Source organism: Chryseobacterium herbae, assembly GCF_025154075.1.
Lineage (GTDB): Bacteria > Bacteroidota > Bacteroidia > Flavobacteriales > Weeksellaceae > Chryseobacterium > Chryseobacterium herbae.
In genome coordinates, this window is the sequence record NZ_JAOAMU010000002.1 from 421,711 (window position 1) to 479,381 (window position 57,671).

The following is a 57,671-nucleotide window of genomic DNA, read 5'->3' on the forward strand; positions in this document are numbered from 1 at the left end:
ATAAGCAGCAGATCTGCTGAGGCCGGTAGTATAATACCCAGTAAAAACTGTAATAGGGAACGTTTGACAGGCTCGGATCTCCAGGAAGATCTTTTATCCAGCCATGTTGTAACTGCATGAACAGCGTACACCAGCAATAGTGATATACTAAAGCTGACGCTTAGTGCAACGTAAAAGCCTGGAGAGGTGAAAGCCTCTACCAAATTAATAGGCCGCCCGTGAAAGAGGATGTAAAACGAGGCTACAAATGCACAGATAATGCGTAGCTTTTTGTTATTGTAAGCTATGGTTTCCATGATAAATTAGTTTTTATATTACACGATTAAGTGAAATATCTTGCAAGCACTAATATACAAAAACTATTTTTTCTTTAACTTTGGGTTAACATTCAGATTTTCAGCTAATAACCTTAAAAAATCATATTATGCAGTTATTCCCATTTTCAGGGGTGGGCGTTGAGGATATGCTCTCACAATTGTATGCTCTCCCTGATGCCGCTTTATTTATAGAAGCAGAAACCATCAAATTAGGCTTTAAACAGTGGATAAACGACCATTTCGTGCTCACGGAAAACCAGATACGTTTTCTTACATCAATGAGTCATGATGTTTCCAGATCTTACGCGGAGCAGTGTTCTTTCTGCTTTTTACATCGGTTGGATATCAAGCTTATTTCGCCTGTGCCGCCACAAGTTCCCGGCTATGCAAAATGGATTGCCTCCGGAAGTACTATTTCGGTTAAAACAGATGGAACTGGCGAAAGTGCTATTTCCGGAACCCTGACTTTTACTGTCAGCTACCAGTAGGAGGGCGGATCAAGATTTGATACAATGATAAGCTGTTTGGTTTCCCGACAGCTTTTGGGACGAAAAAATAGAGTAAAACCATTGTAATCAGGCGGCATTCTTTTGCTTCTTTTTCTTTTGCCGCTTTTATCGGGAAAGAAAAGAAGTCATTGCAAAAAAATACCTGGGATATACGGAATATCCCACGCCAAAAACCCGCAACGGTATTTGGTAATTTTCCGGAAGTAGGATGGCGGGATGGGAAGGAAATATTGGCTAATTTTGTTGCACCGCTTTTCCGCGCACAAAGATTTTCCCAATTGGAAGGGAATTTCTTTGTGCCGCCCGATATTTTCGGGCTTCAATTTTATACTTTTATGGGTTGGGAGCGAAAATCCTTCAGATTCAGAAAAAAGCCTCTGTTCTCGGTTAACCCGTTGCGGAATAAACTCCACAATAGAGAAGAACCCATTTGAACGAGTGTAGCATTGATAAATAAATCCTGTTTTTGGAGTGCCTCTGCCAGTGAACAGCTTGGCGTGTGATCCTCGGTTTCAGACGCTCTGAGGAGTTCGCCAAACTCCTCGGTAACAGAAGGCATATTAGCAACTGTTTCATATTTCTCGGAATCAGGCTGTCGGATCTTCTGAGCGGTGGATAATATCACCTGTCCTGTATGTTGGCTGTTGCCAAAATCCAACCAATATTTGGGCTTATTATGGTAGAACCTGCCATTGTTTAATTCACTAAGCATTCCGGCAATCTCAAAACGTGATTTTACATTGTCTACACACGATATGAATATTGTGGCTGATGCATTTTCGGGCAGTTGCCCCAAAGGTGTTTTTTCAAATTTGGCGGTCTCAGCTTTCCAGTTTGTACCCGAAAATCGGTTAACTCGGTTAATTAAAGCAACTGATTTGTAAAGCCCTGTTTCACAGTCTGCAAAACGTTGTCTTCCTAAATTAGCCTGTGTTATGATATCGTCATCCCATAACCGAACAAATAGTCCTGCGTGTCCCAATTCATTGAGGGAATGATTCATTTCCATTAAGGCGGTCAAGACCTTTGATCCTGTACCACCAGCTCCAATAAGATTAATTTCAATCGGGTTGGTGGGGTTAATAAGATAATTGTCCGTAAAATGGACTCTCTTTTTTTCTGTGGTTTTCATCGTAACAAATCTTTTAAGGTTCTGCTTGATTTAATGAGTACATCTTTTGGAAAGGTTTCACCCGTTTGGATGAGCTTTTTCCAGAGACTGACACAATTTCCTTTGATGGGATTGTGCTGCTCCATCAGGTGGCTGAAATAGGAATTAAAAAAATAATCTTCCCAAGCGGTTGTAAATTCTTCGAGTGAAGCGGTTTTCTTAATCCTTACATCAACCGTTCCCATGCATACTGCACCATCCTCATATACATTGAAATAGGGGGCATGGTAGAGCATCGTTTTTGCTGTGGGCCTTCTGTCAGATATAAGGGCATACACAAAAAGTTTGTTTCGGTTAGCCACCCATAGCATAGGGGGAGCGCAGGCTCTACCGCTTGGAATTTCCAGTTTTTCAGAAAAAAACATTTCTCTGTTCATGGCTTTGGTAAACCAGATCACGACACCGTTATGTATGGGGTCAATTTGTAGAATTTTAGTATTCATAATTCCCTGTGATTTCAGAAAGGACTGTTTTTCCTCAGTTATTTTTAAAGATTTTGCCAATTGATTAGCTTCTCTTACTGTTAAAGGGTGAGCATTAATAAGATTGCCACTTTTGTCCATGTCAAAATTTTCGACATAAGGATCGGCATTAGGCCCTTTTGTTTCATAAAAAATAAGGGCTGATTTCGGATAATAAAGCGGTCCAAAATGATCTGTCAGGTCGATTTGATTATTCATGGCTTTGAAATGTATAGGTGTTGAGTAAATAAATTAGATCATCAAGTAATGTAAACAGGCGGTTTTCAAAATCAAGGCTGTTGCCCACTAATGGTTTTCCATCAAAACATTTTTTTATAGTGGGTTCCTCTATGTCTCCATATTCCGCAAACTCGTTGTTGACACATTCGATAAGACTGTCTGAAAGCCACCCTTTGCTATTGGAATAAAAAGAAATGTACTTTTCAATGGTAAGGATATTGTCATTCTCGTAATCTTCATGCTCCCACTCGGAGGCTTTGGCATTTCTGAAAAACTTTTCTTCGGGATACCTTATGTACAGCTCATAGGCTTTTGCAGCCACCTTAAAACACTCACTTTCAAAACCGTCTTTGCTTTTAAATTGGTGCAGACGGTGTTTAAATACTTCCAGATTTTTTCGGTTGAATAATTTCTGTTCCATCCTCTCACCAATCCATTCTGCCTGTCTAATTTCATCGCTATAAATCTTTGTGTCTTCTGTATCTTCATCCTGCTGCATCCAATCGGTAAGCATTTCATATTGCCAGTAGAGATAACTGTCTTCCTGCCTGTAATAAGGAATATCAGCAATATGATACAGATAACAGCACACCGATAATAGCAACTGAGCAGATTTCTTTTTGCTCTTGTCCTTTAGCATTAGAAAAAGGGGAGTAACCGGAATATAGTACAAGGTAGACTTGGTATTGTATCGTTCTTCACTGATAAGAAAGGCTTTTGTGCCTTGCTGTACCAATCGGACAGAATCCCAATGAATGACTTTGTTTTTAAGTTTCTCTTGAATATCAGAAATTGAAAGGGCGATATTATAGGGGTGTTCAAAATCCTGTACCTGTATTGGTTCAATCTGATAATGTTTGGCCAGTTGGGAAAGAGACTTATAAAAATCTCTTTCCATTTTTCCCCGTTCCTGACGAGCCTGTACGGATTGCCCTGTTTTCAGTCTTGGGAGAAAGGTGGTTTTTAGAAAACCATTGGCAATTGGCTCAGGGGAACTGATTTGCGTTTGTCTTTTTGGACTTCTCCAGCATCCTTTGGCCGTTTCATCCATTGGGTGAACTCTGTTAGCTGCCGATGCAGTTGCCTTTGCTGTTTTTCTTCGGGAACTTGCAGTGGTCCCGATAGGATATGTTGTTGCATAATTCATCATTTTATCATTTAAAAAATTTAACCTTTAGTACCCATTACGCTTTCAAAATGATACTCTACCGTATCATCTTTGATTTTCGGGGCTGATATTTTGGCTGTTGTTAATAGGGGATAGGTATTGGTATAAAAATTCAATACCGCTTCTGCGCTCCATTTCGGTTCGGGGTCGGTGAGTTTTATTTCCTGACCTTGATCCTTGAACAGAAATACTCTTTCTAATTGGGTTGCTAATAACATAATATTTGATTTTGGGTTTATATAATAGGGTTACTCACTGAAAAGGCTAGGGGCAAAGTGATGCTCATAAACGGATTGTTTTTTGCGGAGCTGTTCTGCATATTCAGGAAATTCGGATGCTTTTGGCAGTGCCGTCCATGCTTCTTTGAATTTGCCTTCTTTTTCGAGTTCGTCTGCTTTTTGCAGGGCATCATTATATTTTTTGTCTTTGGCTTCTTTTTCCTTTTTCTCGCGGTCGGCTTTTTCTTTTTCCATTGCTGAGTTCTTTTTGGATTCTTCCAGTTGCTTCATAAAGGCTTCCATATGTACCATCAGGCCCGAAGCGGACTGCAAAGGCGCAGTAATATTTTCAAAAAATCCGTTGTCGAGTTCCTCGGCTGTTCCCCGAAGGGTTAAAGGGGGAATAAGATTTTTAGCGTTATCACCACAGGTAGTATTTTGGAGCAGCACGGATACAATTACCTGATTTTCTATGCCCTGTCTGATGGTGATTTGCAGATCACCTGTAATATTGATTTGGGTGAGTTGATTGAAAAAGTTAGTCGTTTCCATAATTGAGTTCTATTTTTTTGGTGATCATTTGTTTAATGCTTTCTTCATCATGCCCTATGGTGCGTAGGCGCGACTCATAGTTGGCCATATTCTCTGCATATTCCTGTTTTCCTTCTTCTCCACGCAGGATAAGCAGATGGGTATTCCAATCGGGAAAAGCATTTCTTATGAGCTTGGTGAGCTTTTCGGCATATTCTCTTTCGGATTTTTGGACGGCTTTGGGAAAACCGATCTCTGCATATTTTTCAAGCAAGCCCCAATAATGCCTTGATGTGCATTTATCGGCTTTTCGGTGCGCTTTTATGTAATTATTAAATAGATAGTCCGCAAATGCGTTGTTGTCATGAGTGCTGTCGTTTTTCATGTTGTAAGATTTTAGGGTTTAAGTTTAGTTTTGAGTAGTACTCTATTTCTTTTTCGGTTATAATTGACTGTATACCCGTTGGTATGGATAATACGCTCCAATAGATCTCTGGCATAACTGAGGGCGGAAGCATCTTTTTCTGTGATGGTTAAGAAATGAAGTTTTTCAAAATTCTTTACCATTCGGGCGATGATGCATAACGCCTTATATTCCGTTGTATCCGTTACATTCTTCATGATGCCAGTTTTGATTTAAGTTTTAATAATTTCCCGTGGAAGTCCGTCCAATAAGCATGTAACCTTCTGTCTAAGTCTGCGAAACGTTTATCTTCATGTTGGTAGCTTTTACATTGTTTTGCGATCCTGATGGCTTTATTAAGGTCGGTTACTTCAATGCTACGACCGTTTAGATCAATGATTTTCATGCTTTTGGTTTTAAGGATTCGGGTTATTTTCACTGCTTTTGCGGGCTATCACTTTTTCAATCAGGCCCTTTGCTCTGGTGTTGGTTCTGTCTACATATTTTTGGGCTTCTTTCTTGGTTTTAAAGCTTCCCCCCTTGACTATCCATGTTACCCTTGTTTTATAGACAAACTGAGGGATATTGAAGGCGTTGTAGGTGGTTCCTAAAATTTCTTCCTCGCGCTTTACTTTTACGACTTTAAGGTATTCTATGGTTGCTCCGGCCTCATCGTAATGGGTGGAGAGTAGCAGATTTCCGTTGGTGTCGATAATTTGGAATTTGACATAGTCCTTGTCATTGATAATAATGTTGAATAGATCATCGATAATAAAATGTTCATTCAGTGTAACCCTTTCCTCGTATTTTCTGTATTTAATGACCCCGATTTTCATATTTTCTGTTGGTGTAGCGTTCAAAATTTTCAATATCTAAATGCTCAATAAGCTTTTTAATGGAGAAATGGGCTGTCCAAAATTCTTCACCTGTATACTTTCCGGAAGCTTTATAGTAGGCTGTTCCGTCTGCATTGATCACAAGCTCGTGACAGTCCAGAGAGTTTTCAGGTGAGGACATTGCTTCAGCTTCCTCCGCATCAGTGGTGACAAATACCCATGTGCTGTCTTTCAGTAATTCCGCAGAATGAGGCGTTATTATGTCATCGTCCTTATAAAATTCAACCCCTGTGTCATAATAACTCATTGAAATAAAAAGTGGATCTTCTGTAAACGGCTCAATTAAGTTGAGCCGTTTTTGGAGTTCATTTTTCCAATCCTCGGAAATGGGGATAATGGCAAAATCGCAGGTATCCCACTCACTGTTGGTTTTTGCTTTTAACAAAATATGCTCTGTTGGTTGATTTGATAATATCATGATGATAGATTTAAATGGTTATGGCTGCTGTTAACTAGCCCTCTGTTAAATTGTGGCCTTGGCCTGTGTTTTTGGGAACATTGGCAATGAATTTCTCGCTCCCAAAAAGCAGATGTATGGCAAGTTTTAACCTGTGATTGCAGTCCTTTGTCAGTGAATATTCAATAAGGCAGTTGATGGTAAACAGCGCATCATACCCGTCAAATAACTGGTCTCTGAATAGGTTGTGATTTTTGGGGAATCTGTTTCCGTATTTTTTTACGGCTTTTTCAACATTGCGTACGAGATCGAACCACAGATTAGCTGTAACTAGCGTTCCTGTCCACTGGCTTTTAATGAGTTCTTCATTATTTAGGAAACGCAGTGTTTCCTGCTCTATTAAAAGGGTGATATTGGGTATCTCCTGTGGAAATAGACTAGCCAAAAGTTTTCCCTTATCTACGTTAAACATTTGTTCTATAGTTTTCATATCGTTGTTAATTGGTGTTATACTGACTTTTTGCTGTTAATTTTTCTATTTTGATAATGGCACTTTCAGGGCATCCTTCCGATACCATGATTTGCTTTTTTGCTCCCTGCTCGCCACTGAGCGAGATTACTGTCAGGCTCATCTTGCCCTTATCGTGGGTAAGGGTTGCTGTATAAATTTCTATGGTCATTTGAAGTAAGTTTTTAAAGGCAACCCCCTTGTCAGGGTAGTTGCCTGTGGATGATTAATTGAGATTGAAAATTTCTGCGCCCTCTGTGGCAAATGCTGTGCATAGTTCAAATGCTTTCTGTGATTTGAGTTGCGCAGTACCACCCATGACGATGGATTGCAATTTTGCCTCATCATCTTTATAGGTGCGTACATTCTGATAGTAGCCTGTCACCGCATTATAGGCTCCGAACAAGGTCCCTTTGGTGGTGTCCATTTGCTGCGTATCGCTGATCATAGCGTAGGCAAAAGCATCTTCTACAGTATTTTTAAATACGGTTGAAATTTCGTCCTCATTGCCTTTTTGCAGATGTTGCAGGGTTTCTTTGTTTGGGCATAGAGCTAACTGGATGAGTTTTTTAACTTCTTGGTCATTGACCTTAAATTTTGCCCATTGGTTAAAGATTCCTTCCAGTTCTGTGCTGAACTTATTGGCGAGTCCCATTACTTTGTGGGCATCATCAAGACGTTGTTTGGCTCCCGATGTGTGGCGGATGCGCACCACATTACTCATATTGCGGAGTGAGGCGTTAAGGGTGTTTTGGCAGACTATGCGGATAGGGGTAAAGGCAGCGGTAATACTTCCGCTGCCATCATGCGAGGTGGTCAGGAAGATATATTTCTCCGTTACATCATCCCCGCTACCTACACGAATATAGTCGGGTAGTTTGGCGGTGATAAAAATACGCTCTCCATTGCCTAAAGCTCCTGCGGTCTCGTACAGAATACCATCACCACCACCTACAATGGAATCAAAGAATGAAAAGGCTTCGCGGTTTTGTACGATTTGGTAGTCTTTGCCCACGACACCGAGTACGGCATTGTTATCGTTTCGGATATTGGCGAAATAGTCAGGAACGTGCAGTTCACTGTCCGCAATCTCAATGCCCTGTGAGGTTTCGATAATGCCTGAACCTTTGGTGTAGAGTGGGGTTTTGATAACCTCGTAATCTAATCCTGCATGTTCGATGGCCTCGGCACTTGTTGGGTAGTCTTGTACGATCTGCCCCAGATTATGCCATGCTTTTTCCTGTACGCTGAAAAATGAATATTTTCCTGTTCTGTTGTTGAAATTTAAGTTATGTGCCATGATATTAGATGTTTAGTGTTAAAAATTTGATGAATTGAATTTGATTGAAATGATTAAATGACTGCTGTTAAAATGGGAGGTCGTCGTCTGCTCCCATCTTGGTAAACTCGTTGTCCTGTGGGGTAGTGGGGTATTCTGAAGCTTGTGAGGTTTCAGGGTTTTCGGAGTTTTTACCGCTACCACTTCCATGCAGTTTAATTTGGGAGGTATGGAAGTTGAGCCCTGCGTGAGCCTGTCCATCACTACCTTGCCACGCTCTTGCGTATACGCGTCCTGATAGCTCTACGAGTGTGCCCTTGGTGAGTTTTGTGGCAACAGCGGGGCTTATCCAGTAGGCGCAATCGAAATAGGTGGTTTGCTTTACGCGCTCGCCCTGTTTGTTTTTGTAGCTGTCGTTGGTGGCTACTGAGAAGTTTACCACTTGTTTGTCCTGTAACACTGTACGTACCTGCGCGTCGCGTGTTAGTCTTCCGATAATGTTCATAATCTTTGTTTTGATGTTATACAATCCTGTTAGCTCTGCTCTTTTTTCCCTTTCTTTCTTCCTTCAAAAAATTTTTCCAAAAGAAAAAACGGAAAAAAAGAAAGCCACAAAAAGGTATGGGCAGGGCGTAAAACCAAAAGGAAACGGAATAATTGGAAGGGTACCCTTTAGGGGAGGAAACCGTTTATGCCGTAGTCTTTTGGTAGCCTGGTGCGGCTGGTGCCCATAATACCTTAGCTGCCTTTTTATCCGTTTCGTCTTGGAAAATATCCCAACCCAATCACTACTGTGCTTGTATAATGATCTGCCAGGTAGCAGATATCACGAAGACTGTGATAATGAATGATTAGGGAAATAAGGAAATGGAAGACAATAGGAATGTTCATCAGGAAATGGACTATGGATGAGAGAAGGCACTAATCGTTATTTTTTTGTATATTTCTAAGCAATAACCTGAAAATGAAATGTCTCTTAATGGAAAATCTATCTTCTGCAGGTGAAATTAGAAGAACATTGTTAAGCGTAGACTTTCCACATTACGATTTTCCTGGCTGATACCAATTTATTGGAAGTACTTTGGAGAAAAGGTAATAGTTTATCTGACCTGCAATGAACCGGTGATAAATAGATGTGTTTCTTTGGATTTGCAAGCAAATTTCAGAAGAAACGGCTCATATTAAAAGAAAATAGCTAAACGCAACAACATATGCGATCTTGAAGCTGGTGTTCTCTATAAGGCTATTGGTTATATTCAAACCATATCTTCCAATACAGTTGGCAAAAGAAATATTTTAAACATATGAATACAAGAATTACAAAAGATCAAATCACGAAATGGCTGAATCACCTGGAGGAAACGTACCAATCGCCTGAAGACAAACCGTTTATTAAGATTGCCGAGTTGGTTGTTATTCTGCCAGCTTTAGGATTCTTTTATATATGGGAGTTCTTTAATAGATGCAACATGCCCTATTACATATATTTTGAACTTAAAGATTCTCTTGCTGTTTTGTATGAGAACCTCATGCCTATTATATACATCTGTACCGTCCTATCCCTAATGCTGACAATTATGGTACCTATCATACTATACGGAAAGACTAAGCGGAGAGAAAATGACGAAACGCTTAACGGAAAAATAGCACCTAGCGAAAAGAAAGAAAAACAGATTTCAAGATTCACGGTATACGTAACGGTAATCGCTGTGCTGATAGGATTGACGGTCCTATTGCGAGCGTACCATTTTGACTTACTAATAATTCTTATTTTTTTGGTATTAGGTAGTGTTGCTAGCTACGTATATCTATTTGAGAGTAGAAATCTCGGATTCGGATTAGCCATATTGTTTGCATTTCTCTATGCCGAAGTGAGAGCAACTCTGGATGCGAAACATAGGATGAATCTTAAACCCACCATGGATATCGTGTTAAAGAGCTATTCGGATCAGCCTATCATGAGAGAGGGTGAAAAGGATAGATATATTTTGTATAAAACTTCCAATTATTATTTTATCAAAGATCTACGCAAAAAAAGGATTGAGGTGTATTCGATTTCAACAGGTGAAATGAACAGCTTTAGGAGTAAATGATAATTTTTGTAGCCTATTAAAGGCTATACTGCCGATATTAATTTGGCGTTATAGTGCATCATCAGCAAAAAAAATACGCAACTACTTCTTTGTTTTTAAAAAACAGAACTTTTTACGGTTTGAGTTTGTTCTAGGACAGCAGAAATTATAATCATTGTGTTGAATACTATGCAACGGTGTGATTTTTGTAATCTACAAAACCATAACTATCTTAATTCTAATATCATGGCAGATAACAAATCAAAAAAAGGTCAGCAGGATCGTAGTAAAGTTAGTGGAACTGAAAACTATGAAATCCAGTATTTCAAGGACAAAATGGGCGTGACATCACAGGCGGTCACCGGAGCCATACGTGCAACGGGAAGTAATGATCGAAAAACGCTGGAAACATACCTCAAGAAACGCCACAGTAAGTAAATTTATTCCTGCCAACTAACTGCATTCTTCTCCGGATGCAGGGAAGATTAATTCTATATGCGCTTATATTAAACTACCGAAGTACACCAGCATTGAGCGTGCCATTAAAGACTGCAAAGGAAAAATGTATTTAGACTTTCTGCAGAACCGCCCCGATGCAACTATAGCTGCCGCCTATCGGTAAGACCAAAACCGGGCGCGACTGTTTCGATGCCACTCCATTGGGAGGAGGTAAAAAAAGGACTCAAAATGTCTGACTTCACCATATTCAATGCCGTTGAACGCGTAAAGGATGAAGGCGATATCTTTAAGTCTGTCTTAGGCAAAGGAATTGACCTAAAGAAAATCATCACGGAATTTTCAGTAAAATAATTGAAAGCTATGGCACAAGTTATGCGGTACCATAGTTATCCATCACAATACAGCTGGAATGCTATGCCACTTACACCACCTTCAGCTGAAACAGCAAAATAAATGAAGCATATTGGCGATGCCGTTGACATGGACTGGAGATGCAACGGATCTGGTGCAAACACGCAAAATGATGTTGCTAGTGCATTTAAAAATACTTTTGGTTACAGTTCCGCAAAATATATGGATTTTAATGGAGATAAAATGTTGACTGAATTGCAGGCAGGCAGAGTTGTTATCATGAGAGGTGGAAGGAATGTAAACGGCTCCTATACAAATGGTCATGCCTGGGTTGTCGAAGGAGCAAAATTAGCTTGGTCCTGCAACTGGGATTATAAAACAGGGCAGATTATAGCTGCTTATGGCTACCTTTACGGTTACATGAACTGGGGCTGGAGTGGCCTGGATAACGGTTATTATCAGACAAATTATTTGAGCAATACAGGTGGTTCCTTTAACTATAAACAAGGAATGGTATATGATATTCGTCCATAATTTTATTTATATTCGAAAATATGAAATTAATATGTTTGGTAGCTGTTTTCTTAACATTCGCATCGTGTAAGAAAACGGAAGGAAGCGTAGGATCGGTAGTTGTCGAGCAGTCTTTAAAGGTTTCCTTTGTAAACAATGACAAGAAAGATATTTTAAAAACCCTGGGCGAGGTATCGGTCTCCAAAATGAGGCTGTATTATCTTATCAATGGTAAAAGAATTTTGTATCATGATCCAAAGTTAAGCGATCCATATGGAATAAAATTGATTGTTCCGAATGATCAAGCAAAGCCATATGTAATACAACTCTTCCTAAATAATGTCGGAACTCTTGGTGAAAATGTTACTTCTACTACCTATTTAACTTGGGAAGATGGTAGAGAAGATACGATTGTTGGCACTTTTTATAATGACGAAAATAACCGCATACTTGCCAAATTCAAATTCAATGGTGTTGAAGGCGGATTGAAGGAAAAAGAAGGGATCGTAATTGTAAGAGAATAATTTCCTGAAAGCTTTTTAGTAATCACTAAAAATGGTTTTATATCGGAGATGTCAGAAACTCCAAGCCGTATTGAATAAATCAGTGATTAAGAGGAATTATTATAAATGATGGGAAAGTTAATCGATTTTACACATTTAAGTGAGTACTATTAAGATATTTTTAATATTTTAGTATGAACATTAATCCTTTCGTCGCTCTAATTTAAACTAATGACTCAAATTTCTGAAAAACCCCATACTATACTTTTTGTGTTGCTTTTTGCAGCAGCAATCACTTTTTATTCAACAAACCTTATTAATGCTAATGCATTTCTTGGAAGTTTGGTATCTATTGGAACAATTTACTATGGAAGTTTAAAACTTCGTATTGAAAATGATTTGTTCTTTAAGGATTTATTCCGCTCATTTAATGAACGTTATGATGCAGATTTGAATGACCTTATCAATGAACTTCGTATTGAGCCAACAAGGATACTCAGCCCAACAGAGAAAAATAAGATCATTGATTATTTTAACTTGTGTGCCGAAGAATTTCTTTGGAAAAAGAAAAATCGCATTCCTAAAGATGTTTGGGAAGCTTGGCGTGCAGGAATACATCAAAACTTAGAAATTCATCAAATAAGGGAGTTATATGCTCAGGAAACAGATTCGCATAAAGGCAGGGTCTCATACTATGGTTTATATGAGGAATTGAATCGTTAATCTCTTTTCTGTCAATTATTTTTCATTATTACATTCGTATTAAGACCATATGAAGATCTTAGTATACACAAATGCTTCTGCATTTTCCATAATCTAATAACCAAACTCACATTATGTCATTAATTAACGCAGTTAACCTCACGTTTGAACGCAATACTAACTATGAACAGGCTCACCAACTAGTGTATCAGGCTGAGTCTCTTAAATATTTATCTTCGGATCTGTATAGAGATTCTAAACGCTTTATTTATGAGTTGCTTCAAAACGCTGATGACTCAAGTGTTGAGCAGGCAAAGGTCAGAGTGAGCCTAAAACTATTTGGCGATATACTTGTAGTTGCCCATTCGGGAAAAGCATTTGATAACCGTGATGTCAGAGGTATTACTGGCATCGGTGATGGAGTGAAAAAAAATGCACCTGATAAAACAGGTTTTAAAGGTATCGGTTTTAAATCTGTATTTGGACAGTCAGAGCTTGTAACGATTTTCTCAGAAGGAGAGTACTTCCGGTTTGATGCAAGCTACCAGCATGAATGGAAGGATAAATGGGGTGAGAGTATGGATGCATGGGAAAAACAGGAGGATCGTAAATTTGAGATGCCTTGGCAAATGATTCCTATAATAACTGATGCGCAGGATATTAGTCCGGCCATTCAAGAGTATCTGACTACAGGAGGATGGAAAGTTGCGACAATTATCGTGTTAAAAAATGCAGAGGAGATTAAAAATGCAATTATTCAGCTAGGTTTGACTGCGAATATGTTCCTTTTTCTAAAAAATATAGTAGCATTGTCGATAGAAACCGATACCATCACATACATTGAAATAATTGAAACTGACGAAGGACGAACTTCATTAATAGTTAATGGCGAAGAAAAGTCAATGTGGCTGAAACACTCGGTAACGTTGGATGTTCCAGATGATACTAAAAGAAAATTAGCTGAAGACAAGGATGTACCGGAAAAGCTAAAATTGACCAGCCATGTTGATATTACTTTTGCTGCTAAGGTAATTGAGGGTAAGTTAACGATGTTGGAAGCTACTGAGAGGCTGCTTTATGCTTATTTACCAACGGAAGAAAAAGGACATAACATTCCAGTTCTTGTGAATGCAGCCTTTTATACAGTAGCCAACAGGGAAACCCTGCATCAGGATTCTCCCTTTAATGAATGGTTATTTTCAAGTATTCCCTTAGAACTGGTTAAGTGGATTGCTCAGCTAGTAGGCGATAAACAGTATGATGCATATGATCTCCTTCCAGGAAGACTACTGCTCACAGACAAACTGGCAAAGTTTTATAATGAAAGCTTGGATATTGCCCTTAAAAACGTTGCTTTCGTCATCAATAGCACGGATACACTGTTAAAAACAAACGAAGCAATTATTGATTTTACGCAGCTTTCGCGAACTTCCTTTTTTGAAGCCCAGTTTATCAGAACATCTACGATGGGTAATGGTGTCCGTCCAAATATTAATATTGCTCCTTTTGTAAAAGAAATTGGGCACAGGGCCAAGTTAAAAAGGGCGGGAGTAGCGACATTTGGATGGCCGGAAGTTCCCTATGTATTAGCTGCCGCTCATTTTATTGCAGCGCATACGCTGGAGAAAAACAAGCAGCTTATCAATCATTTAAAAGCAGTTGCAGATAATGAAAGAATTAATGAGGTTACCGAAGAGGTTTTAAAGGCATGGCCGTTTATCCTTAATCATAAGAACGAACTAAGGTCACCAAAAGATGTATTCTTTCCAGCTCAGGGCGATACTTATGATCAGGCAAGTGAACTATCTTTTATCCATCCAGGCTTACAAGAGTGGTTGGATGCTGCCTCTGAAATTAAGGCATGGTTAGAAAAATTAGGTGTGGTAGAAAAATCGGATCTTACATTTCTAGAAAAAACCATTATACCAAAGGCTTCAACATATATTACCCTTGAAAATGCGGTGGATACAATCCGCAAGATTTTCAATCTGTACGTTAAAGGTGATGTTAACAGTATTATTTTAGGGCAACTCAAGGATTTGCAGATTATGACTATGCAAGGTAAGCTAATACCTGCTAAAGAGGGGTTTTTATCCACAGTTTACCGGCCACGTCTTGGACTTCAGTCTGTGCTTGAGGAAGATATTTACATAAGTGATACCTACATTATTGATAGCACTTCAGTAACTAAATGGAAAGCGTTTTTTCTTGAGCTTGGTACCAATGAAGGTATTGATATTATTACTTATGAAAAGCGACTTGACAACGCAACTTTACTTTCATATGGTGTTGAAGAAACTTTTATTACTCGACCCGAGCATAAATACACCTGGATTAATTCATATTGGGTAAAGAACATCAAAAACCTCTCCACTCTGAGCCTTCTTAAATATACGTTAACGAGTTTTGAATTTTCCACGGTTTTCTGGCAAGACGTCATTGGCAATACAATGCCTGCTTCCCTGTCAAAGCCCGCCACTGGTTACTATGGTAGAGATAATAAATCGAGTTGGACCAATGGTAGTGAAATAGGGAATTATATGAAATGGTATGTTTCAGCGATCGAATGCCTTCCTACAAAAATGGGGACATGCCTAAGTGCAGGTCAGATATTCCTCAATGAAGCTGAAACGGTTAAGCTTTGTAGTACTTATTTGCCCGTATTTAATGGCCCCGATCTTAGTGCAGATTGGCGTGCATTTTTTGGGTTTAAGCCGCATCTGGAGCTTAGCGATTATTTATTATTATTGACTAGGATCGCACAAGATCCATCCACCAGTAACAAGACCAGTATCAATAGAATTTATAGATACTTGCTTGATCACTATTCTCTTTGGAATGATGAAACAATTGCTAATGTTACTACTTGGGCGCATGATGCTAGTCTGTTAACAACAGATGGAGCTTACGTGCGAGCCTCTGAGTTAAAATATTATGCTGATGGAGACTACAAAATATTTGGAGGAGCATATCAATTTATCCATTTAGATGGCGATGCAAGAGGACATCTAAATATTGAAAACCTATTAGGGCTTTTTAATATTTCTGTGCTAAGGCAAAATGAGTTCAAGCTTAAAGCATCTGCTGACCTTGAAGGCTCTACTTTGAAAGATAAGCTCAGAGAAGTTATCCCATATTGGGCAAAGTGGATGGAATCAGAAAGGCAGAGTGGTTATGAGGAAATGCTCTATGACCTGGACTCTAAGTTTGAAAACCTGAATATTAAGGAGGCAAAAGAGCTCCATATTATCTATGGTGACGATTGGGATAGAAAAGTTCCTCTTCATTTTCACGATGGTACTCTGTATGTATCAAAGCCATGGCGTTTATCGAAAGTAATGTTTTTACTCCCTGATAAACTTTGTGAGATCTTCCCTGCAAAAAAGTATAGGAATGAAATTTCCTTCCTTCTAAATTCAACCATACAAGAAATTAAGGAATATTTTATTGAGCTTGAAATTGAATTGCCTCCCATACCTGAAGATGAGGAAATTGTGGAGGATGAAGAAGATGATGCCACAACCCAAGAGGGTGCAACATCGTCAGGATTAGATCATGATTTCACCCCTAAGCCAAAAACTGATTATGAGCGACATTGGAGAGAATCACTAGCTCGTAATAAATCCCTTGTAGAGGCTTATCCTAGTGATCCATCAAAGCTGATGATAGCCGGTCTTCAACAACAGAAACCTGGTGAGAATCTTATGATCTATCATTTTAGTCATATTGAAAATGCAGTATCTATTATTCGTGAAGGGGCGATAAAAAGTAGGCGTGATGCCGTTTTCTCGGACAGTGCAGGCTCAGGTATTATTGCCCAGACTGATGCTGAAAGGAAAGTATTTGCTCGTTTTTATTTCCGTCCAAAGACACCAACTCAATACTATATAGAGAATCTTGGCAGGGGGCAGGAATCGATCAGAAAAATTAGCGGAGATCCCATATGCCCGGTTCCTGTATTTTTTGTTATTCCTCTCGAAGAGGCTATGGAACAGGATAATTGGAATGTAAGTATTGGCTCAATGGCCTCTCCACAGGTTGAATTTGGCAAAGATGTAGGCACCATTGCGAAGTTTGACTTTGACGGAGTTTATAAAACAATACCGGAAGTCGGTTGGGATAGATTTCGGATTGCAGCCCATCAAGAGTTTTTAGTGAAGGATGAACTTAACCTAGAAGGGACAAATTTTAGCCTAGTAGTACAAGATGCTTATGCAAAAGAGAGCCTTTTGGCAATGCTTGGTGATTTGGCTGATGTTTATGATCCTAAAATCCGGATTGATTCCGCTTTTTACAACCAAGAAAATCCTAGGGTACAGCTCGATAAAACCAGTCAGAGTTTAAAGGCATCCTTAACGCACCCACACAATGGCTCTTTTATCCTGCAGCATTCAGCTTTAGGCGAGTGGGAAGCAATTACGGGTTTTGTAAACGGGCAGTTTAATAAGAATAATTGGATTACTACTTTCGCTAACAAGGATGTTGCTATTCAAAGTGATTTGCAACAGACTATGTACAAAATATATTACTTTTACAAAGGAAGATCGTGGTTAATTCATACGAATACTTCTGATTACAGTTTTGACATTTCGTTTGTAAAAGTGGCACTTGAACAGTGGATTAGTTCTTCTGATAATGACATTGACGGACTATTCATTGCGCTAAAATTCCACCCGGAATTTTTTTATTGGTTTGGTCAGCCTGTTGGAGGACCCGATAACTTAACACTGGAGGACCACACAAGGGCAGTCATTTCAATCTATCTACGGTATTTCGCAGGAAAGCAGAAATTATTTGCGACAGAAAAAGAATACCTTTTATGCCTTGCCTTGCACGATATAGGCAAGCCGGCAGCTGTTTCTGAGGGTGATAGAAAGCAGCAACATATCAAAACTCTTGAAATCATAAAGCGACAACGCGATATCTTGCCTTATAGTGATGAGTCCTTATCAGTTATGAAAACGATTATTGACGCTGATCCGATAGGTCAATTTCTAAATACCAGTGAAAATTTCACTCTAGGAGAGGCTGTTACTGAAGGTTACAAGATGAAAGACCAGCTTGAAATCTCGGGGGAAGATTTTATTGAATCACTAACAATTTATTACCAATGTGATGCTGCGGGCTATCCGTCACTTCAAAAAAGGCTATTTTTACTGGATGAGGATGGCTCACTGGCTATGTTAAGTGGAGGTCAACGACTCTCTTTCAATGAAGAGTATGAACAAAAATTTGTAGAGTTTTTAGAAACATTAAAGCTCATGTTGTAATCAATGGAAATAATAGAATCTGGAAATATTTTTGAAAGCAATGCACAAACCCTCGTGAATACAGTAAATTGTGTAGGTGTGATGGGGAAAGGTCTTGCTCTGGAGTTCAAGAAAAGATATCCTGAAATGTTTAAAAAATATCAGCAATTATGTAATGACAGGTTACTGGACATTGGTAAGCTATGGCTCTATAAGGGACAGCATAGATGGGTTTTGAACTTTCCAACAAAATATGATTGGCGTCAGCCGAGTACAGCGTACTATCTTGAAAAGGGGCTAGATAAATTTATGGAGACTTATAGGACCAGAGGTATAGAATCAATTGCCTTCCCCCTATTAGGTGCTTCTAATGGAGGAATACCGCCTGAAGTATCACTGAAAATAATGACAGATTATTTGAAAGAGTGCGATATTCCCGTAACCATCTATTTTTCTTATAAGCCAAAGATAGAAGAGCTTTTTAGTAAATGAAATTATACCAGTTTTTGGTCATAAACGTTGATACCATTAACTTAACATTACATTTGCATGGAATACTTCAGGAGTTGAAAATGTTGTTTACAAATAATAGTTAAAATATTTGCCCAGTCAAGAGGTGTTCATTATATTTGAGTGTTCATTGTCACTGAACACTCAAATATAATGAACATGAATAGGAATAATGATTTTATTTATGATGCAGTATCTAAACTGGAGAGTCTAACTCAGACACATATTGAGATAGATAGTAAACGTAAGGAATATGATGCAACACTTACTATTAAAGAAGAGAGGCTAAATATTATAGCCAAATCAGCTATAAGAGATTCTAATATTGGAATGGTCCTAACACCGTTTGTAAATAAGACAAATAATGAAAAAGCAACTATTCTGCTTGTAGCAAAGTATATTTCAAAAAGTTCAGCCTATTTATTGAAGGATAATAATTTAAATTACTTAGATGCATCCGGTAACGCCTTTATAAAAAAAGATGGAATTTTTATCTTCATTGAAGGACAAAAAGGCGATAAATATGATAAAGACCATTCTAGAGCGTTTCAAGAAGCGGGTCTAAAATTGATGTTATTATTGCTTTCGAAGCCAGAAAGTTTAGAATGTTCTTATCGCGAATTATCTGAAAAAACTGATATATCGATAGGATCGGTCAGTAACATTTTCACTGAATTAGAAGATTTAAACTTCATCTTACGGACAAAACAAAAAAGAACAATTAAAAACAAAAAAGACTTAATCGAAAGGTGGGTAATCGCTTATAATGACGTCTTGAAGCCACGAATTTTAAGAAAGCGAATGAAATTTTCGGAATATGTTGATTTTAAAACAGTGAAAAATTTAGCTGATAAAGACAATGTCGTTTGGGGAGGAGAATCTGCGGTGTCAACTTTAGTAAATGATTTCTATCCAGAAAATTTTATGCTATATAGTAATGAAGAAGTGGGAACATTGTCTCAAAAATTTGGATTGTCAGCGGATCCAAATGGAAATGTAGAAATACGTGAGTTTTTTTGGAAATTTAACAATGAAACCATATCAGCACCTCCACTTGTTGTTTATGCAGATTTAATCAGTAGCGGTTTTGAACGTAATATAGAAATAGCAAAAATAATCTTTGAAAATGAGTTGTTACCAAATAATAAAGAATCAAAGTAATAAAGTACATGAATGCGAGATTATTGATCGAATATTGGAAATCCGGTTTGAAGAAATAATCTATAGTCTATTCATTTTAATAAAAAAATAAAAAATTGAAAAATAACATGGCTGCAGAAATAAATGAGCAAGAAGATATATCACTGGAGGACAACCAATTGGTCTGTGTTATCACAGGAGATATTAAAAAAGTTAAAGCGCAAGAAATTAATATACAATCAGTTGCGCTCATGCTTAATGAGGAATATGGTTTTGATTTAGCAGATATGGAGCGTGATTTTAAGATTGAATATACCGATCCAGATAATAATAAGCAGAAAAAGCAAAAAATTGAGCTCGTTGTGTTTGAGCAAGGAAAGTCTCATGATCAAGAACATATTATCCGTATATGCATTGTGCAAGACGATAAGGTAAAAGATACCGACAAAACGAAAGGTCTGGCAGCAACATTAGAAAATGCTATGGGCGCGGTCGAAAACTGTGAGTTTGGTTTATGGGCCAACGGGTCAAGTTATCACTTCTTACAGAAAGAAGATGATACTATGAATTTTGACTATGAATTTACAGATCTATCTGACTTCCCTGGCGAAGGAGAAACATTAGAAGATCTTGATCGGGCAGATCGCTCTAGTAGTAGAAAACCAGCTAACGACTCGCTAATTAAAGTATTTAAACGTTCCCACGACTATATCTATGGAAATGAGGGAAGAAAAAAAGATGCTTTTTGGCAGTTACTATATCTGATATTCTGTAAGCTTTATGATGAAAAGAGGAAATTTATCCCCTCAGAAGATAGCTATCGCAGAAAGTTTTGGGTTGGCGTCAAGGAAAAGAATACAGCAGAGGGGTGTAAAAAGGTATCCGACCGCATCAAAAGTCTTTTTAAGGAACTGAAAGAAGATAAAATTTTTTCGGAAGTATTTTCTGGAAGCGAAGAAATTGAACTAAGAGATAAGGGAATTGCTTTTATCGCCAGCGATCTAGCAAAATATTCTTTTCTTGATGCTTCTATTGACGTAAAAGGAACAGCATATGAAACAATTGTAAGTAACACACTGAAGCAAGAAGCGGGTCAATTTTTTACGCCTCGAAACATAGTAAAAACAATGGTTGAAATGTTGAATCCAAGTGAGGCCGATCGTGTTTTAGATCCTGCATGCGGTTCTGGCGGCTTCTTGGTTATGGTTTTAGATCATGTTCGTAAACAGATTGCCAAAGAACTATACCCTGATCTTGATGGCCCATTATTAACTGAAAAGTTTAATTCATTTGATGTAAATGACCGCGTACGTCAATATGCTGAAAATAGCATCTTTGGATTTGATTTTGACCCCGACTTAAAAAAAGCAGCTAGAATGAATATGGTAATGGCAGGTGATGGACATGCTAACATTTTCCATGTAAACTCCTTGGAATACCCTAATTGGGAGCATCCAGATGAAATTGCTAAAATTAATAGTGCAATTAACCAAAGCCTATTAATGATGAAAGATCTGGAAAATGCCTATGGCACAGATGCTCGAGAAAAATTCGATATGATCTTCACTAATCCGCCGTTTGGAGCAAAAGTCAAGGTAGAGAGAGGAACTATATATAAAGAAGATGGTACACTTAATTATAAGCTAGGTGCGTATAGTGATGCTCCAGAGGTGTTATTTATCGAAGCGTGTTATAACTTCTTAAAACCTGGAGGGAAAATGGCTATAGTTCTTCCAGATGGTATTTTAGGAAATCCAAACACGTTGCCAGTCAGAGTATGGATACTTGATAAATTTAAAATACTCGCGTCAGTAGATTTAGCTGTAGAAGCATTTTTACCTCAAGTTGGTGTCCAAGCTTCATTACTATTCTTGCAAAAAAAGACCGAATTGGATCGCCAGTTAGCTCAAGAGAGCGGCGAGGATTATGATGTGTTCATGGCTATCGCGGAAAAATTAGGCAAAGATAGAAGAGGTAATCCTATTTATTTGAGAGATGAAGAAGGTGCAGAATTGTTATTTGACACTGAAACTCAATATGTAGTTAATAAAAAAAATTCCGTTAAAGAAGTTAAAATTAGAAAGGAAAAATTAAAGCATCTGGATGATGACCTACCTAAAATCAGAGATGAATATTATAAATTTTTAAATAACGATTTATTATGAAAGCCATAAAAATAAAGAATATTGGCTTCGCTGAATCCGATTTAAGATTAGATGCTTCCTATCATTTAAGTGATGGTCCATTAACTAAATTGAAACTTGCAAAATCACCATATAATTTGACATCATTGTCAATAGAGTGTTCAAGAATTTTCTCAGGAAATATCTTCAAAAGATTATTCGTAGAAGGGTTAGAATACGGTTGGCCGTACCTGACAGGTTCCGATATGGTTAATGCTGATATTAATAACGGCAAGTATATCTCAAAAAAATATACAAGTCAGGCTGACAATTTACGAATTCAGAAAGATTGGATACTAATTTCTTGTTCAGGAACTCTGGGTAATTGCGTTTTTACAAATGAAGAATTTGAAGGGAAAGTTGGTACTCACGATCTAATAAGAGCAATTCCAAACGAAAGAAATGTTTTAAAGGGATATCTATACGCTTATCTTGCCTCTAAATATGGGTATGGACTATTGACACAATCCAGTTATGGTGGTGTAATCAAGCACATTGAACCTCATCATATTGAAGATCTGCCAATCCCTATATTAAAAAAAATAAAGCAGCAAGAAATTGACACTTTAATCTTAGAATCAACGAGTCTTCGTGTTGGTGCAAATAGAATGCTGAGAGAAGCCATTGAGTTATTTGAAGGACTTCAAATTGGTCATAAATATGGATCGTCAGCCTGCCAAAACATTTCAATCAAAAGTATTTCGAGTGGATATAAAAGATTCGATTCTTCTTATGCAATAGTCGGTAAAAAGGTAAAAGATTCTTTGAGCAAAGTGGGACTAACTTTCAAAACCATTAGAAGCCAAACCAGCGGTATTTTTATTGGACCACGCTCAAAAAGGAACTATGTTGATTTAGGTATCCCATTTTTATCAACTTCTACCATGCAGAAAGCTAATCCAACAAAAACAGAGAAATTCATAGGTAAAAAAGGCTCTGAAGGATTTATAGTTGAAGAAGGATGGCTTCTTACAACGCGAAGTGGAACTTTGGGAGATACTGTATACACACTCCCGTGTTTTTCCGGCTACGCAGTTTCGGAAGACGCTATACGGATAGTAATCAAACAAGAATCCGAATTATCGAGAGAATATATTTATGCATTTCTAAAGTCAGAATTGGGGAAAAGTTCCTTGTTATCTGGCTCATATGGCTCGGTAATTCAACACCTAAATGAAGACTACATCGCAGATATAAAAGTTCCAATATTAGATCCGGAGGAAATTCTCTTCATTGAAGAGAAGATTACTCAACATATCTATGATTTAAATCAAGCTATTTTAATGGAAAATCAAGCAATAAATCTTGTTGAAAAAGAAATTGAATCATGGCAAAAATAATTAAACCTCCCTATTTTGATTCGGTTGTAAATGCTGGAGAAAAGCGTTTACTTGACTTTCTGGAGGTAAACCTTCCAGACTCCTTTCATTTAATTCCAAACGTCGAAATTGCGTCTACAAATCCTCGTAATAATCGAACTCAATATTGGGAGTATGACATTATTGTTGTGGCACCCCATGCAATTTATAATATTGAAAACAAAGACTGGAAAGGCCGGATCGAAGGGGATGATAATTATTGGTATGTAAATGATAAACAGCGAAATAACCCCTTGAAAACCGGGAGGCAGAAAACCGCAATTCTTGCTTCAAAACTACAAGAGCATAATTTTTCTTGGGGTAAAGTTTGGGTTCAAAATATGGTGACTTTATCTTTTCCTAATACTTATGAACCGTCATTGTGGAAGGAAGCTGGAAAACTTACTTTTCAGCTCAACGAGAAACTGATCGCTTATTTAAAAGATCCTTATCAAATTGGACAACTAAAGGGTGACATCGCGGAGATTCAAGCTAATTTGGTTCAGTTCTTAACCGGTGAACAGAGCCAGAAAGCACCTAATGAAAAGCGCGAAGTTGAAGGTTATGAAATCATAGAGCTATTGCATCAAGAGAATAACTACGCTGAATATCTCGTGAAGCCCAAAGGTGTCACATCATCAATTCAGAAGAGAGTAAAAGAATATGCATTGCAAGTCAGTGGATTAAGTGAGGAGGAATTATTAGCAAGGGAAAATCAAATAAACAATCAGTATAGGGCGCTTAATAGAATAAAAGCTAAGCCATTCATTCTTAATGTTGAATTTCGAATAGATGAAGAAAATCATCTTTTCTATGAAATATCTGACTATTTAGATGAAAATTCACTAAAAGCAGAAATGCGTTCCAAAACATTTACGTTCCAGGAAAAGATAGATATCATCCGAAATATTATGGCTGCGCTGAAAGAAGCACATAAAGAAAACGTATTTCATAGAGATGTCAACCCGGAAAATATATTCATGACCGGCGGCTATGCTTACTTGGGAAATTTCGGAAAATCTTATTTCTCTGATGAGTCAAGGCAAGGTTATACCGTTATGCCTACTATTAGTGAAAGCAATGCTACTGCATATCATCCCCTAGAACTCACCATTGGTGATGCTTCAAGAGCTTCTGATATTTACTCGCTAGGAGTATTAATCTACTGGCTATTTACTGGGCTTGAGCCTGTTAAGACTCCGTTCGAATTAAATAACCTATCAGGAAAACTGCCTGAAGATAGGTTACCCTCAAAGATTAATAGTGCCCTGCCAAAATGGTTAGATGAGTTGTGTAATAACACGATATTGGTAGACGAAAGTCTCCGTTATGATAGTATAGAGGAGTTGGAAGAATTCTTTAATAAAGCCTTGAAAGGAAATCCATCTTCTGCTCCTGAAACTAAGATTGTGCAAATGGCTGCTCCAGCAATTGATACATATGACATAAAAGAAGGGGATTCCTTTGAGCGAGTTTATCTGATTCAGAAGATATTAGGGAAAGGGGGTTACTCACGAGTATTCAAGGTACTCCAACAATTGCAAGGAGAATCCTTTACACTTAAACTTTTTCACGAAAGTGTTAATGCACAATCAGTAATTGATGAATATAAGGCCTTAAAAAAATTGGACCATCCTAATATTGTTAAATTCGTTGGGAATGGGAAATCCATAGATGGACAGTTTTATACTATCATGGAATATCTTGAAGGAGAAAACTTAAGTATCTATACTCGTACAGACGCACGATTATCTATTAAGAGAGTTTTCCAGGTGGCTAAAGATATACTAAGCGCATTGGTGGCCATGCAATCTCTTGATAAACCAATTTTACATAGAGACGTGAAACCACAGAATATCGTATGGGATAATGAGCAAAGATTTGTTCTAATTGACTTTAATGTTGCGTCATTTGCAGACGACAATAACGATTTTGTCGGCACCAATCCTTATCTAGCACCAGATTTAATAATTGATGGAACGAAAATAAAATGGAATACTTCTGCTGATACTTTCGCATTGGGCATTACGCTTTATGAATTGTTATGTAAGCAATATCCCTGGTCACCAGGGAAGTTGCCGATCTTGAGTAAAGAGCCAATCAATCCAAAACAGATTGAAGAACGGTTATCTGATGATTTTGCTAATTACATTTTAAGAGCAATAAATCCTAGGTCTGAAGGTAGATTTACAACAGCGAAAGAAATGCTAGATGCCCTTCTTGTATTTGGTGAAGACGGAATATTAGAGAGTAAGAAAGAGCAATCCAGCATACAAGTTGAATTTGCCAAACAAGAAGACTTTGTTAAATATATCAACTCTTTGTTCAGTCAATCTAAACACGGTAATTCCGGAACAAGGGCAAATTTTAATACAAGTAATTTTGATCAAATTACCTATACACCAACCAAATTGGATAATCACCTTATTCCAGCGGTTTTGGATGGGCAGTTTAAGTTGCTGATTATAACAGGTAATGCGGGTGATGGTAAAACTGCATTTATTAGAAAGATCGAGGAAGATAAAAATATCACTAATATCACACGTTTTGATCATAAAAATGGGGCTAAGTTTAGAATTAATGGAATCCTCTTTGAAAGTAACTATGATGGTTCACAAGACGAGGATGAAAAAGTTAATCATGATGTGCTTGAAAATTTTTTTCTGCCATTCGAAAATTTAAGTAATTATAATGATGCTGCAGAAGGGAGAATTATTGCCATCAATGAAGGGAGACTAGTTGAGTTTCTAAAAACAACATCAAAACACAATCAATTACATGATAACATTGAGAATTACTTTTATAATGAAGGTCATCATGAACTTCCTGATGGTTTGATGATTATTAACCTGAATTTGAGGTCAATTGTTGCGAAGAATCTTAATGAACCTAGTTTATTCAGACAGCAAATAAAAGCACTTACAAAAAAAGAACTTTGGAAACAATGTGATGGTTGCTCTTTGGCAAACAAATGCTTTATAAAATACAATGTTGAGTCGTTTAATGATTCTGCCACTGGCGATGAGATTATAACTCGTATGGAGTGGCTGTTGAGAACTGCGACTCTTAAGCGAGAATTGCATGTTACCATGCGTGATTTACGTTCTTTTATTGCTTACACCTTGACTCGTGATTATGATTGTGCAGATGTCGAAGGATTATATAATGTGAACAGTGACTCTCCTGAAATTTTTTGGCAAAATTATTACTTTAACATTACTAATCCGATGTGTGATGATTTAGGAAATCAAGACCGACTAATCAAATTGCTACGTGAAACTGATATTGGTGAGGTAGCAATTCCGGATTTAGACCGTGATTTGTTTTTTGGTATACACCAGAGCAAGTCCTATTTAGAATTTGCTGAGAGAGAGATTAATCTACTAGATGCGTTTAATGCAGTTGAGAGATTAAAACCAACTTATGAACAAGACGATATTGAAGTACTAAGAATTAAGTCTATCCAGAAAAATTTTGTAAGACATCAATATTTTGAAGGTAAAGCAGGCTTAATAAGCGTTTCATACACTCAAGTGAAAGATCCTAATGAGGGTTATAACCAGTTACCTTCATATCTTTTGCGGTTGCCTTATCACTCTGTCTTCAAATTTGTCAGAGTACTTAGTGACGGTGATATAAATAATGATACAAAAACTAGTATTTCAAGAGCGATATCATTAAATGAAGGGTGTGATAATGCTGCAATTGATAGGGAGTACTTGATTTTATCCTCAACTGAGATTAATGATCCATTTAGTAAATCATTTCGGTTATTTAACTTGGATGATTTTGAATTGTTTGTGAATAGAACTGGTCATTTAGTTCAGTATCTTGAATACGAACCAGATAGTTTGACTTTCAGGCACAAAACACAGAAGCATATTAAATTGACCATATCCCTGGATTTATATGAAATGCTTCATTTCATTCAGCAGGGCTTTAGTCCTTCGCTTAATGATCTAAGAGGGAAGTTTGTAGAACTAATTATATTCAAGAACCTGTTAGAGAATCTTAACTATAATGAAGTTGTTGTGACGAAAGATAACATCGCTTTTTTCAGAATCAGTAGGGACGAACAGAGTCGTCTGCATTTACAACCAATGGTTATATAATTATGGCAATTAAATTAAACAAAGAGGAAAGTTTATTTAGAAATGAACTGATTTTTACAGTTGATGCGAAGGCAATAAATATTGATAATACAATGGTTAATTTGTTTATGCTCCTTAAGCATAATGGAAACAGGCCAAAACAGAGAGCTCGTTCTGCAGAGAATGCATTTATTGAAATTCACACGTTGAAAAAAGTATTCACCAAACTTGAAGAGGATGGCTCAATTTTAGGATTTAAAGATAATCCAGAAGCAGCAGAGCTATGGATGAGGAGTAACTTGGTAAATATGGTTTACAGGGGAAATATCGATAAAGAGAAAGTTTCTTCGCTTAGACCAATACATCTTGAGTGCTACAGAGTTAGAAATGCAGCTAATACAAGAGATTATAATACTGCAGATCAGGTATACCTAATGCTTTCTGCCAATCCAACTGTAAAAGAAGATTTGAAAGACTTTTTAATGGAGGGGTGGGACCAAACTACTAATAAAATCAATGCCAACAACGGATTGGACGTGGATAGTTTGGGGCTACTACACATTATCAAAAATGTAAAACCGGGATTTTTGGAAAGTAGTTCTAACCTTAACCAAATCTATCCGATACTGCAAAAACAAGCCGAATTATTTTGCGACGATGTTAGAAGACTTTTAGTTTACAAAAGACTAATTCCAAGAAATGTATTGATAGACTACCTGAAAACAATAACATCCTTTCATCTTTCTATTTACATCCAAAAATTAATTCACCTTCTACCAAAAATGATAGAAAGTGGTACTTCGGATATAAATGATGACTGGAATATTGTATTGGATGCAACTGATAATCACGAAAGCAAAGCGGCTAAAATAGCAGCTAATGATGCTGAAAGTTTAATAAATAAAGTGTACGACTATGTAAAAGCTACTTTCCAAGTCAATGCGACATTGCGAAGGTTAAAGTTGGATAAAAACAATTCAGAAAACATAGAAAAAGCACTCCAGGTATTAAAAGATAAGCCATCAGATTTCGAAATTTACTTTGAAACACAATGGGACAATCTCTATAACTCACTGGAAGAAGAAGACAAACTAATGATAGAAGATATGGTGCGGTATGAGGATACGTACTTTGATCGATATATAGAAACGATTCTTAAAGCAAGGGGAACATACCAATATCGTTATCATATCCAATTAATTGATAACCTTTCTCAAAAAAATAATGAGCGTGGGTTTATGGCTCAAGGTAGAAGTCGCAAACACCCAAGGCGTTTTGTTTTAGGTACACGGCTTCTAGAAACATTAGTTCAAATACTTGTATTGGAATCAAAAGATAACCAGTTCAACACGCGAACGCTATCAATCGAAGAACTTATTCAGAGTATCAGAGATAGATACGGATTGGTGATAAATGGACTGAATGAAGATCGGTTTGCAGATGCGGATTTACAAACCCATTTAGCATTCAAAGAAAATGTTGATGCTTTTAAAAGAAAACTTCGTCAAATAGGTTTTTATAATGATTTAAGTGACGCTTACATTCTTCAAAGAATAAGACCTCGTTATGAACTAAACGCTCAGTAAAATGGAAATTTTGAAAACGCCTAATACATATTATAGAAGAATAATTGATCTCATCCTTGAACTTCATAAGGGAGATCTCAGTAAGACTATTGCTGGGCACTGTATGAAAATAACTGGTTTGGGGCTTAACGAACTTGATTTTTTATGGAATGTGATTCATGTTCAATATCCAAACATTGATACTTTTATAGTTTCAGAAGAAAGGAATGATGATAGAAAATTTATCTCGGCAACTAAATTAATTGAATTAAGAAATAAACAAGATGCACCATTGTTGGTGCTGATACCTTCTAACAGCAGAACTGCTGCTGAAGATTCATATGGTAATGCTACTTTCAAGGAAATTTCTTTAGAAGGTATAGAGGCTAATCTTAAGAACGACTTATTAGATAAAATACCTGATAGATGGGCTCATATCATTAGAAATGAAGTATTAAATTACCTGAAAGCTTACGATGTAAGCATTGTAAATGTTATTAAATATTTGCTAGCCTTAGAAGAAGATGGCTATTCAAATAAAGCCATTGGAGACAATTTATATTTATTGAATTTAATACCAGACTCAATTTTGGTTCAGGAAACAGAAAAGATCAGGTCTAGATTAAATTTCAATATTTTAAGTACGACACTATTAAGCTCATTTAGTAAACCTCTATACGAAAGGATTTCTGAGCTTCCATTAGAGCCTAATACATTGCAAAAGGAAGTTGTAAATTTTATTAAGGCCGAAAAAGAGGCAAGAAATGCAGAAGAAATTTGCAGACTTATCTCTGAAAAATACCCACAATTAAATTTTTCTAATTGGAAGATTCCGGATTTAGATTTTACGCATATCAAACTTTTTACTGAAGAAATCAAATCAACCGATTTTAAGATTGAGGAGGGTAAAAAAGTTCTTCATGTAGAGGAAAATAAAATTTCGAAGGTTCGTATTCGATTTAGGACTAATCCTAATCCCAAAGATATATCGGATCTAAAGTATTTTAAAGTCATATTAATGTCGGTTGACGGTGGTGCGGGTGAGGAAATTTCTGTTTTACGACAACTTAAAAATACAGCTTCAAACCGTCCTTTCCGAGAAGCAACCGTAGAATTGAACGCCAATATTATCGAAGAGGGCTCTTATTTTTTCAAGGTATTAGCTGAAAATGATCACGGAACTGTTTTAAATGGAGACGATGATTTTAAAGAGCCTAAAATTCAAAAGGCTTGGGAGGAAGCTAAATTGCAGGATGAAAATAGTGCCAAGAGCAATTTTCCTTATAAGCTAATTTGTGATTCTGAAGATTTCGATTATGTGGTAGATGAAACTGTTGAACGCAACAACGATCATCGAAAGGATAAATTAAACAACGTATTACAAGCTTATTTCAAATATAGAATTGAAAAACTTAAATATGAGGAAGAATTAGATGAACCTATTCCGAATGAAAATTCAAATATTTGGCTTAATGATTTAAGGAAGCACACCTCGACTTTTCATATTAATTATTCAGAAAAACACAATTATCAGATTAATCTATCTTCAAAATTACGTGAAATTGAAATAGCATTTTTAAAAAACGGTAATAGCTTTGGGTATGTCAAAGGTGTACTAAAAAGCAACTCTTCTGCTGTTGGCTATGAGAGTCTACAATTTGTAGAAAGTGAATTAACAAGAGTCATTCCTATTGCGATATTAAAACTTAGAGAAGATATTTTTTCAAGTATTCAGATGTCAAACGAGGCTGGGGACGGTGTTTTTGAGACGGCCGATATATTTAATTATCGTGAAAAAATTAAAGAATATATTCAACAACTGACTGACTGGACTACTTGTCTTAATGAAAAAGTTTCCAATGACAATATAAGCTCAGAAGAGAAGAGTAAAATACAACATTTTCTAACGGAACTACAAATACTAGATATCGCCAGGATTAAAACTAAGCTTCCTGATGGACAGCGTACCGAGGCTCTTTTGCTTTCTCCATTGCATCCATTACGTCTAGCTTGGTCTTTACAGTTGATGGAGGTATTTAACGACTGGGAACAGAAAACAGAAAATTACCATGGTTATAGAGGCACATGGACGAAAAATCTTGAATACCTATTTGAAGGACAGCTTTCTCCTGAAAATAACCCTTTAGTTTTAGTTGAACCAAACTCATTTAAAAGTTATCATTATTCGGGTGAATTAGCGTACGGTTGGGGATTATACCTGAATGTATTAGCCGATGAATCGAAAAATGGAATGACATCGGTCTCAAGACAAATGAAACATTATTTCAGGCAGTTGTTTAATATCACGAGGGATAATTATGTTGAAACGGACATTAGCCAGAAATTGGTAGTTCGTCACATTAAAAATTATCTTTCGCAGCACCCTTACACCGATAAGCTCATTATCAATCTCATAAATTCTGGGGACACCTCTGTATTTGCTGACGCATTTGTTGAATTGGAAAAAGAGCATTCTTTTAAGGGAATTAAATATGAAGTTAGAATATTTAAAGGTGATGATAAAATTATCGAACATGGTGAAGCTCTTACAAATCTAATAAATCCAGAGTTTAATGTTTCTGAAGAAGCGGAAGCTTTTTCGCAACCGTCGAAAAACCGATTATTTCCAAAACTTAGATTTTCAATCAACAGCATATCAGAATATCTAACAAATCCTTTTAGATTTACATCGCATTTAAGCTTTTTAATAAGCCCATTTCCTATTACAGTAGAGTTAATCAAACCATACAGAAATAATAGAAATTTTTATCTTAATGGACTCTTGACAGAATCAACTGTTACGGTCGACGAAAATAGCACTGAAATAAAATGGAATCGTTTTATTGTTGGTAATAGCCTATCTCTTTCAGATTCTGGTGCTGGCGTATTAGGTATTAAACTATTTGACAATATTCAATCATTTATAGGCGGTGCATTAGCGTCAAAACATACAGATTCCATACCTTCAACACAGTTAAGACTAAATGATAAAGATAAAGTATTACTAACTCATTTACACGACTACTCTGATTGGGTGGTGACTTTTGACAGAAATCTTGGCCCTCAGATATTTGATCAACCCTCAAAAGATGGGAATATTCCATTTCTTCTAGATTATGTTCCTGGTGAAGAGGTGACCGGGGTTACATCATATTTAACGACAAGACCCACATCAGAAGTTTTAGGCTTACTTGGTCCGCATTTCAAAGAATTCAACTTAGATATTCACGAACCAAGTGACGAAAAGAAAATAAAAATATTACTCGAAGATTTAAGGGCTGTCAGTAGCTCACTAGTCCTACAGCTTAATTCATCAAAAAATAAGGCTTTTGAGGTAATTGGATCTGCTTTTACCAAACGGATACTTGAAAAGAAAGGATTTTTAGAAGAAGCTTTTTTGATTCCAATTGATTTACATCAAAATCTTTTTGAAAACTTACCAATTGATAGTAAAAGCCGTGCAGATAATTTGTTGGTGTCTTTTAACCTTGAAAAAAAAGAAATTAATATATCCATTATTGAGATTAAATGTAGGAAATCACTTGGTGAAGCAGAAAGCCATGAACTAAAAGAAAAAATAAAAGAACAAATTGAAAATACAATTACGGCTCTTAGAACTCACTATGATCCTGAATACCATTTATCGTTCGATAGGCTGGATAGAGAAATCAAGAACAAGGAGTTAAAGTCTTTATTAAGCTTTTACATAGAAAGGGCTCACCGTTATGAATACTTAAATGAAAATGCTTATGAAAGTTACATAGAATTCCTGCAATATTTAGATGGTGGATTTAAGCTAAAGTTTAACAAGCTTGGATTTATATTTAATTTTTCAGCTTCCAAAAAACACCATAAGGAAGTTATAGATCATGATTTGACATTTTTCATCTTTGGAGGAAAGTTAGTTGAACAGATTCTTGACCCAGATTCCGATCTTAATACTAGAAGATTAGAAGAAAATGATTTTGATGCCGAATTAAGTTCGGCGATTGGTGCAAACAGGGCTTTAAAACCATTCATTCAGAAATTCAAGGCCAAAGAGTTTCCTGAGAGTGATGTAGTGAAAAATGATTCAACTTCTAAATCCCAATGGGAAGAACCTATTGACATAAAATCTCCTGCTGTGAAAAAATCAGTTGCTGTTGAATCGAAAGAAGAGCTTAAATTAACTCTTCAGTCGGGTAGCGGGGGCATAATTGACAAAATCGAATCTGGTGAAGAGATTATCCAGAATATTGTTCACACAACACCAGTCTATGATCTTTTGATTGGAAAAGGCTCTCCTAGCAATCAGTTTGGAATATTAGGAGAAAGTCTGCATGGTAAAAAAATAGCAATTGATTTAAGTGAAACAAATACCATTAGTTTATTTGGAGTTCAGGGAGGCGGTAAAAGTTACACTATTGGTACCATTTCAGAGATGGTATTAAAACAATTCAATAATGTAAATGAACTTCCAGCCCCTCTTGCAGGTGTGATTTTTCACTATAGTGAAAGTATGGACTATGAGCCAGAGTTTACCTCTATGATTTATCCAAATGATCAAGGTGCCGAGCTTATAAAGTTAAAAGAGAGGTATGGGGCTGACCCAGATAATGTAGAAGATGTTATTATACTAACTCCTAGGGATAAAATCGAAGAAAGACAATCGGAATATCCTTCCATTGAAGTTTTGCCTATTGCGTTTAACTCTAAGGAGCTAAGTGTTCAGGATTGGATGTTTTTACTTGGTGCGGTCGGAAATGATTCTGCTTACATAAAGCAACTTAAAGCCATTATGAAAGAACACCGAAGAAATATTACACTTGATGGAATCGTCGAAAGTGTTGAATCATCTGAATTGCTGTCTAACTCTCAAAAAGCGCTGGCTCGGCAAAAATTAAGTTTCGCAAGAGAGTATATCGATGATAGCTATACTCTCAGAGATTCACTCAAGCCAGGCAGGCTAATTATCGTGGATCTAAGAGATGAATTTATAGTAAAAGACGAAGCTCTTGGATTATTTGTAATCATGCTAAACGTGTTTTCAGCTGTAAAAAATCTGAACGGGGGTCATTTTAATAAATTTATCGTGTTTGATGAAGCTCATAAATATATGGATAACAAAGACCTAACAGGTAATATTGTAACTGCTATCCGTGAAATGAGACATAAAGGGGTGAGTATAATGATTGCTAGTCAGGATCCTCCTAGCTTGCCAAATGAAATAATTGAGCTTAGTTCTATTGTGTTGTTACATAAGTTCAACAGCCCTCAATGGTTGAAACACATTCAGAAATCTATTACACAACTTTCAACCCTTGGTCCGGCAGATATGAGTTCATTGATGCCAGGTGAAGGCTTTTTATGGGCTACGAAAGCAACAGACAAAGCGATCTCTGTTAAACCTGTCAAAATATCAACAAGACCTAGGGTGACTAAACATGGGGGAGGAACAATACAGGCAACAGGAGGAAAATGAAATCTATTATATTAACGCATAAAGGTAAACGAAAAATAAACCAAGACTATGTCTTGGTTCAGAATCTTAATCCTAACACTTTTCTTTTCATTGTGGCTGACGGCATGGGGGGGTATGAGCAGGGGGAAATAGCTGCACGGTTAGTATCAGAAAACATACTTACTTATCTATCATCCGTACCCTATATCGATCCGAATCATGTTCAGAAAGCAATAAATAAAGCAAATCTCGTAATACGGCAATTCAAGGAAAAAGAAGGAATAAAACTGGGAACAACTGTTGGAGGTGCAATTGTCACGTCGAAAGAAGCTTTATGTTTTTGGGTCGGAGATGTGAAAATTTTTCATTTCAAGAATAATATACTTCAAAAAGAGTCTTATTCACATACTCTTATGAATGAGGTCATCGATAAAGGTTCTATCGTAAATCCCGAACAGATCATTAAGTACAAACATGTTGTGACGCGATCAGTTCAGGGTGAAGTAAACAGGTCACAGTTAGACTATTTTAAGGTAGAACTGGTTGAAGATCAAGATGTATTTGTAATTTGTTCTGATGGAGTTAGTGACATTTTGAATGGTATCCAAATTCAACAAATTTTGGATAGTACTAAATCAAATATTGACGCAATGGATATCATTGAAAAACGATTACTCGAAGAGGCTAAAGATAATTTCTCCTTGATACTTGCAAATTTTAAGCAGGCTTAGTGATGGATTTTTGTATTATGAATCACTTTGAATAACAATCTACCTAAACATGAGTGGAGCTCCAAAAAAGTGCGGTTGATAACCACATTTAAATACTATTATGTACTTTAGCATTAACGACAAGATTATGAAAAACGCTTCTATCAAATTAGAATTAACTTGCACAGTTTCTGATCACACCTAACAGATTTCGATTTAAACGAACGAATTTTGCAGGTGATCATAGATAATTCACGAGGTCTATCTGATATTTTATCAACTTCTGACTCAAAAATTAGTGTGAATTGCTGTGATATAAACTCGAAATGCGACTTAACTCCTTGATTTAAAGTGTCGACAGGTTGAAAAATAGAAATTTGGTTTTGCTACTGCCGTTTATGTATGCCGGTTGATACTTACATATTGCGTGAATTTTATGACTATAAAGTTAAAACCTTATTGTTTTTTTCATTACCGTTTAAAGTTTTCTTACTCAACCCACACATCATAGTCAAGTAACAATACCGTTTAAATGGGTAAAATTCCAAATGATGAGTAAGAAAATTTGGGGGTTGATTTAATTGCTGACCGGAATGTCGTCTGTGAGGATTGAGGTAAATTTAGAATAAAAATGGGTATAAAATAATTTGTTTTTTCTTGTATTATTTGATTGGAACGAAATCATCTCTTTTCGTTTCTTTGCAATGTTTATCGATATTTGGATGAAATTTGTTCCTCAATTGTTCCTTGTTCTATTTAATCGACTAGTAATCAGGTGTTTTGAAGTTTTGTATCGGAAAATAGATGCTGTTTTAGATTATATAGATTACAATTACAATGATACGAAAAGAGTAATGCATCGGATAACAAACGCCCATCCCTAAAATACTGTCATACAATCGGTGAAATCCTGGCAAATTACTCACTTGCTGAAAGACTCTGCAGAGTATCATCATTCTGCACAATATACCAAAATATAATGTCGGGAAGTTTGTCTATGTTGCCAAACAGGATATTGATCCTATTCTAAAAAGATTTATTCTAGCAGACCATAAGTATTAAATCTTGATTGGCCAAGCGTACTTCATGCCCGGGCAATATCGCTCGTGAAATTTATTAGGTCAGATAAAACCTATCTAATTTTATGAGACTTGGTATTTCAGATTTAATGATTCAATGTCGAATCTTCCTGACATGTTGATTTTATTAATTTTTCGGACTTTTCGGATTGTCAAAATACATATTTTTTACATTGGAGTTGGTTTATTACCAACTTCAATGTAACTTATAAAAAGAATATGCATCAGGATGATCTTTTATATTTTCCTTCTTTTCCAAACCTTTCCGATTGAGTTTCTAACGGGTAGTAAAATGATGCCTATCAAAAACCTTTTGATTCAAATACTTTAATTGTAAACAAAAAAAATCATATGACAATTGAGACTATCAAACCCGAACAGACAATTATTGTTCTTGGAGGTCATAAACTTCCGGCGTTAAAGGATGGGATTTATGATCGATTCCGCTCAAATCCGCCATTATCTGTCATTGAAAAGAAAGACCGGATATTTATCTTAGCTGGTTCAAGACCATCCAGAAAGCCTCAACGCCCAATTAAGGAGTTTTATGATAGGGGATGCGTAAGAAGTTGATATTTTGTATACTATTGAAATATCCTTCGCCATTTGGTCATCGTGTTTTTGCTCAATCCAAAGTGCTCCGCTACCTGAATATTGTTCATTCTATGATTCTTCTGGTAATCAAGAATACGTATTATATCTGTTTTATTGTAGGAGCGAAGTTTTTGATTCATCTTTTTTGCATCTTGATTTTTGGTGCCAAAAATTCTGTTATTCAGTTCCAGAATGTCCATAGCAGAAAGCATTTTTTTTTCTAATAATTTTTCGCATTCTGCTTTCTTATGAGGGAATTTTCGTTCAATGATGTCTGAATAGATCAGTTTATAATTTGGTTGATTCTGTTTTTCCATTTCTGATTTGATGATGTTATTTATTATTTTTTGCTACCCACTTGCATAAAGTGGTATAAGGAATCCTGTATTCATCGGTAATTTGCCGCTTAGTCTTTTCTTGCTTCTCTATGAGCTCCATAATAAAATCTATCATTTCCCGGGTATAGATGTTCTTCCTGAAGCGGGGTAGTTTTGAGACAGTGGATTCCCGGATTGAGGCAGAAGGTGGGGCATAGAGGATCAAATGCTGTGAATATAGTCTGAAGAAATCATATTCAAGCAGTTTGCTCCATCTCAGTAAGATATTAGTGGATAGGTCTTCCTGTAGGTACATTTCGTTGATTTCAACTTCTGTACATTTCATAAAGTTGCAGATCCGGGTTAAGTCAATCTTGCTTTCCTTAACGCGCAGATGAATGAACTTTCCAATATGAATATTTCTAAAATTTGTAGTCATAAGCAGTATTAGTTTTAATAGGAGAGGGAAGGACATTATTATGTTATAAATCAATAACTGGATGATATTGATTTTATAAATTCCATACTAATAAAATATTGTTGATATGTTATTAGTACAAGTTTTTTATCATGATGGAATTTCATGACTAAAATCTTGTAAGCATATAAAATGTTTTATGGCTCATTGTATCATGGGATTACTTAGTTTTTATTATATCATTCATCACAGTGAACTGCAATTAATGGACTAAAATTGATAGTCTTAGCCCCGTTCCGTACAATACTTTCCGGAGCTAAGTTTCTATCAGTTATTGAACCTGTACTTTTCTAATCAGGACAAGTTTGTGTGGAGATACAGTGCCAGGTCATGGTTGCGTCACCTTCCTTAAGAGTGTACATCTTCATGCATTTGTTGGTCATATCATACACCATCATACCCTCTACAGGAGTTGTAATAACAAGAGTTATCCCATCAGCAGCTACAGGTTGGTTGAATGTGTTGAACTTCACTCTGTTTGGAACAAAACCTTTGGTTTTTGCTTCCAACACCAGCCAGCCACCTTTTCTTACCATTGGCCAGTTGTCAGTATTTCCGGCGCCAGCTCTTCCAAGAGCGGTAATTCCTACTTTTGTAGGTAATGCCGGATTGCCGGTGGTAGCAATAGCACCCGGTTTATAACAGGAGGTTTTTCCTTCAGCAAATGTTATGTATCTTACGCTATTATCAGCGTTGAAATCATTCATAAATATCCATCTGCTGGATGTAAATATTCCGTTGATTGTTTTTACATTTATTGTGAAAGCTGCATCATCCGCTACAATCATTTGAATGTTGTTCCCAGCTGAGAATGTAACTCCATAGGCTGAAAGGTCTGCCTCGAAGTATAGACTTCCAGGAGTATTTGAACGTTGAGATAACCACGTTCTCTGGATTCTCTGCAGTGTATTTCCGGCAATTGTGATGTTAGTAAGTGGTGTTGCTGTAACATTGTTGTCTCCAAGCAGGAAGTATGTTTTATCATTCGTAAATCCTATTCGTGCTGCAAGTTGGTTCGGAGAAGCAAAATCATTGATTGTGGCAATAGTAAGAATCGTTCCTGCATTGACACTTTTCGATACCTTTTGTTCTAACATTTCAATATCATCACGAGATATTCCAAAGATATTATTGTTGAACGTAATATTGGCTGCTCCATTCCATACTGTATTTCCATCTGTATTCAGATAGTGGCTTGTATTTACTTGCCCCAGCGTTATACCGTATTTGATGGCAAGATACGAATCTACTCTTCTTCTTTCTGTAATTGTAAGATTACCTTCTCCATAAACAATCGTTTCTCCCAGATTTCCAACAAAACCTCCATTATCACTTCCATTGGAGCCTATTTGCGTAGAACCGAAGGTATGTCCTCCGTTTAGAAAGTCTATGGGGGTATGTGTTCCGCTCATGGAAACAACACCTCCGTTGATTCCTTTACCAGTACTGGTATTTAATAAATTGTGATATACAATGCTTGGAATTGTTGTTGATCTTGTTCCTCCAGGATTAGCAAGATATCTATACCCTTCATCGGCTCTCACTCTTTCTGCTCTATTGTCATACATATCGCCAAAACCATCCCAGTAGTTGATACTGCCACTTAATTTAGAATTATCCAATAAAGAGCTAAATATTCTTCCATTACTACCGGGGTTTGATAGTCCATCTTTTGTCAGGATAAAGATATCATAGGTATTGTTGCCAAAGGTTCTTACTGATGTATTTCCAATGGTTTGAGTATTTGCAGTAAAGTTGACTCCTGGGTTGAAGTTAAAGTAACTGGCAGCACCCAACTTGAATTTTGGCAGGGCATTGGTTCCCAATTGTGCTGATGTAGTTCCTGAGAACTGATCAGTCCATGCCGTAATATCTGTTCCATCTCCTGTGTTCGCAGCATCTTTATCAGCTCGGTACCAGTAGGAAAGATTATTCACAACTCCACCGGGTGCAAGTCCAAAACCTGCAAAAGTGAAGAACTGCCCATTGCTCAATGCTACATTGACTGTTTTATAAATCATCCCATTTATAGAAACTTCCGTCGTCATTGGGGTGAAATTATCCGTTGTCTCGAATGTTTCGTCTGGAGATTGTACCAGATATAGGTTTTTGATTCCCTTTGGCCAGGCAACAGTTACTTGTCCTACATTTCCTGTGTTCTGTGCTTTCCAAATCGCTTCGAAACGGAAATTCGTTTCTCCGTTAGTACCATTGATATAGGCCAGAGGCATTTTTAGTCCCTGTTTCAAATTGTTGTCTCCAACCATTAAGAATTGCTGATTGCTTGGTAAATCAGTATTGTTGGCTGCATTATTATCGGCAAATCCTGTTGTTGAGATGACAAGCTTTTGACCGTTATTGATACTTGCTGACTGTTTTTGGTTCAATACAGTGACCTCATCTTTTGCAATACCGAAGACATTGTTATTGTAACCTGTATTATTAGCTATATCCCATACCACATTGCTAGCCGTGGAAAGATAATTTTCCACCATGGTAACTCCATTCTTTACAGCAAGGTAAGAGTTGATTCTTGATTGTTCATTGACTGTTAAGGCCCGCTTGTACCAAATTACTTCCATGATGTCTCCAGGAAAAGCTCCGGCAGCATCCCATCCTGCCTGGCCTACCCTTAGGTTACGGCCATAAATTTGGAATTTATTGGTATTGTTAAAGGTGGTTATTTCATAAGCACCATTCAGTCCTAATCTTTTTTCTCCACCCAAAAAAGTGGATGTTCCTCCATTCGCAACGGAATTATTGGCTATCGTTGAGAATACATTAGACGAACCCATATTGAAAGCTGTAGAAAAATCTGTTGAGGTAGTAACATTATAGTATTCATAATGTCTTGGCTTTCCATTGGCAATTGATGCCGCAGGCTCAGAAGCATAGGTTGCATCATCATCAATTCCCGTGATACGCCCTGTTCCTGCCGTAATAGGTCTTATTGCTGAGAAGATAGAATGAGATATATTAGGCAGTTCTCCATTAGTAGGATTCAATGTTGAAGCATTATTGTAAAATAATTTCGAAGCACTATATCCTGTGGTGTATGGATGGAAGTTATGATCTTTATCTGCTGAAGAAAGGGTCCATGTACCCACTGCAGGAATATCATTGGCGTTGATGGAATTGTCTTTCCATGCCGTTGCAATGTTTCCTGCATCATCGGATCTGATCCAGAAATCTGATCCGGCAACTCCTCCAGGAGCGTACAAGTATCCTGCAAAAGTGAAATACTGTCCATTCGCTAATGTTACATTGGCGGTGCTGTATATCACGCCATTTACAGTTGTTTCTGTCATCATTGGAGTGAATGTAGATGTTGCATCAAAAACAGGGCTTGAAGACTGTACCAGATAAAGATTTTTTATTTCTTTAGGCCAGGCAATCGTCACGCTTGCTACATTATTACTATTTTGTACCTTCCAGATGGCTTCAAAACGATGGTTGGTTTCCCCATTCGCTCCTGCACTATACACTAATGGAGTGTTTAGGGTTTGTTTAAGGCCATTGTCTCCTGTGATTAAGAATTGCCCTTCCGTCAAGGAATTGATATTGGCGATATTGGTATTGGCTAATGAATTTCCTGCACCAATGATTAGCTTTTGGCCATCATTTACACTTCGGGATTGTTTTTGGTGTAAAGCAGATGTATTATCTCTTGCTATGCCCAATATATTATTGTAGTAACTATTGGAGGATCCATCCCAAACCACAGTACCTGCAGAACTCAAATAATTTCTGTTTTGTTCCTTGCTAAGGGTTTGTCCATATTTAATGGCAAGATAGGATTCTACCTTATTTAATTCCTGATCAGTTAGCTTATCAGCGAAAACAATCATTTCGTTCTGCTCTCCAACCAATTGTGCTCCTGCATCAGCTTTTCCTACCATTAAGGCATTACGACTTACGTCGGTATTTACATTCGAAATATTGGTTCCGTACGCTTGATGAAAGCCATTTAATGTGATGTTGACACCATTGTTTCCTCCCGTTCCTGTGCCATTTTCCCAAGTACCGCCGCCAATGTAAGAGCGGTTGATGGTATAGGTACTTTGAGGGGCATATTCACCTATTACAGGATAGAATAAAAATTTATTTCCAGTAAAGCTGTACAGACCTGGATCATCCATTGCATTGCCAGATCCTGCTATTCCAAATCCAAATAATGAAGATGTTGCACTTGTTGTATTTCCAGCAGAGAATAATGCTCCTTTGCTTTTATTCAAGATATACCCTTGAGCATCTGCTGGGGCATACTGCATCCATTTTTGAGTCCCATCATAAGTTATGGTTGGATTAAAGTTTGCTAAGGTAGAGGCATTGGAAAACTTCGGACGATAGCTTGCAGTTGACTGTAGAAGAGAGAATGGTTTGTTGTTGAATTCATTCCATTGCTGAACGTTAGCATTGTCTGTTACAACCGTAGTTCCAGAGTCTGAGAACAGGTTTGAAACATCATCTGCACGATACCAGGCAGCAGAGAATACCCCACCGGGCGCATAAGCAAAACCGGCAAAGGTAAAATATTGCCCGTTTATCAATGTTACGTTAGCTGTATGGTATACCACTCCGTTCACAGTAACCTCAGTGACCATTGGAATAAAGCTGTCAGTGCCATCAATTGTAGCATCTGAAGATTGAACCAGGTACATGCTATTTACTCCTTTAGGCCAGGCAATCGTTACTGCTCCTACACTTCCTGAATTTTGTACTTTCCATATAGATTCAAAACGGTAGTTAGCCGATCCATTAGAACCAGAAGTGTAAGACAATGGTGTTTTAAGGCTTTGATCCAAACCATTATCTCCTGTGATCAGGAATTGCATGTCATTTGCTAAACCTGTATTGTTGGCTGCATTACTATCCGCAAATCCTGTTGTGGAAATGACAAGCTTCTGTCCGCTATTTGTACTTCCAGATTGCTTTTGATGTAATAAGGTAAGATCATCCTTGGCAAGACCAAAAATATTATTGTTGTAACCCGTATTAATGGTTCTGTCCCATATCACATTGCTGGTTGTTGAAAGATAATTCTCGTTCAGTGTAACCCCATTCTTTACGGCCAGGTAAGAATTTATCCTTGACTGTTCATCCGCTGTTAAGGCACGTTTGAACCATAAAATTTCCATAATATCTCCAGGGAAAGCACCCGGTGCGTCCCAGCCGGCATGGCCCACTCTTAGATTATGGCCATATAACTGAAATTTATTAGATCCGGTAAATGAAGTTGTTTCATAAGTACCATTCAGACCTAATCTTTTTTCTCCTCCTGATGAAGCAGAAGATCCTCCGTTCGCAATAGAATTATTTGCTATTGCCGAGAAAATATTGGAAATACCATTATTGAATGTTGCAGAAAAATCTGTAGACGTTATAACATTCAGATATTCATAATGCCTTGGTTTTCCATTCGCAATTGAAACACCGGGCTGGGAACCATATGTTGTTTCATCATCAATTCCTGTAATACGTCCGGTTCCTGCTGTAGTGGGTCTTACTGCTGAAAAAATGGAATGAGATATATTAGGCAGCTCTCCATTGGTAGGATTCAATACGGAAGCAGCATTATAAAAGAATTTAGAAGAGGTATAACCGGTAGTGTAAGGATTGAAATTATGGCTTCTGTCTGCTGGAGATAATGTCACCCCACCCACATTTGGAATATTATCCGCATGTACAGAATGGTCCTTCCATGCTGTAGCAATAATTCCTGCATCATCTGATTTTACCCAAAAATTAGCTCCCTGAACTCCACCGGGGCCAGGAGCTACAACTGTAACGGTAAGATCGCTGGTACTTGTACAGGTACCGGTGGTAACAGTCCATCTGAAAGTATATGTTCCTGAACTGATAAGTCCTGTAACATTGGTATTGTATAAAGATGAATTGGCTATCACCGGATCAGGAGCTCCGGCTGGTTTTGAAACCAAGGCCCATAAACCTGTAGATGATGCTCCCGGATTGTTCCCATTGAGAGAAGCCTGTGAAACTCCTATTCCCAAGGTTTGATTGGATCCTGCATTGGCATTTACCTGCGGAGATACAAATATGGAAAATGTACCCTCCGGGGAAGTTCCTGAGCAGGCATATTCTTGATCCAGGAATCTGGAATCCACTCCACCTGCATTAGGAAGCGCCTTTATCTTGAATACATACTCTCCCTGCTTATCAAGGTTACTTATCGTGGTAGAGGTATTGGTAAATGTTCTTAGATTATTGGATTCGTAAACAGGATTAGCAGCTCCGGCAGGTTTGGAAACTAAGACGAAATCATATCTGCCGGAAAATCCCTGAAGGTAACTGGTGTTGACCACCCCTTGATATACAGCAGGCAAAGGAACTGTCGTCGTCACAACACCTGATCCAGTATAACATATTGTAGTATTGGGGACAGCCACATTGGGGCGGCTACCGTCTGAAATATGAATATAATAATCCTGACTATTACCGCAGGTACCATTTTTGATAGATAAATTAACGATATAGGTTCCCACTCGCCAACCTCCGGCAGGTGGTGTTACCAATACATTCCTGTTCATTGTTCCAGCTCCGTTCAAAACCAAAGTAGGATTTCCTCCAGGAGGAGCAATCCCCGAATTACCAACTGTTGTGGTAAGTGTTGCAGGGTCTGAAGGATCAATCTTAAAATAGATGGTAATAGGGGTTGTCGACCCTGCCTTATTACAATACACAGCACCCCCACTACCAGCTGCAATATAATATTGCATTTGTTCAGGATATGAGGAATCAATAAAACTTACTAGCTTGGGATCTGTTCCATTATAGTTGTAGGTTACCTGAGGAGTTGTGTATGTTCCATTGGCATTGGAGACCGTTAGGGTGAATACATAAGCTCCTGTAACATTTACACCATTGAAGTAGATTGAATTATTCCTTATTTGATAAAATGAAATATTTCCCCCTGCTGGCTGGCTAATGACGTTTACAGTAACTGTGGTCCCAAATGCTGGGTTTCCGGATGAGTTTGTCGTATTGCTTGCGAACATTGGAGAGGTTCCACTCAAATTGATATACCGGTTGGTCTCTGTCGATGGATAGCATCTGTTGTGGGTTGCCGGAAGACTGATTTGTGGATTAGGAATGAACCTGACAATGGCGTCATCTTCGTACCAACAGTTTGGATTGTTGATGGATGTTATCCTTAATACCGCACGATAAGCTGGGTCAATATCATGATTAGCTTTCTTGGTAAGGGTTAAAGTAGGGGTTGCAGTTGTCGTATTAGACATGGTTGCATTCGTGGTGGTAGTCTGATTATAAAAATCTTTATTATAAATGTTATAATAAGTCCACGATACGGTATAGCCTGAAGGAATTACTGCATTTAAGGTTGCAGTACCTGTAATGGCAGAAACGTTGGTGATGTCAGGCCCTGCAGTAAAAGTAGAGACTGCTCCCGGGGCCGTAATGGTTACCTGTGAGGTTGCCGTTCCTGTAGTACAGGTCTGGGCAATCTGGAATACATAATTTCCGGGAGAGGTCATTCCTGTAACATTGGTATTGTAACCTGAGGGTGTTACAATAACCGGGTCCGGTGCACCTGAGGGTTTAGATACGAGGGTCCATAATGGGTTTCCAGCTGTACTTCCGCCCGGGCTTCCCGATAGATTGGCAGACGTGCCGCAAATGACGGCATTGGCTCCTGCATTGATATTGCAGCTTTGTGCCAAAATCATCATATTACCCATAATGAGAAATATGAGGAAAAAGAGGGTTTGTTTTTTCATGATGTAATAGTTTTTAGCCGGATTTCCGGCATGTGCTTTTTTATCGTGTTATTTTTTATAAATATGACAATGCGTTTTATGATTTAAGGGGTATAGCTATATCCAATATGGTCTTTGAAAACTTGATATTAATACCTACTTGAGTAGGGACAGTCATGTTTATAAAAAATGGGCTAATAAAAGTGTATTTCTTCCATGTTTTATTGATTTAAGGTTTCCAGAAAGTCCAGAATTTGCCGTTGTAGACAGCAAGTTGTCGTTTAACGGTGTCATAAGCCATCATTCCGGGAGCAGGATCGATGATGTTGAGGTGTGGACTGGTCACTTTGGGTAATATCATCGCCTTGTTGGTATCGGATAAAACCAACATGCCGGGTGTATTGTCTGTAGCAGCAGCTGATCCAATGACTGATTTTGCAGTCATAGATTCCGTTTTATTGGTTTGGATTAAAATATCAGCTGTTCCGGCGTTGTCAACACTTAAATCAGTCCATATTCCGGAGTCCTTCAGGTATTTTACTTTGTGATCGGTAGTATCATAAATGATGGTACCATTACTTGTAATTCCTGTCTTTGTTTCTACATAGGGAAGCACGAATCCCCGATTTTCTGTATCTGCAAATTCCAAGGATACCGAAGCATTGGTTACGGTCGGTTTTCCTATGGCAATCTGAGACTTTAAAGTACCCGTTACAGCAAGTAAAATGGCTATGGGTAGGAGTTGTTTTTTCATGATTTTTAGTTAGGTTTTATATGAGTGGTATGTTTTCTTTCCAAAAAAAATGTATTTGGCCTGAAAAGTAAATAATGGTTAACTATCTTCAGCCCAGGCTTATCATGCATCCTTTGACTATTGCCAATGATGGTCTCATCCTTTTTTGTTTGAGTCAAAAAATGATGTTACCTGTTCACATCGGACGAACCGGCGATATGGATAAATTATGTTGGAATTTTCGTTTAGTAAAAAGCTATCCGATGATTTTTTTAGCGATAGCCATACATAGAAATGGAGGAGGTCGTTTGAAATTTCTAAATAATTTTAGATGTGAAGCCCCACGGTTTTTATAGATTCTTTTCAGGAAAATATCCAGTAGACAGACCGGAACAGGTATCATGTTTTCGGAGCCAAAAAGAGTAAATTTCACTTTTTGTTGATTTGGCCGTACGATTTGCTTGTTGTTATCGGAGCCAACCAGTAAGAATTTCTCTGATTGTATATTTTTACTGAAAATTAATGGGGATTTATTATTTTTTTTAACAATTTGGGAGAGCGCCTGTCTTTTTTTGTATTTTCTTTTATGGGATACAAGTGTATTTTTTCTTTTGAGAATTTTCTCTATTTTTTCCTTTTTTGGTGGGGAAACATATATTTGCTCCATACCTGAGATTATAGTACCCCCTGATACAACTATAATATTTGATGTAGAGGGAGCGTCTGATAAAGGAGCTTCGTTATGGATACAAACAGCCTGCATGATCTGAAAATTGATTAACAACAAGATGAATAAGAAAAATCTCCTCACTCCAAGTGAATGAAGAGAGAAGATTTGGTTCATCATGTTATTTTCAGAATCGGTTATCATTTTGATGCAATATTATGATAACCACAACACCTTTACAATCACGATACATGAATAATTCAGAAATATTCATGTGTGATTTGGGCGATTTTACAATTTTTATATACTGAAAATCAGTTTGTTGAAAAATATAAGGGTATTTGTTTAAAATTTAATATATCCCAAATAGGTATTTGACTTTTTAGAATATATGTTAAATCTTAGCACTGAAATTCACAAAAAACTTCCCCCAGCAAATGAACTTTGATTTGAATTTTAACCTACATTAAACAATAAGGGAGAGGCTTTAGAAATGAATATCCAACTGAAGGGGTAAAGTGCTTCCAGATCAATAATTTGTAAGTTTCAATTCAATCCGATGATAGTATAAGTTTTTTTAAGACCTATAGGTAGATCCCCCAGTGGCTTTTCTTTTGCAAAATGTAACGCCACTTCAAGAGCCTGGAATAGTATCCTGCTAAAGCAATATTTGCCAGTGTGGGTACGGTTTGTATTGTGCTATTGATTCTAGTGCCCAAATCCTTATATCTGCTCAAGGATTGAGTATCGCTTTTCGTAAAGATATATTAAGGTGTATTGCTGCTATTACTATTACTACTATTTCAAATTGTTTTGTATTACAGTATTTCCGCGTCAGTCTCTTTTTTCAGATTGTTAATGAAATCTGAGGGGGTTAGACCTGTTTCTCTTTTAAATGCATTCTGAAAGACCCTATGATTGGCATAGCCACATAACTCTGCCAAAGAAGTGATCTTATACTTTCTGTATACTGTATCCTCATACAGTTTTCTGGTAATGTATTCAATTCTAAGGCTGTTGATGTAATGATTGAAGTTCTTGCTCTTATAGGATTTTATGACTTCTGAAAGATATTTTGTATTAGTGCCAAAATTACTTGCCATACTGGCTATTGTAATATCGCTTTTTAGGTATTTTTCTGTTTTTTCAAATTTGGATATCTTACTCAATAGTTGATTGGCTGTTTCCTCAGCAACTGTTTTAGGAGCTTTTATTGCTTTTTCTCCATCCTTCTCCATTTCATCCTTTCTGTTTTCTGACTCATGCTTTATTTTTGTAATGAGTTCCTGAAATCTCTGTTGTAGGACTTTATTCCTGTTTTTCCAATAGTACCAAATACCACCACATCCTAGAATTATTAAAATGAAGAATATATATAAGTAGTTTCGAAGAGTGTTATTTTTTTCCTTATCCTTTTCTTTTTTAATTGCTGTGGTAACTTTATTCACCGAATGTTTTTCTGCAGTTCTAATACTGTCCCTGAGCTTTGTAAGAAGTTGATTGTATTTTTTTCCTTCGAGAGTATTGTTCTTAGCCAAATAGGCCTCCGTTAAGATTTCGTAGAAAATTTCCCGACCGGAAGGGGATGAAATTTTTTGCTCCAGTTCTAAGCCTTTCTGGGCATAGTGTATGGCCTTGTCGTTATTTTTTTTGTCAAAATAAAAATCACCTGCGGTTCTGTATAGGTTCATTTCATTGAGTGAACTTATTTTCCTATTTTCCGCAATCTTTAATGATTTTAAAAGATATGTCTCTGCGGTCCTTGGCTCTGCGGGCTGAATGATCCATAAATAATACAATGCTAGGTTTGCCTGTATGGAAACAATCAAATCATATTTCTGTCCCTGTGATATACTGGACTTTTTTTCGGATATTTTTTCTGCCTCGCTTAACCCTTTTATGAGGTATAGACCTACGGAGTCCGGTTGTTTTTTGCTCTGATCAAAATAACCGGAATAGTTGGAATAAAATAAGCTGCTGTAATAATGACGAATATCATTGTCTTTGATTTTTTCCAAATATTTTTTTGAAGCCTGATATGCTTTGTGGGAATCTTCCAGAAACCCCAAATCTCCCAATGAAACGGCCTTCATCTTGTACATATTAGATACTTCCTGTGGAGATGAATCTTCATTGATATGGCTTTCTAGGTCCGTTGCAACTTCAATGACTTTCTCCGAATTATTCAATGTTGTATATGTTCGCATCAGTTCAATACCAATGGGGAATGCAACATTGTATTTATTTTCCTTTGCTGTTCCGTAGCTTTTTTTCAGCTTTTTTATGGTACTGTTTACGACACCCGTGCTGCCGATCTCGTCTTGTATCTGGTGTAATTCGTTCTTTAATTGTTCTTCGGATATTTTCTGGCTTTTTCCTAAAGTGAATAGGTGTAGGATGATGAGGAATAAAATAGATTGATAAGCTCTCATTCGATTTGAATTCAATGGTAATTTGTTTGGAAATGGTGTTTTCACAAATATAAGAATATTTCAAGATCCTGTTTTAATACCATTTCCATATTTAAAATTTTTGTTTGGCTCAAAATTCTGGAAGGATCATTGTTAAAGAATGAAAAGTGTTATTAGGTGTTTATTGTGATTCACTTTTCGCCAATATAAGATCTGAACTAATTAGTAAATTTATTTGAACTAAAAAGGATAGTCCATTTTTTGCAGAATACATAAATTTGTATACTGTAAATTTGAACATATGGCTACTTTTATAGAATTCATTATCTGAGAATTAATACTTATTAGGTAACTTAGTATTCAGCCATAAAATAATCAAAGTAGATATTTTAAAAAGCAAGTAAATGAAAAAAATGATTAAAGTTCCAACTTCCCTGATTGGTTGTGATGCACCTCAAAATGCATTGATGTTAGATGGTTGTTCTGTAATCGAGCAGTGCATACACAGCACGGAAGTTAAAGGAACGATGTACCTCGAACAGCATTTACTCCTTATTGTTTTGGAAGGATCTGTTGTGCTTACTTATGGAAAACAGGAATATACAGTTGGGAAGAATGATATGATTCTGCTTAAAAAAGCAACGGCTGTAAAGTACCATAAATTCGGGAATGCAGAAAACGATAATATCTATGACAGCTTAATGTTCAGTATCAAAGATGATCTTTTAAAGTCATTTTTATCAACCTCAGAAATTAAGGTGTCAAAATCTGAGGGCGAAATTAAAGCAGGTGTTTATCCAATGAATGAATGTTTGGTTGCATTTGCCCAATCGATTAAGCCTTACTTTTTTGATCATTCTGTAGTTCATCCCGGACAACTTCGCCTGAAGATTATGGAATTATTGTATGATGTTGCAGAATGTAACCGAAATATGTTTTTGCAGATCCTACAGTTGCACGAGCCAATACGCACAGATATCCGCAACGTAGTAGAACAGCATTATGCATCGCCAGTCTCTGTTTCCGAACTGGCTTATCTTTCTGGCAGAAGCTTGTCAAGTTTTAAAAGAGATTTTCAAAACATATACAATATTGCGCCTGCAACCTGGATCAGGGAAAAGAGATTGGCAAAAGCAAAAGATATGCTGGAAACAACAGCTTTGTCAGTTTCCGATGTCTGCTATTCCCTGGGTTTTGAAAATGTCTCACATTTTTCCAGAATATATAAAGAATTTCATGGGCAGGCACCAAGTGTGTCTCGTTAACAGGTAATTTTAAAATCAGACTTATGAAAGTATTAGTGATTGGAGCAAATGGTAGAGTAGGCTCTCTTTTGATTAATAGATTAGCTGCTCAACATCAGGTTTTAGCGGGCTCAAGAAACCCTAATTCAGAAAATGTTGTGGATAATGTCGAGCACGTCTTTATTGATTTGCTAAGCGATGTTGATACGATTGCAGAAAGTATGAATGGTGTTGATGCGATTTACTTTGTTTCCGGATCACGTGGAAAAAATCTTTTACAGATAGATTTACATGGAGCGATAAAAACGATGCAAGCCGCAGAGAAAGCAGGAGTTAAACGTTATATAATGCTGAGTTCTGTTTTCGCATTGCAACCGGAGCGTTGGAAAGAATCTTTCCCTAGTAGCTTAACAGACTATAATATTGCCAAGCATTATGCTGACCTTTATCTCACAACTCAAGCCCAGCTCGATTATACTATCTTGCAACCCGGAGCGCTCAAAGAAGAAGCCGGCACGGGAAAAATAGAGACCAATGTTACTAGCCCGGGAACTAATTCTATTGCTAATGTTGTAGATACCCTTGTCGCCATATTAGAAAATCATTCAACAATCGGGAAGGTTATTTTGATGCACGATGGAAATACACTGATTGATAAAGCACTCAATCAACTTGGATAAATTCCATGATTCCATGATTTGAACCCCTGTCTCCATTTTATTCTTAATTTCTCATTAAGAAAGGTTTACAACGAACCTTACGAATGGTGAACTTCCATATTATATAATTTCCAATCCTTAAAAAGGACTAATTAGTCAAAATCTTTGAACTAATTAGAAAAACCATTGCATTTTCGTCATCATACCTTTGTTATAGAAAAAGAGCTTAATTATTCTGTCTGACAGGACAGTAATTTAGGCTTATAAAAATTATAACATTCAAGTAAAACAAGACGATTTATGAAAAACATTCAAGAACGAAAAAATATGAATTCATGTTCCACAGATCTTAATGCTGGTTGCTTAAGGAAAGGCTTTGGAAAAACTTCGACGAAGATATTTTTCTCACTACCGGTCTTGGGAATGATCTCAGCCTTAACAATTGGCGGATTATTAATTTTCTGTCAGGATAAAAACAATCAAAGTAATCAAAATAATAAAACAGAAGTTATGCAAAACAATCAAGAACAAAAAGATGGGATTCTGAAAGCAATAGATTTATATGTTGAAGCAGGAAGAAAAGGCGACGGCAATATTGCAAAACCGGCATTTGCATCAACGGCAACAATGTCTTGGTCAGAAAACGGAGGATTAAAAAGTGTTCCTATCCAGGCATTATTTGACGGGTTTTCCGCAGCAAAGCCAATGGAAGCAAATTACAAACTGGTTACATTGGATGTAGAAGGTAATGTTGCAATAGTAAGAATCGAATCTCAATTTGGATCGGACAAATACGCTGATATGTTCACCCTGGTTAAAGACGGCAGTGATTGGAAAATCATAAGTAAAATTTATCAGGTTAAAAAATAGAAGTCATGTCAGCAAATCAAAATATAAACACGGTTCATGATTATGAAGAGGTACTGGCAGCAATGGAAGGCTATGTTCACGGATTAAAAACAGGAAACGTGGAAAAATTAAAGAAAACTTTTCATCAGAATGCAATTATGTATGGTCATTTAGGTGATGATCTGTCACAAGGAAGTATAAATAATCTGTATACCTACGTGGAAAAATTTGGTGCAGCACCTAACATCAAAACAAATCTTACGGTTTTACACAAGACCCCAACCACCGCAGTTGTTCGCATCGAGATGGAACACGATGCTGCAGACGAAGACTTTACCGACTACCACTCATTACTCAAAATTAATGGTGAGTGGAAAGTGGTTGCAAAGCTTTTTCATCTCTACCATAAATAATCAAAAATCATTTCGCTAAAGTTTTTGCTGGAAGCACCGTATTGCTTTCAGTGGGAGCTTTACGTTTATAAAAAAATTAAAATGTCAAAATTATCAGTCCGTTAGGGCTCTGTTGCAGGGATCAATATCAATGTTGTTGCAGGGATCTATCACGGAACAAAGTTTTTTGTTTGGGCAATTGCTGAAAGTCTGAGAAAAGAAGTATTTGTTCATAAAGGAATTAAAATAAGCTTGATCAGTCCTGGAGTCATCAATACAGGATGGGCAGATAAAGTAACCAATAAAGAAGGAGCAGAAATTACAGCAGAATTGAATAAGGAGGGTATTGAACCTGAAGATATTGCTAATGCTGTATTATTTGCTTTTGATCAACCAGACAATGTTAACGTGAATGATATTGTTATTAGCCCAGCTTTGCAAGACTGGTAATATTTAATAAAAAAGAACTTTAAGTAATGAATAAATATAATAAGCTTTTTGCTCCCTTATCATTTGATAACGGAATTAGTTTAAAAAATAGAATTGTGATGTCACCTATGACTACCTGGGCATCTAATGAAGACTTCACTATATCTGATGATGAGGTAGAATATTACCATCAAAGAGTCAATGGGGTAGGATTGGTAATCACGGGATGTACACACGTAATGGCCAATGGAATTGGTTTTACTCACGAATTTGCCGGATACGACGATGCTTTTCTTCCAAGTTTGAAGAAGTTGGCGAATGCAGCCAAAAGGGGTGGAGCACCAGCAATTTTACAGATGTTTCATGCAGGGAACAAAGCAATTCCGGGTCTTATTCCAAATGGTGAAGTAGTAAGTGCAAGCGCTGTTTCAAGTGGACCGATACTGCTTTCTGATAAAGAAAATATTCCGAAAGAATTAAGCGAAAATGAAATTCTGGAAATCATCAAAGCATTTGGGGATACCACAAGAAGAGCAATTGAAGCAGGTTTTGATGGCGTTGAAATTCACGGAGCACACGGATTTTTACTTCAGAATTTTATATCACCATTTTTTAATAAAAGAAATGATCAGTGGGGAGGTTCTCTTGAAAATCGGTTACGGCTTAGCCTGGAAATTGTACGAGAAGTAAAAAATGTAGTTTCAGAATATGCTGATCGTCCTTTTCTTGTAGGTTATAGAATTTCACCCGAAGAAATCCCTCAAAAGACCTATGGACTTCCTGAAACGTTCATATTAATGGACAAATTAATTGTGGAAAAGATTGATTATTTACATTTCTCTCTGCTGGATGCTGTTAATCAAAAACCGATTGATTCAGAATTTTCAGACCAGCCAATATCAGTTGTACTAAATAATTATGTGAACAACAGAGTTCCCGTTCTTGTTGCCGGAAGTGTTACAACACCGGCGATGGCCGATAAGGTTTTAGACTATGGTGTCTCTATGGTGGCCATAGGCAGAACTTTGGTTGTTAATCCGAATTGGGTAGAGATCGTTGAAAAGGGGGAGGAAGAAAAAATAACTTCTATTCTTAAGCTTGATACTGTGGGAGATAAGAAAATACCAGTCAAACTAATGGCGATATTTGAAGAACTAAATGGTTGGGTACCTATGGAGTCCTAATTGAATGATTAAAGCAATTTAAATATCGTTATCAACATAAAAGCTGCAGAAATTATAAGTACTGTAGAACATTGATGTATAAATTAAAAAAGGAACTAATGATGCGCTAAAATTGTATAAAAAAGGTATGTAAATATACCAAGAGAAGAATATGTCTCATCCTGGGATGAAGTACACAAAGAAAGAGAATTAGATGATACTCACTTAGGGAGAAGGTGACTGAGTGCCTTCTCCCTAAGACCTCGAGGTATAAAGTATAAAATGCGCCATTAATCTTGTATTATTCTTTTTCATACATTTATACAAAATAATTTATGAAAAAGAAGGTTGTCCTTATTCAGGATAATGAAGATATCCTGGATATAATGGACCAGGTATTGAAGGAGGAAGGTTTTGATGTTACTTCATCATTAACAACCGAGCCTGTTGAAAAAATTGAGGAGATTGAACCTGATCTAGTTATTGTAGATGATAACATTAGAGGACAAAAGAAAGGATCAGAGGTTATCGAAGAATTGAAATCTGATCCTGTAACGGAAGATGTGTCGGCTGTACTTACTTCCACATCTCCTGACGTACCGAAGAAGGCTAAAGAATGCAATGCAGATGATTATATCCAAAAACCATTTGATATCGATCATATGATAGATGTAGTCAAAAAAAATTCCTAGTCTATTTTTTATATATTTATCGCAATTCCATTCCTAAGTGCTAGTGAAATACCCATTGTGATTAACATGCATTCCCGAAGGAACAATGATGATTTATGCTAAAATGAAGTAATAAAGCATATATTGAATCTAAAAACCATCTTTTATACCCTTTTATAAACTCGCATCGCAAAGAAATAAGCTACGACCATAATTCCTAAACACCAGACAAGAGCAATCCATATATCATGGCCTACCGGCTGGTTTGAAAGTAAAGCACGGATGGTCTCCACTATAGAGGTCACGGGCTGATTTTCTGCAAAAGCACGCACTGGTCCCGGCATCGTCTCTGTTGGTACAAATGCAGAGCTAATGAGCGGTAGGAAGTGGATTGGATAGGCAATTACGGTTGCTCCATCTACCGATTTGGCAGATAATCCGGCAATTGCTGCAACCCAGGCAAGGGCAAGCGCAAACAGTATGAGTATGCCGACAATGGCCAGCCATGACAATATTCCTGCGGGTGAACGGAAACCCATAATCAGCGCTACAATAACAATTACAGCAAGTGAAATCAGGTTAGAGACTAACGAAGTCATTATATGTCCCCATATTGCGGCTGATCGCGCAATGGGCATCGAGTGAAACCGTTCAAATATTCCGCGCTGTACATCATTGAACAAGCGGAAAGATACATAGCCTATACTGTTTGCAATAGCAATAATCAGGATGCCAGGTAATAGATAATTTACATAATTATCTGGTCCGGTTTTTATTGCACCTCCCAGCACATAAACAAACACCAGCATTAGGGCTATGGGCATGATGGTTACAGTGATGATGGTGTCAGCGCTTCGTGTCACATGACGCATGGACCGCCCGAGCATAACGCCCATATCTGTAAAAAAATAGTTTCTTGTTGTTTCCATTACTTTGCTTTTTTATGTGATGATTGAAAGAAATATCTCTTCCAACGTTGGCTGTTTTTCAATATATTCTACTTTTGCAGGTGGAAAGAGCTTTTTTAACTCATCAAGAGTTCCACTCACAATAATCTGCCCTTGATGGAGAATAGCAATTTTATCTGCAAGCTGTTCAGCCTCCTCCAGATACTGGGTGGTAAGGAATACTGTGGTGCCGCTATCTGCAAGCTCTTTTATAATCTTCCAAGCTTCAATACGAGCCTCAGGGTCAAGCCCAGTGGTTGGCTCATCGAGGAAGATAATTTCTGATTTGCCTACAAGACTCATAGCAATGTCAAGTCTGCGGCGCATACCTCCCGAATAAGTTGATGCTCTGCGGTTGGCAGCATCGGTCAGCCCGAGGCGTCTAAGCAAATCGTCTGCAACCTGGTGTGGGTTTTTGATATATCGTAGCTTGGCAATCATAACGACATTTTCCTGTCCGGTCAAAATTTCGTCTACGGCTGCAGACTGTCCTGTCAGACTAATGGAATGCCGCACGTTGTCTGGTTTTTTGGAAACATCAAATCCGTTTACCGTAGCGGTTCCTCCGTCTTGTTTTAGCAGCGTTGCAAGGATTTTGACAATTGTTGTTTTACCTGCTCCGTTGGAGCCTAACAGCGCAAAAATGCTGCCTGCTTTTACTTCAAAATCTACTCCTGTCAAGACAGGGATGTTTTTATAGGATTTTTTCAATCCCCGTACCGAAATGGCACTTTCATTTTGTAGCATGATTATTTTTTGTTTTATGCTGTTAGCATCGTAATATCACCCATATCAGCTTTCCCGTTTTTCAAAAAAGCATAGGTGATCTTGTCCACCTTACAGCCAACAAATTGGATCCGTTTCAAACTGTTGTTTTTAAAGAAAGTGTTAATAAGAGTTGAATTCTGGAATGTTACTCTTTTAAAGGTGCAGTTTTCAAAATAACAGTCTTCCAAAGAACCTTCGAAAATTAGATCCTCAAGTTGCATCCCAATAAAAGAGGTGCGGTTCCACACTGCATCTTCAATGGTATTATCCACAAAGGAACCGGATTTAAATTTCGCTCCGGTAAACTTTGATCCAGAGAAATCACAGCCTTTGATATGACTTTCTGAAAATTCCACTTCTTCCAGACAGCAGTCATTAAATATATTGCTGGCTAAGCTTGAATTCTTAATATGTCCGTCACTCAGATCGGAATTTGAAAATCCACTGCTTTCAACATGACTGCTTTTTTGAAGCCTCATTCCGATAAGATTGGCGTCTGAGAAATCACAACCCTTTATATAGCTCTTTGAAAATTCAGCTTCTTTGAGTGAAGTTTCGTTAAATAGATTTGCCACCAAGTGGGAGTGCTGAAACTGGCTGTTGCTGATATCAGAATTTGAAAAATCACAGTTATCAACATGATTATTTTTTAAAATAAGACCGGATAGATTTGAACCGATAAACTTACAGCGCTGCATATTGGAAGAACTGAATTTTTCATTTAGGTTTTTTAAGCCTGAAAAGTCAGCATCTACCCAGTTTCCGCCTGACATGTCCCAGTTAAGTTTTTTCTCCTTCATTTCGGGAGATGATGGTACATCACCAGATGAAGTCAATTCAGCCGACTCTTTTTTTGAAAGTTCAACGGGTATTAATTCTTCAGCCATAGGTTCTAATCCTTCTGAAAAATAATTAAGATCTACGGTTAGGATCTCAGCGAGACGGTTTAGAGTAATGATATCCGGCATTGATTCTCCGCGTTCCCACTTTCCGACCGCCTGAGGACTTATGAATAGGCGCTCAGCAAGCCGGGCTTGAGAGATATTGAGTTTCTTTCGTGCTTCAGAAATTCTATTGCCAATTATTTTTGTATTTAACATAGATATTTTATTTATTTTGATACTGCAAAGTTATATGAGATGTATTTATTGAGTCAAAAAAAATAGAAAACTTATAGTTGTATTTACATTATTTATAGTTGTTATTGACAACCAGATGTGGTATGTTCGGCTTTTTTAAGAATGTCATCACTTTTATTCAGTATCAGATCCTAATTAAAATATTTTACTGTCAAAATAATCAAACATCTGATACTTTGGATACTCGTGTCGTAAATCATTCAGTGAAACGTAATATATGCCACTGGTCGTCTATCAATATTTTTAAGAAATGAAAAGCAATGTAGTGATCAACATGGAATCTACACACATTGATATTTATTAAAAGATGTATTTATTAATTTACTTTAATTGGGTATCGATATTTTAGGACTAGACAAAAACGCCTGTCTACTAGGAATTATTAAACCATACTGTTCATTTTTTGAAATTAAAACCTTTCGGGAAATATGGGCATATTCCAGGCTTAACC

Annotated in this window: 47 protein-coding genes (1 of these 47 running past the window's edge); 23 read left to right on the plus strand and 24 right to left on the minus strand. The window is 37.1% G+C overall.

The features are described from left to right. On the minus strand, positions 1 to 296 hold the 5' portion of the coding sequence (locus N0B48_RS08075) for a LytTR family DNA-binding domain-containing protein (protein WP_259838120.1). 568 nt of this gene lie to the left of the window's left edge; 296 of the gene's 864 nt are visible here — the first part of the coding sequence; the start codon lies at positions 294 to 296; its stop codon lies beyond the left edge, outside the window. Between the two features lie 128 nt (positions 297 to 424). Here N0B48_RS08075 and N0B48_RS08080 point away from each other — a divergent pair, with 128 nt between their 5' ends. Continuing rightward, on the plus strand, positions 425 to 805 hold the full coding sequence (locus N0B48_RS08080) for a hypothetical protein (protein ID WP_259838122.1): 381 nt from the start codon (positions 425 to 427) through the stop codon (positions 803 to 805). Between the two features lie 346 nt (positions 806 to 1,151). Here the strand turns inward: N0B48_RS08080 and N0B48_RS08085 are convergent, their stop codons facing one another. From N0B48_RS08085 to N0B48_RS08150, 14 genes are all read right to left on the minus strand, one after another. Beyond that, a complete protein-coding gene (locus N0B48_RS08085) occupies positions 1,152 to 1,958 on the minus strand; it encodes a PRTRC system ThiF family protein (RefSeq protein ID WP_259838124.1) in 807 nt (268 codons plus the stop codon). Beyond that, the gene (locus N0B48_RS08090) at positions 1,955 to 2,677 is read right to left on the minus strand and encodes a prokaryotic E2 ligase family D protein (RefSeq protein ID WP_259838127.1); all 723 of its coding nucleotides are present in this window, start codon (positions 2,675 to 2,677) and stop codon (positions 1,955 to 1,957) included. Before N0B48_RS08090 ends, N0B48_RS08085 begins: the two co-directional genes overlap by 4 nt. Continuing rightward, positions 2,670 to 3,848: a hypothetical protein gene (locus N0B48_RS08095; RefSeq protein WP_259838128.1), complete on the minus strand. Its 1,179-nt coding sequence runs from the start codon at positions 3,846 to 3,848 to the stop codon at positions 2,670 to 2,672. Before N0B48_RS08095 ends, N0B48_RS08090 begins: the two co-directional genes overlap by 8 nt. Positions 3,849 to 3,865: 17 nt before the next feature. Beyond that, entirely contained in the window at positions 3,866 to 4,084 is a 219-nt protein-coding gene (locus N0B48_RS08100) for a PRTRC system protein C (RefSeq protein ID WP_259838129.1), read from the minus strand. A gap of 30 nt (positions 4,085 to 4,114) precedes the next feature. Beyond that, positions 4,115 to 4,636 (minus strand): PRTRC system protein E, encoded by a 522-nt coding sequence (locus tag N0B48_RS08105; protein ID WP_259838131.1) that lies wholly within the window; start codon positions 4,634 to 4,636, stop codon positions 4,115 to 4,117. Next, positions 4,623 to 5,000 carry a hypothetical protein gene (locus tag N0B48_RS08110; protein ID WP_259838133.1) on the minus strand — a complete coding sequence of 126 codons (378 nt, stop codon included), beginning with the start codon at positions 4,998 to 5,000 and terminating at the stop codon, positions 4,623 to 4,625. The genes N0B48_RS08105 and N0B48_RS08110 overlap by 14 nt, the downstream gene beginning before the upstream one ends. Positions 5,001 to 5,011: 11 nt before the next feature. Continuing rightward, positions 5,012 to 5,236 (minus strand): hypothetical protein, encoded by a 225-nt coding sequence (locus N0B48_RS08115; protein WP_259838135.1) that lies wholly within the window; start codon positions 5,234 to 5,236, stop codon positions 5,012 to 5,014. Then, complete coding sequence (locus tag N0B48_RS08120; RefSeq protein ID WP_259838137.1) at positions 5,233 to 5,424, minus strand: hypothetical protein; 192 nt, start codon at positions 5,422 to 5,424, stop codon at positions 5,233 to 5,235. The genes N0B48_RS08115 and N0B48_RS08120 overlap by 4 nt, the downstream gene beginning before the upstream one ends. 10 nt (positions 5,425 to 5,434) lie before the next feature. Next, positions 5,435 to 5,854: a hypothetical protein gene (locus tag N0B48_RS08125; RefSeq protein WP_259838139.1), complete on the minus strand. Its 420-nt coding sequence runs from the start codon at positions 5,852 to 5,854 to the stop codon at positions 5,435 to 5,437. Continuing rightward, positions 5,835 to 6,332 (minus strand): hypothetical protein, encoded by a 498-nt coding sequence (locus tag N0B48_RS08130; protein WP_259838140.1) that lies wholly within the window; start codon positions 6,330 to 6,332, stop codon positions 5,835 to 5,837. The genes N0B48_RS08125 and N0B48_RS08130 overlap by 20 nt, the downstream gene beginning before the upstream one ends. Before the next feature lie 34 nt (positions 6,333 to 6,366). Next, positions 6,367 to 6,801: a hypothetical protein gene (locus N0B48_RS08135; protein ID WP_259838141.1), complete on the minus strand. Its 435-nt coding sequence runs from the start codon at positions 6,799 to 6,801 to the stop codon at positions 6,367 to 6,369. Positions 6,802 to 6,808: 7 nt separating this feature from the next. Further along, complete coding sequence (locus N0B48_RS08140; protein WP_259838142.1) at positions 6,809 to 6,991, minus strand: hypothetical protein; 183 nt, start codon at positions 6,989 to 6,991, stop codon at positions 6,809 to 6,811. A gap of 54 nt (positions 6,992 to 7,045) precedes the next feature. Beyond that, positions 7,046 to 8,119 (minus strand): DUF932 domain-containing protein, encoded by a 1,074-nt coding sequence (locus tag N0B48_RS08145; protein ID WP_259838143.1) that lies wholly within the window; start codon positions 8,117 to 8,119, stop codon positions 7,046 to 7,048. A gap of 67 nt (positions 8,120 to 8,186) precedes the next feature. Continuing rightward, positions 8,187 to 8,603: a single-stranded DNA-binding protein gene (locus tag N0B48_RS08150; RefSeq protein ID WP_259838144.1), complete on the minus strand. Its 417-nt coding sequence runs from the start codon at positions 8,601 to 8,603 to the stop codon at positions 8,187 to 8,189. Between the two features lie 964 nt (positions 8,604 to 9,567). Between N0B48_RS08150 and N0B48_RS08155 the strand changes: the two genes are divergently transcribed. From N0B48_RS08155 to N0B48_RS08225, 15 genes are all read left to right on the plus strand, one after another. Next, positions 9,568 to 10,191 carry a hypothetical protein gene (locus N0B48_RS08155; protein WP_259838145.1) on the plus strand — a complete coding sequence of 208 codons (624 nt, stop codon included), beginning with the start codon at positions 9,568 to 9,570 and terminating at the stop codon, positions 10,189 to 10,191. Between the two features lie 225 nt (positions 10,192 to 10,416). After that, positions 10,417 to 10,608, plus strand: coding sequence for a DUF3606 domain-containing protein (locus N0B48_RS08160; RefSeq protein ID WP_259838146.1), 192 nt, complete (start codon positions 10,417 to 10,419; stop codon positions 10,606 to 10,608). A gap of 249 nt (positions 10,609 to 10,857) precedes the next feature. Continuing rightward, the gene (locus N0B48_RS08165) at positions 10,858 to 10,980 is read left to right on the plus strand and encodes a hypothetical protein (protein WP_259838148.1); all 123 of its coding nucleotides are present in this window, start codon (positions 10,858 to 10,860) and stop codon (positions 10,978 to 10,980) included. A gap of 102 nt (positions 10,981 to 11,082) precedes the next feature. Continuing rightward, positions 11,083 to 11,514, plus strand: coding sequence for a C10 family peptidase (locus N0B48_RS08170; RefSeq protein ID WP_259838150.1), 432 nt, complete (start codon positions 11,083 to 11,085; stop codon positions 11,512 to 11,514). 20 nt (positions 11,515 to 11,534) lie between these two features. Then, positions 11,535 to 12,017, plus strand: coding sequence for a hypothetical protein (locus tag N0B48_RS08175; RefSeq protein WP_259838152.1), 483 nt, complete (start codon positions 11,535 to 11,537; stop codon positions 12,015 to 12,017). Between the two features lie 210 nt (positions 12,018 to 12,227). After that, complete coding sequence (locus N0B48_RS08180) at positions 12,228 to 12,719, plus strand: hypothetical protein (RefSeq protein ID WP_259838154.1); 492 nt, start codon at positions 12,228 to 12,230, stop codon at positions 12,717 to 12,719. A 113-nt stretch (positions 12,720 to 12,832) separates the two neighbouring features. Further along, positions 12,833 to 17,968, plus strand: a complete 5,136-nt coding sequence (locus N0B48_RS08185) for a DarT ssDNA thymidine ADP-ribosyltransferase family protein (protein WP_259838156.1) — start codon at positions 12,833 to 12,835, stop codon at positions 17,966 to 17,968. A 3-nt stretch (positions 17,969 to 17,971) separates the two neighbouring features. Beyond that, entirely contained in the window at positions 17,972 to 18,439 is a 468-nt protein-coding gene (locus N0B48_RS08190; RefSeq protein ID WP_259838157.1) for a macro domain-containing protein, read from the plus strand. 177 nt (positions 18,440 to 18,616) lie between these two features. Further along, entirely contained in the window at positions 18,617 to 19,618 is a 1,002-nt protein-coding gene (locus N0B48_RS08195) for a type IV toxin-antitoxin system AbiEi family antitoxin (RefSeq protein ID WP_259838158.1), read from the plus strand. A gap of 107 nt (positions 19,619 to 19,725) precedes the next feature. Then, positions 19,726 to 21,762 carry a methylation-associated defense system DNA methyltransferase MAD2 gene (gene mads2, locus N0B48_RS08200; RefSeq protein ID WP_259838159.1) on the plus strand — a complete coding sequence of 679 codons (2,037 nt, stop codon included), beginning with the start codon at positions 19,726 to 19,728 and terminating at the stop codon, positions 21,760 to 21,762. Further along, the gene (locus N0B48_RS08205; protein ID WP_259838161.1) at positions 21,759 to 23,120 is read left to right on the plus strand and encodes a restriction endonuclease subunit S; all 1,362 of its coding nucleotides are present in this window, start codon (positions 21,759 to 21,761) and stop codon (positions 23,118 to 23,120) included. The genes mads2 and N0B48_RS08205 overlap by 4 nt, the downstream gene beginning before the upstream one ends. Then, the gene (gene mads6 / locus N0B48_RS08210) at positions 23,108 to 27,250 is read left to right on the plus strand and encodes a methylation-associated defense system protein kinase MAD6 (protein WP_259838164.1); all 4,143 of its coding nucleotides are present in this window, start codon (positions 23,108 to 23,110) and stop codon (positions 27,248 to 27,250) included. The genes N0B48_RS08205 and mads6 overlap by 13 nt, the downstream gene beginning before the upstream one ends. Positions 27,251 to 27,252: 2 nt before the next feature. Next, positions 27,253 to 28,815 (plus strand): methylation-associated defense system protein MAD7, encoded by a 1,563-nt coding sequence (gene mads7 / locus N0B48_RS08215; protein ID WP_259838166.1) that lies wholly within the window; start codon positions 27,253 to 27,255, stop codon positions 28,813 to 28,815. 1 nt (position 28,816) lies between these two features. After that, a complete protein-coding gene (mads8, locus tag N0B48_RS08220) occupies positions 28,817 to 34,255 on the plus strand; it encodes a methylation-associated defense system ATP-binding protein MAD8 (protein ID WP_259838168.1) in 5,439 nt (1,812 codons plus the stop codon). Beyond that, positions 34,252 to 34,965: a PP2C family protein-serine/threonine phosphatase gene (locus tag N0B48_RS08225; protein ID WP_259838169.1), complete on the plus strand. Its 714-nt coding sequence runs from the start codon at positions 34,252 to 34,254 to the stop codon at positions 34,963 to 34,965. Before mads8 ends, N0B48_RS08225 begins: the two co-directional genes overlap by 4 nt. 1,642 nt (positions 34,966 to 36,607) lie before the next feature. On the opposite strand, the gene N0B48_RS08230 is transcribed toward N0B48_RS08225, so the two are convergent. The 6 genes from N0B48_RS08230 to N0B48_RS08255 all read right to left on the minus strand — a co-directional run bounded on the left by N0B48_RS08230 (position 36,608) and on the right by N0B48_RS08255 (position 48,980). Next, positions 36,608 to 36,934 carry a helix-turn-helix domain-containing protein gene (locus N0B48_RS08230; protein WP_259838171.1) on the minus strand — a complete coding sequence of 109 codons (327 nt, stop codon included), beginning with the start codon at positions 36,932 to 36,934 and terminating at the stop codon, positions 36,608 to 36,610. 16 nt (positions 36,935 to 36,950) lie between these two features. Beyond that, positions 36,951 to 37,280: a hypothetical protein gene (locus N0B48_RS08235; protein ID WP_349644534.1), complete on the minus strand. Its 330-nt coding sequence runs from the start codon at positions 37,278 to 37,280 to the stop codon at positions 36,951 to 36,953. Between the two features lie 422 nt (positions 37,281 to 37,702). Further along, positions 37,703 to 45,169 carry a DUF8202 domain-containing protein gene (locus N0B48_RS08240; protein ID WP_259838173.1) on the minus strand — a complete coding sequence of 2,489 codons (7,467 nt, stop codon included), beginning with the start codon at positions 45,167 to 45,169 and terminating at the stop codon, positions 37,703 to 37,705. 208 nt (positions 45,170 to 45,377) lie between these two features. Next, complete coding sequence (locus tag N0B48_RS08245; RefSeq protein WP_259838174.1) at positions 45,378 to 45,902, minus strand: phage tail-like protein; 525 nt, start codon at positions 45,900 to 45,902, stop codon at positions 45,378 to 45,380. Positions 45,903 to 46,137: 235 nt separating this feature from the next. Further along, complete coding sequence (locus tag N0B48_RS08250) at positions 46,138 to 46,728, minus strand: hypothetical protein (protein ID WP_259838175.1); 591 nt, start codon at positions 46,726 to 46,728, stop codon at positions 46,138 to 46,140. A 638-nt stretch (positions 46,729 to 47,366) separates the two neighbouring features. Next, positions 47,367 to 48,980, minus strand: a complete 1,614-nt coding sequence (locus N0B48_RS08255; RefSeq protein WP_259838176.1) for a helix-turn-helix domain-containing protein — start codon at positions 48,978 to 48,980, stop codon at positions 47,367 to 47,369. Between the two features lie 383 nt (positions 48,981 to 49,363). On the opposite strand from N0B48_RS08255, the gene N0B48_RS08260 reads away from it, so the two are divergent. The 7 genes from N0B48_RS08260 to N0B48_RS08290 all read left to right on the plus strand — a co-directional run bounded on the left by N0B48_RS08260 (position 49,364) and on the right by N0B48_RS08290 (position 54,387). After that, positions 49,364 to 50,224, plus strand: a complete 861-nt coding sequence (locus N0B48_RS08260; RefSeq protein WP_259838177.1) for an AraC family transcriptional regulator — start codon at positions 49,364 to 49,366, stop codon at positions 50,222 to 50,224. A gap of 23 nt (positions 50,225 to 50,247) precedes the next feature. Further along, entirely contained in the window at positions 50,248 to 50,883 is a 636-nt protein-coding gene (locus tag N0B48_RS08265; RefSeq protein WP_259838178.1) for an SDR family oxidoreductase, read from the plus strand. 279 nt (positions 50,884 to 51,162) lie between these two features. Further along, on the plus strand, positions 51,163 to 51,732 hold the full coding sequence (locus N0B48_RS08270) for a nuclear transport factor 2 family protein (RefSeq protein ID WP_259838179.1): 570 nt from the start codon (positions 51,163 to 51,165) through the stop codon (positions 51,730 to 51,732). Between the two features lie 5 nt (positions 51,733 to 51,737). Beyond that, entirely contained in the window at positions 51,738 to 52,124 is a 387-nt protein-coding gene (locus N0B48_RS08275) for a nuclear transport factor 2 family protein (protein WP_259838180.1), read from the plus strand. A gap of 120 nt (positions 52,125 to 52,244) precedes the next feature. Then, positions 52,245 to 52,553 carry an SDR family oxidoreductase gene (locus N0B48_RS08280; protein WP_259838685.1) on the plus strand — a complete coding sequence of 103 codons (309 nt, stop codon included), beginning with the start codon at positions 52,245 to 52,247 and terminating at the stop codon, positions 52,551 to 52,553. A 26-nt stretch (positions 52,554 to 52,579) separates the two neighbouring features. Then, complete coding sequence (locus tag N0B48_RS08285; protein ID WP_259838181.1) at positions 52,580 to 53,716, plus strand: NADH-dependent flavin oxidoreductase; 1,137 nt, start codon at positions 52,580 to 52,582, stop codon at positions 53,714 to 53,716. Between the two features lie 314 nt (positions 53,717 to 54,030). Beyond that, positions 54,031 to 54,387 (plus strand): response regulator, encoded by a 357-nt coding sequence (locus N0B48_RS08290; protein ID WP_259838182.1) that lies wholly within the window; start codon positions 54,031 to 54,033, stop codon positions 54,385 to 54,387. A 143-nt stretch (positions 54,388 to 54,530) separates the two neighbouring features. Here the strand turns inward: N0B48_RS08290 and N0B48_RS08295 are convergent, their stop codons facing one another. Genes N0B48_RS08295 through N0B48_RS08305 form a run of 3 tightly spaced genes read right to left on the minus strand, consistent with a single transcriptional unit; the run spans position 54,531 to position 57,181 of the window. After that, complete coding sequence (locus N0B48_RS08295; protein WP_259838185.1) at positions 54,531 to 55,295, minus strand: ABC transporter permease; 765 nt, start codon at positions 55,293 to 55,295, stop codon at positions 54,531 to 54,533. Positions 55,296 to 55,307: 12 nt separating this feature from the next. Further along, on the minus strand, positions 55,308 to 56,060 hold the full coding sequence (locus N0B48_RS08300; protein WP_259838187.1) for an ABC transporter ATP-binding protein: 753 nt from the start codon (positions 56,058 to 56,060) through the stop codon (positions 55,308 to 55,310). Positions 56,061 to 56,074: 14 nt separating this feature from the next. Continuing rightward, a complete protein-coding gene (locus N0B48_RS08305) occupies positions 56,075 to 57,181 on the minus strand; it encodes a pentapeptide repeat-containing protein (RefSeq protein ID WP_259838188.1) in 1,107 nt (368 codons plus the stop codon). Positions 57,182 to 57,671 lie beyond the last annotated feature (490 nt).

Bases quoted from the DNA above. Each gene is read 5' to 3' on its own strand.
- N0B48_RS08080 (WP_259838122.1), top strand. From the start codon at position 425: ATGCAGTTATTCCCATTTTCAGGGGTGGGCGTTGAGGATATGCTCTCA.
- N0B48_RS08085 (WP_259838124.1), bottom strand. From the start codon at position 1,958: ATGAAAACCACAGAAAAAAAGAGAGTCCATTTTACGGACAATTATCTT.
- N0B48_RS08090 (WP_259838127.1), bottom strand. From the start codon at position 2,677: ATGAATAATCAAATCGACCTGACAGATCATTTTGGACCGCTTTATTAT.
- N0B48_RS08095 (WP_259838128.1), bottom strand. From the start codon at position 3,848: ATGATGAATTATGCAACAACATATCCTATCGGGACCACTGCAAGTTCC.
- N0B48_RS08100 (WP_259838129.1), bottom strand. From the start codon at position 4,084: ATGTTATTAGCAACCCAATTAGAAAGAGTATTTCTGTTCAAGGATCAA.
- N0B48_RS08105 (WP_259838131.1), bottom strand. From the start codon at position 4,636: ATGGAAACGACTAACTTTTTCAATCAACTCACCCAAATCAATATTACA.
- N0B48_RS08110 (WP_259838133.1), bottom strand. From the start codon at position 5,000: ATGAAAAACGACAGCACTCATGACAACAACGCATTTGCGGACTATCTA.
- N0B48_RS08115 (WP_259838135.1), bottom strand. From the start codon at position 5,236: ATGAAGAATGTAACGGATACAACGGAATATAAGGCGTTATGCATCATC.
- N0B48_RS08120 (WP_259838137.1), bottom strand. From the start codon at position 5,424: ATGAAAATCATTGATCTAAACGGTCGTAGCATTGAAGTAACCGACCTT.
- N0B48_RS08125 (WP_259838139.1), bottom strand. From the start codon at position 5,854: ATGAAAATCGGGGTCATTAAATACAGAAAATACGAGGAAAGGGTTACA.
- N0B48_RS08130 (WP_259838140.1), bottom strand. From the start codon at position 6,332: ATGATATTATCAAATCAACCAACAGAGCATATTTTGTTAAAAGCAAAA.
- N0B48_RS08135 (WP_259838141.1), bottom strand. From the start codon at position 6,801: ATGAAAACTATAGAACAAATGTTTAACGTAGATAAGGGAAAACTTTTG.
- N0B48_RS08140 (WP_259838142.1), bottom strand. From the start codon at position 6,991: ATGACCATAGAAATTTATACAGCAACCCTTACCCACGATAAGGGCAAG.
- N0B48_RS08145 (WP_259838143.1), bottom strand. From the start codon at position 8,119: ATGGCACATAACTTAAATTTCAACAACAGAACAGGAAAATATTCATTT.
- N0B48_RS08150 (WP_259838144.1), bottom strand. From the start codon at position 8,603: ATGAACATTATCGGAAGACTAACACGCGACGCGCAGGTACGTACAGTG.
- N0B48_RS08155 (WP_259838145.1), top strand. From the start codon at position 9,568: ATGCCCTATTACATATATTTTGAACTTAAAGATTCTCTTGCTGTTTTG.
- N0B48_RS08160 (WP_259838146.1), top strand. From the start codon at position 10,417: ATGGCAGATAACAAATCAAAAAAAGGTCAGCAGGATCGTAGTAAAGTT.
- N0B48_RS08165 (WP_259838148.1), top strand. From the start codon at position 10,858: ATGTCTGACTTCACCATATTCAATGCCGTTGAACGCGTAAAGGATGAA.
- N0B48_RS08170 (WP_259838150.1), top strand. From the start codon at position 11,083: ATGAAGCATATTGGCGATGCCGTTGACATGGACTGGAGATGCAACGGA.
- N0B48_RS08175 (WP_259838152.1), top strand. From the start codon at position 11,535: ATGAAATTAATATGTTTGGTAGCTGTTTTCTTAACATTCGCATCGTGT.
- N0B48_RS08180 (WP_259838154.1), top strand. From the start codon at position 12,228: ATGACTCAAATTTCTGAAAAACCCCATACTATACTTTTTGTGTTGCTT.
- N0B48_RS08185 (WP_259838156.1), top strand. From the start codon at position 12,833: ATGTCATTAATTAACGCAGTTAACCTCACGTTTGAACGCAATACTAAC.
- N0B48_RS08190 (WP_259838157.1), top strand. From the start codon at position 17,972: ATGGAAATAATAGAATCTGGAAATATTTTTGAAAGCAATGCACAAACC.
- N0B48_RS08195 (WP_259838158.1), top strand. From the start codon at position 18,617: ATGAATAGGAATAATGATTTTATTTATGATGCAGTATCTAAACTGGAG.
- mads2 (WP_259838159.1), top strand. From the start codon at position 19,726: ATGGCTGCAGAAATAAATGAGCAAGAAGATATATCACTGGAGGACAAC.
- N0B48_RS08205 (WP_259838161.1), top strand. From the start codon at position 21,759: ATGAAAGCCATAAAAATAAAGAATATTGGCTTCGCTGAATCCGATTTA.
- mads6 (WP_259838164.1), top strand. From the start codon at position 23,108: ATGGCAAAAATAATTAAACCTCCCTATTTTGATTCGGTTGTAAATGCT.
- mads7 (WP_259838166.1), top strand. From the start codon at position 27,253: ATGGCAATTAAATTAAACAAAGAGGAAAGTTTATTTAGAAATGAACTG.
- mads8 (WP_259838168.1), top strand. From the start codon at position 28,817: ATGGAAATTTTGAAAACGCCTAATACATATTATAGAAGAATAATTGAT.
- N0B48_RS08225 (WP_259838169.1), top strand. From the start codon at position 34,252: ATGAAATCTATTATATTAACGCATAAAGGTAAACGAAAAATAAACCAA.
- N0B48_RS08230 (WP_259838171.1), bottom strand. From the start codon at position 36,934: ATGGAAAAACAGAATCAACCAAATTATAAACTGATCTATTCAGACATC.
- N0B48_RS08235 (WP_349644534.1), bottom strand. From the start codon at position 37,280: ATGAAATGTACAGAAGTTGAAATCAACGAAATGTACCTACAGGAAGAC.
- N0B48_RS08240 (WP_259838173.1), bottom strand. From the start codon at position 45,169: ATGAAAAAACAAACCCTCTTTTTCCTCATATTTCTCATTATGGGTAAT.
- N0B48_RS08245 (WP_259838174.1), bottom strand. From the start codon at position 45,902: ATGAAAAAACAACTCCTACCCATAGCCATTTTACTTGCTGTAACGGGT.
- N0B48_RS08250 (WP_259838175.1), bottom strand. From the start codon at position 46,728: ATGATGAACCAAATCTTCTCTCTTCATTCACTTGGAGTGAGGAGATTT.
- N0B48_RS08255 (WP_259838176.1), bottom strand. From the start codon at position 48,980: ATGAGAGCTTATCAATCTATTTTATTCCTCATCATCCTACACCTATTC.
- N0B48_RS08260 (WP_259838177.1), top strand. From the start codon at position 49,364: ATGAAAAAAATGATTAAAGTTCCAACTTCCCTGATTGGTTGTGATGCA.
- N0B48_RS08265 (WP_259838178.1), top strand. From the start codon at position 50,248: ATGAAAGTATTAGTGATTGGAGCAAATGGTAGAGTAGGCTCTCTTTTG.
- N0B48_RS08270 (WP_259838179.1), top strand. From the start codon at position 51,163: ATGAAAAACATTCAAGAACGAAAAAATATGAATTCATGTTCCACAGAT.
- N0B48_RS08275 (WP_259838180.1), top strand. From the start codon at position 51,738: ATGTCAGCAAATCAAAATATAAACACGGTTCATGATTATGAAGAGGTA.
- N0B48_RS08285 (WP_259838181.1), top strand. From the start codon at position 52,580: ATGAATAAATATAATAAGCTTTTTGCTCCCTTATCATTTGATAACGGA.
- N0B48_RS08290 (WP_259838182.1), top strand. From the start codon at position 54,031: ATGAAAAAGAAGGTTGTCCTTATTCAGGATAATGAAGATATCCTGGAT.
- N0B48_RS08295 (WP_259838185.1), bottom strand. From the start codon at position 55,295: ATGGAAACAACAAGAAACTATTTTTTTACAGATATGGGCGTTATGCTC.
- N0B48_RS08300 (WP_259838187.1), bottom strand. From the start codon at position 56,060: ATGCTACAAAATGAAAGTGCCATTTCGGTACGGGGATTGAAAAAATCC.
- N0B48_RS08305 (WP_259838188.1), bottom strand. From the start codon at position 57,181: ATGTTAAATACAAAAATAATTGGCAATAGAATTTCTGAAGCACGAAAG.